This is a genomic window from Nocardia sp. No.11 (assembly GCF_038752175.1).
Taxonomy (GTDB): domain Bacteria; phylum Actinomycetota; class Actinomycetes; order Mycobacteriales; family Mycobacteriaceae; genus Nocardia; species Nocardia canadensis.
The window spans coordinates 1-55023 of sequence record NZ_JBCGFB010000015.1 but is presented as its reverse complement, the minus strand read 5'-3'; the positions used below and the strand labels follow the sequence as shown (position 1 = coordinate 55023).

Annotated in this window: 65 protein-coding genes, 2 pseudogenes and 1 riboswitch (1 of these 68 only partly in view); of the genes and pseudogenes, 44 read left to right on the top strand and 23 right to left on the bottom strand. The window is 69.9% G+C overall.

Annotated elements, in window-relative coordinates; all coding sequences use genetic code 11:
- On the bottom strand, nt 1-1019 hold the 5' portion of the coding sequence (locus V8688_RS07490) for a mechanosensitive ion channel domain-containing protein (RefSeq protein WP_342800473.1). The gene continues 67 nt to the left of window position 1, outside the view; 1019 of the gene's 1086 nt are visible here — the first part of the coding sequence; the start codon lies at nt 1017-1019; its stop codon lies off the left edge, out of view.
- A 160-nt stretch (nt 1020-1179) separates the two neighbouring features.
- Here V8688_RS07490 and V8688_RS07485 point away from each other — a divergent pair, with 160 nt between their 5' ends.
- From V8688_RS07485 to V8688_RS07430, 12 genes are all read left to right on the top strand, one after another.
- Nucleotides 1180-1590, top strand: a complete 411-nt coding sequence (locus tag V8688_RS07485; RefSeq protein ID WP_342800472.1) for a hypothetical protein — start codon at nt 1180-1182, stop codon at nt 1588-1590.
- 141 nt (nt 1591-1731) lie between these two features.
- Nucleotides 1732-2199 carry an SRPBCC family protein gene (locus V8688_RS07480; protein ID WP_218718065.1) on the top strand — a complete coding sequence of 156 codons (468 nt, stop codon included), beginning with the start codon at nt 1732-1734 and terminating at the stop codon, nt 2197-2199.
- A gap of 262 nt (nt 2200-2461) precedes the next feature.
- Nucleotides 2462-2830, top strand: coding sequence for a VOC family protein (locus V8688_RS07475; protein ID WP_316574967.1), 369 nt, complete (start codon nt 2462-2464; stop codon nt 2828-2830).
- Between the two features lie 91 nt (nt 2831-2921).
- Complete coding sequence (locus V8688_RS07470; protein WP_218718067.1) at nt 2922-3308, top strand: hypothetical protein; 387 nt, start codon at nt 2922-2924, stop codon at nt 3306-3308.
- 140 nt (nt 3309-3448) lie between these two features.
- A complete protein-coding gene (locus tag V8688_RS07465) occupies nt 3449-4819 on the top strand; it encodes an MFS transporter (protein ID WP_316574969.1) in 1371 nt (456 codons plus the stop codon).
- A gap of 46 nt (nt 4820-4865) precedes the next feature.
- Entirely contained in the window at nt 4866-5525 is a 660-nt protein-coding gene (locus V8688_RS07460; RefSeq protein WP_218718069.1) for a response regulator transcription factor, read from the top strand.
- Nucleotides 5526-5541: 16 nt separating this feature from the next.
- A complete protein-coding gene (locus V8688_RS07455; RefSeq protein WP_342800471.1) occupies nt 5542-6981 on the top strand; it encodes a HAMP domain-containing sensor histidine kinase in 1440 nt (479 codons plus the stop codon).
- Complete coding sequence (locus V8688_RS07450) at nt 6978-7898, top strand: TAXI family TRAP transporter solute-binding subunit (protein ID WP_342800470.1); 921 nt, start codon at nt 6978-6980, stop codon at nt 7896-7898. The genes V8688_RS07455 and V8688_RS07450 overlap by 4 nt, the downstream gene beginning before the upstream one ends.
- Nucleotides 7899-8208: 310 nt before the next feature.
- Nucleotides 8209-8733, top strand: coding sequence for an OmpA family protein (locus V8688_RS07445; RefSeq protein WP_316574971.1), 525 nt, complete (start codon nt 8209-8211; stop codon nt 8731-8733).
- A 166-nt stretch (nt 8734-8899) separates the two neighbouring features.
- A complete protein-coding gene (locus V8688_RS07440) occupies nt 8900-9796 on the top strand; it encodes an NAD(P)H-binding protein (protein WP_218718073.1) in 897 nt (298 codons plus the stop codon).
- Nucleotides 9797-9864: 68 nt separating this feature from the next.
- The gene (locus V8688_RS07435; RefSeq protein WP_308248454.1) at nt 9865-10452 is read left to right on the top strand and encodes a CPBP family intramembrane glutamic endopeptidase; all 588 of its coding nucleotides are present in this window, start codon (nt 9865-9867) and stop codon (nt 10450-10452) included.
- Nucleotides 10453-10522: 70 nt separating this feature from the next.
- Complete coding sequence (locus V8688_RS07430) at nt 10523-10957, top strand: VOC family protein (RefSeq protein ID WP_218718075.1); 435 nt, start codon at nt 10523-10525, stop codon at nt 10955-10957.
- A 13-nt stretch (nt 10958-10970) separates the two neighbouring features.
- Here the strand turns inward: V8688_RS07430 and V8688_RS07425 are convergent, their stop codons facing one another.
- Nucleotides 10971-11858 (bottom strand): aminoglycoside phosphotransferase family protein, encoded by an 888-nt coding sequence (locus tag V8688_RS07425; protein ID WP_342800469.1) that lies wholly within the window; start codon nt 11856-11858, stop codon nt 10971-10973.
- Between the two features lie 48 nt (nt 11859-11906).
- Nucleotides 11907-12065: pseudogene (locus tag V8688_RS07420) on the bottom strand (VOC family protein); the annotation flags it as partial.
- Between V8688_RS07420 and V8688_RS07415 the strand changes: the two are divergent.
- The 6 genes from V8688_RS07415 to V8688_RS07390 all read left to right on the top strand — a co-directional run bounded on the left by V8688_RS07415 (nt 12051) and on the right by V8688_RS07390 (nt 16776).
- Nucleotides 12051-12374 (top strand): hypothetical protein, encoded by a 324-nt coding sequence (locus tag V8688_RS07415; protein ID WP_342800485.1) that lies wholly within the window; start codon nt 12051-12053, stop codon nt 12372-12374. The pseudogene V8688_RS07420 and the gene V8688_RS07415 overlap by 15 nt on opposite strands.
- A gap of 215 nt (nt 12375-12589) precedes the next feature.
- Nucleotides 12590-13009 carry an NUDIX domain-containing protein gene (locus V8688_RS07410; RefSeq protein ID WP_316574974.1) on the top strand — a complete coding sequence of 140 codons (420 nt, stop codon included), beginning with the start codon at nt 12590-12592 and terminating at the stop codon, nt 13007-13009.
- Between the two features lie 634 nt (nt 13010-13643).
- A complete protein-coding gene (locus V8688_RS07405) occupies nt 13644-14561 on the top strand; it encodes a universal stress protein (protein WP_218718080.1) in 918 nt (305 codons plus the stop codon).
- Nucleotides 14558-15196 (top strand): SRPBCC family protein, encoded by a 639-nt coding sequence (locus V8688_RS07400; protein ID WP_342800468.1) that lies wholly within the window; start codon nt 14558-14560, stop codon nt 15194-15196. Before V8688_RS07405 ends, V8688_RS07400 begins: the two co-directional genes overlap by 4 nt.
- A gap of 12 nt (nt 15197-15208) precedes the next feature.
- Nucleotides 15209-16264, top strand: a complete 1056-nt coding sequence (locus tag V8688_RS07395) for a zinc-dependent alcohol dehydrogenase family protein (RefSeq protein WP_342800467.1) — start codon at nt 15209-15211, stop codon at nt 16262-16264.
- Entirely contained in the window at nt 16264-16776 is a 513-nt protein-coding gene (locus V8688_RS07390; protein WP_218718083.1) for a GNAT family N-acetyltransferase, read from the top strand. The genes V8688_RS07395 and V8688_RS07390 overlap by 1 nt, the downstream gene beginning before the upstream one ends.
- A 64-nt stretch (nt 16777-16840) precedes the next feature.
- On the opposite strand, the gene V8688_RS07385 is transcribed toward V8688_RS07390, so the two are convergent.
- Nucleotides 16841-18172 carry a wax ester/triacylglycerol synthase family O-acyltransferase gene (locus V8688_RS07385; RefSeq protein WP_342800466.1) on the bottom strand — a complete coding sequence of 444 codons (1332 nt, stop codon included), beginning with the start codon at nt 18170-18172 and terminating at the stop codon, nt 16841-16843.
- 225 nt (nt 18173-18397) lie between these two features.
- Between V8688_RS07385 and V8688_RS07380 the strand changes: the two genes are divergently transcribed.
- The gene (locus tag V8688_RS07380) at nt 18398-19306 is read left to right on the top strand and encodes a universal stress protein (RefSeq protein WP_316574979.1); all 909 of its coding nucleotides are present in this window, start codon (nt 18398-18400) and stop codon (nt 19304-19306) included.
- A 101-nt stretch (nt 19307-19407) separates the two neighbouring features.
- Here V8688_RS07380 and V8688_RS07375 read toward each other — a convergent pair whose 3' ends face one another.
- A complete protein-coding gene (locus V8688_RS07375; protein WP_218718086.1) occupies nt 19408-19662 on the bottom strand; it encodes a hypothetical protein in 255 nt (84 codons plus the stop codon).
- A 125-nt stretch (nt 19663-19787) separates the two neighbouring features.
- Nucleotides 19788-20420: a hypothetical protein gene (locus tag V8688_RS07370; RefSeq protein ID WP_342800465.1), complete on the bottom strand. Its 633-nt coding sequence runs from the start codon at nt 20418-20420 to the stop codon at nt 19788-19790.
- Between the two features lie 356 nt (nt 20421-20776).
- Between V8688_RS07370 and V8688_RS07365 the strand changes: the two genes are divergently transcribed.
- The 5 genes from V8688_RS07365 (at nt 20777) to V8688_RS07345 (ending at nt 22866) form a co-directional block, all read left to right on the top strand.
- Nucleotides 20777-20983: a hypothetical protein gene (locus V8688_RS07365; RefSeq protein ID WP_342800464.1), complete on the top strand. Its 207-nt coding sequence runs from the start codon at nt 20777-20779 to the stop codon at nt 20981-20983.
- A complete protein-coding gene (locus V8688_RS07360) occupies nt 20980-21234 on the top strand; it encodes a hypothetical protein (RefSeq protein WP_316574982.1) in 255 nt (84 codons plus the stop codon). The genes V8688_RS07365 and V8688_RS07360 overlap by 4 nt, the downstream gene beginning before the upstream one ends.
- 58 nt (nt 21235-21292) lie before the next feature.
- A complete protein-coding gene (locus V8688_RS07355; RefSeq protein ID WP_316574983.1) occupies nt 21293-21880 on the top strand; it encodes a hypothetical protein in 588 nt (195 codons plus the stop codon).
- 58 nt (nt 21881-21938) lie between these two features.
- Nucleotides 21939-22403 (top strand): CinA family protein, encoded by a 465-nt coding sequence (locus V8688_RS07350; protein WP_218718091.1) that lies wholly within the window; start codon nt 21939-21941, stop codon nt 22401-22403.
- Between the two features lie 295 nt (nt 22404-22698).
- The gene (locus tag V8688_RS07345) at nt 22699-22866 is read left to right on the top strand and encodes a hypothetical protein (RefSeq protein ID WP_342800463.1); all 168 of its coding nucleotides are present in this window, start codon (nt 22699-22701) and stop codon (nt 22864-22866) included.
- A gap of 19 nt (nt 22867-22885) precedes the next feature.
- On the opposite strand, the gene ligD is transcribed toward V8688_RS07345, so the two are convergent.
- Entirely contained in the window at nt 22886-23836 is a 951-nt protein-coding gene (ligD, locus tag V8688_RS07340) for a non-homologous end-joining DNA ligase (protein ID WP_342800484.1), read from the bottom strand.
- Between the two features lie 105 nt (nt 23837-23941).
- Between ligD and V8688_RS07335 the strand changes: the two genes are divergently transcribed.
- Nucleotides 23942-24133: a DUF1508 domain-containing protein gene (locus V8688_RS07335; RefSeq protein WP_218718093.1), complete on the top strand. Its 192-nt coding sequence runs from the start codon at nt 23942-23944 to the stop codon at nt 24131-24133.
- Between the two features lie 6 nt (nt 24134-24139).
- Here V8688_RS07335 and V8688_RS07330 read toward each other — a convergent pair whose 3' ends face one another.
- The 4 genes from V8688_RS07330 to V8688_RS07315 all read right to left on the bottom strand — a co-directional run bounded on the left by V8688_RS07330 (nt 24140) and on the right by V8688_RS07315 (nt 26819).
- Nucleotides 24140-24355 carry a hypothetical protein gene (locus tag V8688_RS07330; protein ID WP_255587603.1) on the bottom strand — a complete coding sequence of 72 codons (216 nt, stop codon included), beginning with the start codon at nt 24353-24355 and terminating at the stop codon, nt 24140-24142.
- A gap of 502 nt (nt 24356-24857) precedes the next feature.
- Nucleotides 24858-25469 (bottom strand): UdgX family uracil-DNA binding protein, encoded by a 612-nt coding sequence (locus V8688_RS07325; RefSeq protein WP_218718095.1) that lies wholly within the window; start codon nt 25467-25469, stop codon nt 24858-24860.
- A gap of 49 nt (nt 25470-25518) precedes the next feature.
- On the bottom strand, nt 25519-26478 hold the full coding sequence (locus V8688_RS07320; RefSeq protein ID WP_218718096.1) for a TIGR03557 family F420-dependent LLM class oxidoreductase: 960 nt from the start codon (nt 26476-26478) through the stop codon (nt 25519-25521).
- A gap of 20 nt (nt 26479-26498) precedes the next feature.
- Nucleotides 26499-26819: a plasmid stabilization protein gene (locus V8688_RS07315; protein ID WP_218718097.1), complete on the bottom strand. Its 321-nt coding sequence runs from the start codon at nt 26817-26819 to the stop codon at nt 26499-26501.
- Nucleotides 26820-27036: 217 nt separating this feature from the next.
- Between V8688_RS07315 and V8688_RS07310 the strand changes: the two genes are divergently transcribed.
- From V8688_RS07310 to V8688_RS07270, 9 genes are all read left to right on the top strand, one after another.
- Nucleotides 27037-27603, top strand: a complete 567-nt coding sequence (locus V8688_RS07310; protein WP_218718098.1) for a sigma-70 family RNA polymerase sigma factor — start codon at nt 27037-27039, stop codon at nt 27601-27603.
- A complete protein-coding gene (locus V8688_RS07305; protein WP_218718099.1) occupies nt 27594-28169 on the top strand; it encodes an Asp23/Gls24 family envelope stress response protein in 576 nt (191 codons plus the stop codon). Before V8688_RS07310 ends, V8688_RS07305 begins: the two co-directional genes overlap by 10 nt.
- On the top strand, nt 28166-28543 hold the full coding sequence (locus tag V8688_RS07300) for an Asp23/Gls24 family envelope stress response protein (protein ID WP_218718100.1): 378 nt from the start codon (nt 28166-28168) through the stop codon (nt 28541-28543). The genes V8688_RS07305 and V8688_RS07300 overlap by 4 nt, the downstream gene beginning before the upstream one ends.
- Nucleotides 28540-28875, top strand: coding sequence for a hypothetical protein (locus tag V8688_RS07295; RefSeq protein ID WP_218718101.1), 336 nt, complete (start codon nt 28540-28542; stop codon nt 28873-28875). Before V8688_RS07300 ends, V8688_RS07295 begins: the two co-directional genes overlap by 4 nt.
- Before the next feature lie 73 nt (nt 28876-28948).
- A complete protein-coding gene (locus V8688_RS07290; RefSeq protein ID WP_218718102.1) occupies nt 28949-29428 on the top strand; it encodes an Asp23/Gls24 family envelope stress response protein in 480 nt (159 codons plus the stop codon).
- A gap of 1 nt (nt 29429) precedes the next feature.
- The gene (locus V8688_RS07285; RefSeq protein WP_019050519.1) at nt 29430-29618 is read left to right on the top strand and encodes a hypothetical protein; all 189 of its coding nucleotides are present in this window, start codon (nt 29430-29432) and stop codon (nt 29616-29618) included.
- Nucleotides 29615-29932, top strand: coding sequence for an Asp23/Gls24 family envelope stress response protein (locus V8688_RS07280; protein ID WP_218718103.1), 318 nt, complete (start codon nt 29615-29617; stop codon nt 29930-29932). Before V8688_RS07285 ends, V8688_RS07280 begins: the two co-directional genes overlap by 4 nt.
- Nucleotides 29929-30465 (top strand): DUF6286 domain-containing protein, encoded by a 537-nt coding sequence (locus V8688_RS07275; RefSeq protein WP_342800462.1) that lies wholly within the window; start codon nt 29929-29931, stop codon nt 30463-30465. The genes V8688_RS07280 and V8688_RS07275 overlap by 4 nt, the downstream gene beginning before the upstream one ends.
- Nucleotides 30462-31034: an alkaline shock response membrane anchor protein AmaP gene (locus V8688_RS07270; RefSeq protein WP_342800461.1), complete on the top strand. Its 573-nt coding sequence runs from the start codon at nt 30462-30464 to the stop codon at nt 31032-31034. The genes V8688_RS07275 and V8688_RS07270 overlap by 4 nt, the downstream gene beginning before the upstream one ends.
- Nucleotides 31035-31064: 30 nt before the next feature.
- Here V8688_RS07270 and V8688_RS07265 read toward each other — a convergent pair whose 3' ends face one another.
- The 3 genes from V8688_RS07265 to V8688_RS07255 all read right to left on the bottom strand — a co-directional run bounded on the left by V8688_RS07265 (nt 31065) and on the right by V8688_RS07255 (nt 34561).
- Complete coding sequence (locus V8688_RS07265; protein ID WP_342800460.1) at nt 31065-32033, bottom strand: hypothetical protein; 969 nt, start codon at nt 32031-32033, stop codon at nt 31065-31067.
- 152 nt (nt 32034-32185) lie between these two features.
- Nucleotides 32186-33055, bottom strand: a complete 870-nt coding sequence (locus V8688_RS07260; protein ID WP_342800459.1) for an alpha/beta hydrolase — start codon at nt 33053-33055, stop codon at nt 32186-32188.
- Between the two features lie 54 nt (nt 33056-33109).
- Nucleotides 33110-34561 carry an amidase gene (locus V8688_RS07255; protein ID WP_218718107.1) on the bottom strand — a complete coding sequence of 484 codons (1452 nt, stop codon included), beginning with the start codon at nt 34559-34561 and terminating at the stop codon, nt 33110-33112.
- Nucleotides 34562-34866: 305 nt separating this feature from the next.
- On the opposite strand from V8688_RS07255, the gene V8688_RS07250 reads away from it, so the two are divergent.
- Entirely contained in the window at nt 34867-35109 is a 243-nt protein-coding gene (locus V8688_RS07250) for a hypothetical protein (RefSeq protein WP_342800458.1), read from the top strand.
- 7 nt (nt 35110-35116) lie between these two features.
- On the opposite strand, the gene gndA is transcribed toward V8688_RS07250, so the two are convergent.
- Entirely contained in the window at nt 35117-36562 is a 1446-nt protein-coding gene (gene gndA, locus V8688_RS07245; protein ID WP_218718109.1) for an NADP-dependent phosphogluconate dehydrogenase, read from the bottom strand.
- A gap of 166 nt (nt 36563-36728) precedes the next feature.
- Nucleotides 36729-36825: riboswitch (TPP riboswitch) on the top strand.
- Between gndA and V8688_RS07240 the strand changes: the two genes are divergently transcribed.
- From V8688_RS07240 to V8688_RS07225, 4 genes are all read left to right on the top strand, one after another.
- Nucleotides 36816-37523 (top strand): TenA family protein, encoded by a 708-nt coding sequence (locus V8688_RS07240; protein WP_342800457.1) that lies wholly within the window; start codon nt 36816-36818, stop codon nt 37521-37523. It overlaps the preceding riboswitch by 10 nt.
- Nucleotides 37520-38542, top strand: coding sequence for an ABC transporter substrate-binding protein (locus tag V8688_RS07235; protein WP_342800456.1), 1023 nt, complete (start codon nt 37520-37522; stop codon nt 38540-38542). The genes V8688_RS07240 and V8688_RS07235 overlap by 4 nt, the downstream gene beginning before the upstream one ends.
- Nucleotides 38543-38606: 64 nt before the next feature.
- Complete coding sequence (locus V8688_RS07230) at nt 38607-39458, top strand: ABC transporter permease (RefSeq protein ID WP_218718112.1); 852 nt, start codon at nt 38607-38609, stop codon at nt 39456-39458.
- Entirely contained in the window at nt 39451-40257 is an 807-nt protein-coding gene (locus tag V8688_RS07225) for an ABC transporter ATP-binding protein (protein ID WP_342800455.1), read from the top strand. The genes V8688_RS07230 and V8688_RS07225 overlap by 8 nt, the downstream gene beginning before the upstream one ends.
- Before the next feature lie 33 nt (nt 40258-40290).
- Here the strand turns inward: V8688_RS07225 and V8688_RS07220 are convergent, their stop codons facing one another.
- The 3 genes from V8688_RS07220 to V8688_RS07210 form a co-directional block, all read right to left on the bottom strand.
- Entirely contained in the window at nt 40291-40773 is a 483-nt protein-coding gene (locus tag V8688_RS07220) for a nuclear transport factor 2 family protein (RefSeq protein WP_218718114.1), read from the bottom strand.
- Nucleotides 40774-40883: 110 nt separating this feature from the next.
- Entirely contained in the window at nt 40884-42260 is a 1377-nt protein-coding gene (locus V8688_RS07215) for an FAD-binding oxidoreductase (RefSeq protein ID WP_342800454.1), read from the bottom strand.
- Nucleotides 42261-42297: 37 nt separating this feature from the next.
- Nucleotides 42298-42654 carry a hypothetical protein gene (locus tag V8688_RS07210; RefSeq protein ID WP_218718115.1) on the bottom strand — a complete coding sequence of 119 codons (357 nt, stop codon included), beginning with the start codon at nt 42652-42654 and terminating at the stop codon, nt 42298-42300.
- Between the two features lie 143 nt (nt 42655-42797).
- Between V8688_RS07210 and V8688_RS07205 the strand changes: the two genes are divergently transcribed.
- The gene (locus V8688_RS07205) at nt 42798-45683 is read left to right on the top strand and encodes an AAA family ATPase (protein WP_342800453.1); all 2886 of its coding nucleotides are present in this window, start codon (nt 42798-42800) and stop codon (nt 45681-45683) included.
- Here V8688_RS07205 and V8688_RS07200 read toward each other — a convergent pair.
- The 5 genes from V8688_RS07200 to V8688_RS07180 form a co-directional block, all read right to left on the bottom strand.
- Nucleotides 45680-45976 (bottom strand): DUF4242 domain-containing protein, encoded by a 297-nt coding sequence (locus V8688_RS07200; RefSeq protein WP_218718117.1) that lies wholly within the window; start codon nt 45974-45976, stop codon nt 45680-45682. The two genes, V8688_RS07205 and V8688_RS07200, sit on opposite strands and share 4 nt — an antisense overlap.
- Nucleotides 45977-46207: 231 nt before the next feature.
- Nucleotides 46208-47431 carry a cytochrome P450 gene (locus tag V8688_RS07195; RefSeq protein WP_342800452.1) on the bottom strand — a complete coding sequence of 408 codons (1224 nt, stop codon included), beginning with the start codon at nt 47429-47431 and terminating at the stop codon, nt 46208-46210.
- 97 nt (nt 47432-47528) lie between these two features.
- Nucleotides 47529-48710, bottom strand: coding sequence for a cytochrome P450 (locus V8688_RS07190; protein WP_316575388.1), 1182 nt, complete (start codon nt 48708-48710; stop codon nt 47529-47531).
- A gap of 374 nt (nt 48711-49084) precedes the next feature.
- Nucleotides 49085-49981, bottom strand: a complete 897-nt coding sequence (locus V8688_RS07185; protein WP_342800451.1) for a hypothetical protein — start codon at nt 49979-49981, stop codon at nt 49085-49087.
- 74 nt (nt 49982-50055) lie between these two features.
- Nucleotides 50056-50859, bottom strand: coding sequence for a DUF4239 domain-containing protein (locus tag V8688_RS07180; RefSeq protein ID WP_342800450.1), 804 nt, complete (start codon nt 50857-50859; stop codon nt 50056-50058).
- A 412-nt stretch (nt 50860-51271) separates the two neighbouring features.
- Between V8688_RS07180 and V8688_RS07175 the strand changes: the two genes are divergently transcribed.
- The 4 genes and pseudogenes from V8688_RS07175 to V8688_RS07160 form a co-directional block, all read left to right on the top strand.
- The gene (locus V8688_RS07175; protein ID WP_342800483.1) at nt 51272-51637 is read left to right on the top strand and encodes a BlaI/MecI/CopY family transcriptional regulator; all 366 of its coding nucleotides are present in this window, start codon (nt 51272-51274) and stop codon (nt 51635-51637) included.
- A complete protein-coding gene (locus V8688_RS07170) occupies nt 51634-52584 on the top strand; it encodes a M48 family metalloprotease (protein WP_342800449.1) in 951 nt (316 codons plus the stop codon). The genes V8688_RS07175 and V8688_RS07170 overlap by 4 nt, the downstream gene beginning before the upstream one ends.
- Nucleotides 52585-52710: 126 nt before the next feature.
- Nucleotides 52711-54657, top strand: coding sequence for a peptidase (locus V8688_RS07165; RefSeq protein ID WP_218718121.1), 1947 nt, complete (start codon nt 52711-52713; stop codon nt 54655-54657).
- Between the two features lie 167 nt (nt 54658-54824).
- Nucleotides 54825-55023 (top strand): annotated as a pseudogene (locus V8688_RS07160) (hypothetical protein); the annotation flags it as partial.

Below are 55023 nucleotides of genomic sequence, written 5' to 3'. Positions count from 1 at the left end.
GAGGCGGGGATCTTGGGCAGGGCGTTCGGGTGGCGCCTGCCGAGCCAGTCCAGCAGTTCCTCACGCACCGCGCACCGCAGCGTCCACGCGTCGTCGGCGTTCGAGGTCGACATCGCCGCCCGCACCACGATGTTCGTCGGCGTGCTGTCGGTGACCAGCAGATTCCAGCTGCGCCCGTCCCACTCCGGGCAGCCACGCAGGTAGTCGTGCAGGTGCTCCCGCAGCAGCGGCACCGGGGTGCTGTGGTCCAGGTGCAGCAGCACCGTGCCGGTGACCTCGGGCCCGCCTCGCGACCAGTTCTCGTACGGCTTGCTGTTGAAGTAGGAGACCGGCATGGTCAGCCTGCGGTCGTCCCAGATCCGCACCGTCAGGAAGGCCAGGGTGATCTCCTCCACGGTCCCCCATTCACCTTCCACCACCACGGTGTCACCGATCTTCACCGAGTCACCGAAGGCGATCTGCAATCCCGCCATGAGATTGCTCAGCGTCGACTGCGCCGCGACGCCCGCGATGATGCCGATGACCCCGGCCGAGGCCAGCAGCGACGTACCCAGCGTGCGCAGGCTCGGGAACAGCAACAGGATGGCCACTGCCGCGGTCGTCACCACCAGGATCGACGTGACGACCCGGCGCACGAGCCCCAGTTGCGTGCGCAACTGCCGCACCCGCGAGATCTCGCTGGTGCGCGCGGCATAGCGGCGCAACAGATTCTCCGCGACGGCGTCGGCGACCCGGACCACCAGCCACGTCACGGCCAGGATCGCCGCGGCGGCAAGGATATTGCCGATCACGGCGTCGTGGCGCGAGTCCAGCTCCGCCAAGGGATAGGCGGCGCGCAGGACCACCACGCCGAGCAACACCTGCAGTGGTAGCCGGGTGCGGCGCAGCAGCAGCGGCAGATGGGTGCCGGGCCGGCGACGCGCGCTGTAGCGCAGCAGCCGGTCGATCACCAGCCCCGCCGACACCGTGATCGCCACCGTCACCACGACGACGATCGTCGGCCGAACAATGTCCTCCACGAGATCGAACTCCTCTCGATGTCAACGCGATCTGCCGCCCGCATACCCATTCCCCCGCACGGCCGACATGACGATCCCGTTGCCCGAACTGATTGGCGGCGGCGATCGCGGGCATGCGACTCGATGACACAGCTGCCGAGCTGTCGATCGGAGGAAGTCCATGACCCGCCATCGCCGCACCGACCACCGCCCGATCAGCGTCGGAGTGCTCACCGCCCTGGCCGCGGCGAGCCTGCTGGGGTGCGCCACCACGACCGAACCCCGCGGCCCCGGGCAGGATCCCGGCCCCACCGAGGCGCCGATGATCGGGGCGGAGGCGAGCACCCAGTTGTGTGACGCCCTGCGCGCCGATGTCGGGAAATGGCAGTCCGAGGGCACCGCCGTGGCCCGCACGAGCTTCAATGGTGCCGTGCACAACTGGGCGTTGCGCAACGGCGCGATCAACATCTCACTGGCCCGCCACCGCGAGGTCCTCGACACGGTGACCCTCGAGCAGTGCCCGGACGTGCGCGATCAGGTGATCGACACGCTCGACGTCCCCGACCTCGCCTCCGGTCTCGCCGGATTCTGACCGAGTTCCCCACTCCTGTTTGCCCTTTCGGACCCAGGGTATGGCCCGCACTGTACGAGTCGACGAGCCTGCGACGGCTCGTCGGCAGTGACCGAAGCCGGTCCGTGGCGGTGACGCCGACGAACCGGGGAAGGAGTACCTGTGAGCACGGTAGCCGCGACTGTCGATGTCGATGTCCCGATCCGCACCGCCTACAACCAGTGGACACAGTTCGAGACATTCCCGTATTTCATGGAGGGCGTCGAGCAGGTCAGCCAGCTCGACGACCGGCACACCCACTGGCGCATCCACGTCGGTCCGTCGACGCGCGAATTCGACGCCACCATCACCGAACAGCACCCCGACGAACGCGTCGCGTGGAAATCCGACAGCGGACCCGACCACGCCGGGGTCATCACCTTCCATCGCCTCGACGACACCCACACCCGGATCACCGCGCAGATGGAGGTCGACCCGGAGGGCTTCGTCGAAACCGCCGCCGACAAACTCGGTGTGCTGAAGCATCGCGTGAACGGTGATATGAAGCGCTTCAAGCAGTTCATCGAGAGCGAGGGCCGCGAAACCGGGGCCTGGCGGGGCGACATCCCGCGTCCCGACGCCGGGATCTGAGTCGGCGCCGAACTTCCCTGTCGTCCGAACAACGAACGCCCCGTACTCGTTTCGAGTACGGGGCGTTCCGGCGGCGGTCACGCCGAAGCGAAGCGCTGCTTTTCGAATCCTCCCGCGCCGACGTTGTCCGGCGCGGCCCTGAGGCATACGCCGAGAGCACGCGAAGCCTGCCAGCGGCCCGCGGCCGAGAGCCGCAGAAGGCTCCGCCGGGCGGTGAGCGCCTTCGACCGATGTGTCGGTGGCGTCGTCTATCGTCGGCGGCGTGTCTGAGACCATCGCCTTCGGTGGCGTAACCATCGACAGCACCGACCCTGCCGAGCTCGCCGCGTTCTGGACGTCGGCCCTCGGTTATTCGGTCCTGGCCGACGCCGGGGACTACATCATGATCGCGCCGCCGGGTGTGGGTTTCGGGGAGGGCCGCTACCTGGCGTTCCAGCTGGTCCCGGAATCGAAAGCGACCAAGAACCGGGTGCACGTCGATTTCCAGACCTCCGCCCGGGAGAGCGAAGTCGATCGGTTGACGGCGCTGGGCGCCACTGTCCTCGGTGAACATTCACTGCCCGGCTTCGCCTGGACCGTTCTGCAGGACCCCCAGGGCAACGAGTTCTGCGTCGTCTCGGGGACCAGCTGATACCGGGGCTTGTAGCGAAGCCGTCACTTCGCGAGGACACTGTGGCGTAGCGCCCCACTCAGGCAGAGTCGTCCCGCGAGGAGAATATGCGATGGCAAATTTCGGGCCTTTCGATATCGATCCCGAGGAATTCGAACGCGTGCTCCGGGATACCGGCGACGAACTCCGCGACCTGCTCGGCAAAGCCGGTGACTATCTGGGTCGGGTAGATCAGGGCGGGCTCGGCGCGCTGACGTCGCTGTTCGGCCAATTCACGCAACAACCTCGCCCCGCCGCGCCCGAGGGGGCGACGACCGGTGAGACCGGCAGCGGCGTGTGGGCGGCCTACACCATCGACGACGACGGGCAGGCCAGGGTCGACCAGGTCTTTCCGAACGAGCTCGAGGCCCTGCGGGCGCATCGCGACAACACCGACGCACGCCGTCGCGTGCGATTCCTCCCCTATGGAGTTCCGGTGAGCGTGCTGGATATGCCCTGATCCGCGCCTGCGCGGTCCGTCCGGCAGGAATTGCCCTAAGGGAGTGTTAGGAACCGTCCCCACTGCTTCCGCTCGTCCTGTGACAGGCGACACAGTGGTCTCCGACGGCGCAGGGCCGCGCCGATGGAGGAGGGTTCAAGGTGACGACAACACAGGCCGGCGGTGAACGGCGAGTCGTGGCGAACGTGCTGCGTGGCTCGATCGGCAACCTCGTCGAATGGTACGACTGGTACGTCTACGCCGCGTTCAGCGTCTACTTCGCGAAGGCTTTCTTCCCCGACGGGGACCCCACCGCGCAATTGCTCTCCACCGCGGCGGTCTTCGCGGTCGGATTCATCATGCGGCCGATCGGCGGCTGGGCGCTGGGGCGCTACGCCGACCGGTTCGGCCGCCGCGCCGCGCTCACCCTGTCGGTCACGGTGATGGCCGCCGGGTCGCTGATGATCGCGGTGACCCCGGGCTTCGGCACCATCGGCATCGCGGCACCCGTCCTGCTGCTCATGGCCCGGCTGCTGCAGGGTCTCTCGGTCGGCGGCGAGTACGCCACCAGCGCCACCTATCTGTCGGAGGTGGCCTCCCCGGGCCGGCGCGGCTTCTACTCGAGCTTCCAATACGTGACCCTGGTCGCCGGTCAGCTGACCGCCCTCGGCGTCCAGATCATCCTGCAGCAGGTGCTCACCTCCGAGCAGATGCACAGCTGGGGCTGGCGCATCCCGTTCCTGATCGGCGCGGGCGGCGCCATCGTGGTCATGCTGCTGCGCCGCGGCATGGACGAATCCGACTCGTTCAAGGCCGTCGCGGGCTCCGGCGAGACCACGGCGGCGGCGGTCGGCAGTTCGCGCGGATCGCTGCGGGTGCTGCTGCAGTACCCCAGGGAATGCCTGCTGGTGGTGGGCCTGACCATGGGCGGCACCGTCGCGTTCTACACCTACACGACCTACATGCAGAAGTTCATGATCAACACCTCGGGTATCTCCAAGGACACCGTGGCCTGGATCAACTTCGTCGCGCTGCTGGTCTTCGTGGTGCTGCAGCCGATCGCCGGCGGGCTCTCCGACCGGATCGGCCGTCGCAAGCTGCTCATCTTCTTCGGTGTGGCGGGCACACTGTTGACGGTGCCGATCATGTCGGCGCTCGCGCACACCGCCAACCCGTTCGCGGCGTTCGGCCTGATGATGACCGCGCTGGTGATCGTCACCGGCTACACCTCGATCAACTCGATCGTGAAGGCCGAACTGTTCCCCACCAAGATCCGTGCGCTCGGCGTCGGGCTGCCCTACGCGCTCACCGTCGCGGTGTTCGGCGGCACCGCCGAGATGATCGCCCTGGCGTTGAAGAAGGCCGGGATGGAGTCGCTGTACTTCTTCTACGTCGCCGGATGTGTCGCGATCTCGCTGCTCACCTACTACTTCATGCGGGAGACCTCGGCCGAGTCGACCATCGACGCCGAAGCCGCCGTCGAGGCCGACCCGGTCGAGCCGGAGCGGGCGATGGCCACCGTTCGTGGCTGACCGTCCGGCAACCGCGCCGGTCCTGCCCCTGTGGGAGGATCGGCGCGTGCGGCTTGCGGTGGTCGAGGACGACGACGGGGTAGGCGATGCCCTGGTCGAGGCGCTGACCGCGCGCGGCTACCGGGCCGAGCGCCTGCGCCGGGGCGCCGATCTGCTCATCGCCCACCGCGACTACGACGCGGTCCTGCTCGATCTCGGCCTGCCCGACGCCGACGGGCTGCAGGTGCTGCGCCGGCTGCGCGAGGTCAGCGCCGTCCCCGTGCTGATCCTGACCGCCCGCAGCGACGAACGTTCCATCGTGCGCGGCCTGCGTGGCGGCGCGGACGACTACGTGGTCAAACCGCCGCGCATCGCCGAGCTGATGGCGCGGCTCGAGACCGTGCTGCGCCGGGCCGCCGCCGTCGCCAGGCAGGCGAGGACCGAGGTCGTCACCGGGGATGTCCGGGTGGACCTGCGCGCCCGCGTGGTCGAGGTGGCCGGCACCCCGATCCCGCTCACCCAGAAGGAGTTCGAACTGGTCGAGGTGCTGGTGGAACGGCCGGGTGCCGCGGTGAGCAGGCAACAGCTGATGGACCGCATCTGGGGCGACGCCTTCGTCGCGGTCTCGCGCTCGCTCGATGTCCACATGACCGGATTGCGCGCGAAACTGAACCGGCCCGGGCTGATCACCACCATTCGCGGCTACGGATATCGGTGGGGCGAGTGACCTCCCGGGAGCGCGCATGCGGCGCCGACTGCTGATCGCGCTCACCGTCTTCGCCGCGCTCGCGGTGCTGGCGTTCGCGGTGCCGTTGTCGCTGACCGCGGCCACCAGCCGAACCCAGCAATTGGTGCTCGGCCGGTCCGGCGACGCCGATCGTTTCGCCACGCTCGCCGACGCGGCCGGGGCGGCGGGCGGGGTGCGGGCACTCGCCGACGAGGTCACCCGCTATCACGAGCTCTACGGGGAGAACGTCCTGGTCGTCGATGCGCGCGGGGCGCCGATCGTCAATGCCGGAGTCGCGGTGGACGATCCGCGGATCCGGGCGGCGGTGGCCGCCGCCCGGCGCAACCAGCGCCCGCAGCAGGTGGACCGGCTGACGCCGTGGAGCGCGCCGGCGATGCTCGTCGCGCGTCCCGTCGGCACCGGCGTACAGGTGAACGGCGCCGTCGTGATCGAGGCGTCGACGGCCGCGGCCCGCTCGGCGATCGCTCGGATGTGGGCGCTGATCGCGGTCGGGGCACTGGGCGCGATGGTCGTGTTCGTGCTGTTGGCGCTCGTCCTGAGCCGCTGGGTGCTGCGCCCGCTGGCCGCCATGTCGAACGCGGTCGCCGAGCTCACCGCGACGCTGCCCAAGCCACGCGGCCGGGCCCCGATCACCCGGCGGTACGGCGGTCCGCCCGAGGTCCGTGCCCTCGCCGAATCCGTCGACGCGATGGCGACGGCCGTCGCCGACTCCGCCGACGCGCAACACCAGCTCGTCGCCGATACCGCCCATGCCATGCGTAATCCGCTCGCCGCCTTGACGATTCGGCTCGACTCGCTGGAATCCGCGGTCCCCGCGAGCGCGGCGGCGACCTTCCGCGGCGCCACCACCGAGGTGGAACGGCTGACCGCGCTCCTCGACGACCTGCTGCAGCTGGCCGTCGCCGAGGCGCCCGCGTCCTTCGGCACCGTGGCCTGCGCCGAGGAACACTGTGATCCGGCCCAGGTCGCCGCCGACCGCGTCGACGCCTGGACCTCGGCGTTCGACGATGCGGGGATCCGGCTGACGGCGACACCCACCGACGACTCCCCCACGGCGACGGTCCGACCTGGCCCCGGCGCCGATCGGGTCGAGGCCGCGATCAGCGCGGCCGCCCTCGCCCAGATCCTCGATGTGGCCCTGAGCAATTCATGCCGCTACGCCGGATCCGGGGCGCACACGATCGTCGGCGTCACGGCCGGTCCGGACGGGGTGACGGTGCGGGTCGCCGATGACGGGCCGGGCGCGGTACCCGACGAGCTCGACCGGCTCACCGCCCGGTTCTTCCGTGGTTCGACAGCCGCCGCCGGCGGGACGGGTCTGGGGTTGTCGATCGCGCAGGCGCTGGCCAAGGCGCGTGGCGGCACGCTGTCCGTCGAGGCGGTGCACCCGCACGGGCTCGCCGTCCTGGTCCGCGTCCCCGCGGTGACCCGATGAGCGGCCCGTCGATCAGCCGTCGCCGGATGCTGGCCCTGGCCGCGCTGGCGTCGGCGAGCGTCGTCGGCTGCGGCACGACCGATCCCGCGACGATACGGCTCGCTTCCGGCGAGGACGGCGGCTTCTACTACGCCTTCGCCCAGCTGCTGGCCACCGCCGCCGCCGGACATTCCGACGACCTGCGCATCGAGCCGGTGGAAACCGCGGGCTCCCAACAGAATCTGCGGATGGTCGCCACCGGCGAGGTCGACACCGCGCTCGCGCTGGCCGACTCGGCGGACGACTTCGGCGGACGCGTGGTCGCGCTGGGCCGGGTCTACGAGAACTATCTGCAGCTGGCGGTCCGCACCGACGGACCGATCACGCAGGTCGGCGATCTGCGCGGGCGCCGCGTCAACCTCGGCGCCGCAGGGTCCGGAGCCGCGGTCACCGGTGAGCGCGTGCTGAGCGCCGCCGGTCTGGACCCCGCCGAGGTCACCGTCGAACACCGCCCGCTGCGCGAGGCCGCTCAGGCACTGACCGACGGCACCATCGACGCCCTGCTGTGGGCAGGTGGCGTGCCGACCAGCGCGCTCACCGTCCCGGACCCGATGCGGCTGATCGATCTCGGCGCCCTGGCCGCGCCGATGCGGGAGCGGTACGGCCCGGTCTACGACCGCGTCGCCCTCCCCGCCGATGCCTACCCGGGCAGCCCCGCGGTCCATACGATCGGCGTCGCCAACCTCCTGCTCGCCACCGCGACGCTGCCCGACGAGCTCGCCGCCGCCATCGTCGACCTGCTGGTCCGGCACGCGGACTCGCTCGTGCCCGCCGAGGCCGCAGGCGCCCAGTTCCTCGACGGCCGCTTCCTCATCGGCACCGGGACCATCCCCCTGCACCCCGGTGCCGGCGCCGCGTACCGGCGCCGACACGGATGACGCTCGCTGGGTTCACCCGATTCGGGTGAGGCGCGCGCCCTGGCGGCGGCGCACGATGCGCCTATGGGATCAACTCCAGTGCAGGGCCCGGTGCTGTCCTCCGACGCGGCGGGCACGGCGGCGATCTCGACGAGAGGGGACCGACCCGCTTGACCGCACAGCAGTGGTCCGGCGTCCCCGCACGCTCGGGCCGACGACTGTCGGCCGCCACGTCCGGGGCGAGCGGTGCAGCGGCCCCGGATGTTCCCCTGCCGCGCGACGCAGTCGAGCACGACCCACTTTTCCGACATTCACAGACCAGGAGATTCCGGTGAAGCTCACACGCAGCGTCCTTGGGATAGCGTCGATCGCGGCGGTCGTACTGATGACCGCGGCCTGCAACTCCGACGACACGTCGTCGACACCGACGACCACCCCGACCACCCAGGTCGACACCATGCGGAGCAGTATCGCCGCGACGGCGTCCTCGGCGGTGAGTTCGGCACGCGACAGCGTGCAGCAAACAGTGCAGGACGCGATCAACAAGGTCCTGGTCGCCGCCCCGATCACCTTCGACCCGGGCAGTTCCGACCTGGGGACCACCGACACCGTCACGCTCAAAGCCGTGGCGGCCGCCTTGCAGGGCAACGACACCAAGATCGAAGTCTCGACCTACGCCAAGGATTCGAACGTGGCCGATGCCAAGTCTCTGGCCCAAGCGCGCGGTGACAACATCGCGGCCGAACTCGAGGCCGACGGCATCGACAAGTCGCGCATCACGGTGAAGTCCGACGCGAATCCCTCCGATTCGGAGATCAACCCGGATCAGGCCAAGATCACCGTCGTCGGTAGCTGAGACAGGACGTCATCGACGGCACACGTCCACCCGGACCACACGCGAAGCCCGACTCTCGCGGCGGGGATCCGGCGCCGAGACGCCCCGCGCGGGTAGCCTGGCGCCGGTTCCACCGTCGGCGTCGAAACGCCCGGCCGCATGTCCGCCCGCGTGGAGAGGATCCGTTGTGCAGGTACTCGTAGCCGGTTCGACCGGGTTCATCGGGCGGCGCCTCTGCCCGGAACTGCAGGAATCCGGACACACCGTGCGGGCCATGACCAGGCACCCGGAGAGGTATCACGGGGCGGGCACGCCCGTCGGTGCCGACGTCGCCGACCCCGCCTCGCTGCCGGAGGCCATGCAAGATTGCGACAGCGCCTACTATCTCGTGCACTCGCTCGCCGAAGAGGACTTCGAGCGGCGCGACGCGGCGGCGGCCCGGAACTTCGGCCGCGCCGCCGCACAGGCCGGGGTGCAGCGCATCATCTACCTCGGCGGGCTCGGCGACGACACCGATCGCCTCTCGGCGCACCTGCGCAGCCGCAGGCAGGTCGAAACCCTGCTCGGCGAAGCCGGGGTACCCGTCACGACACTGCGCGCCGGGATCATCGTCGGGCACGGCGGCATCTCCTGGGAGATCACCCGGCAGCTGGTCGAGCACCTGCCCGCGATGATCACCCCACGCTGGGTTCGCACCCGCACCCAGCCGATCGCCGTCGACGACGTGATCCGGTACCTCACCGGTGTGCTCGACGAGCCACGCACCACCGGCCGGACCTATGAGATCGGCGGTCCCGACGTCCTCGCCTACATCGACATGATGCGGCGGGTGGCGCGGATCCAGGGACGGCCGACGCCGATCGTGCCGGTGCCGTTCCTGTCCCCGCGGCTGTCCTCCCGCTGGCTCGCGCTGGTCACCGACGTCGATGTCCAGACCGGCCGGTCGCTGGTCGACTCGATGGTCAACGAGGTCGTCGTGCACGACACCACCATCCGGGACCTGCTGCCGTTCGAGACGATCGGCTACGACGAAGCGGTCCTGCGCGCGCTCGGCGAGCGCGTCCGGATGCGGTACGACGAATGACGGCCCGCTCGTGGTCGCGTGGAGTGCGGCCGAGGCAGGATGGGCAGCGGCCACTGACGGTCGCGGCCGTGGGTCTGGCAGGCACCGGCCTGCTGGGCGCGTCCCTGGCCGCGCCGCCCGCCAGCAGGCGCTTCTACGGGCTCACCCTCGCCACCGCAACCACACTGACCCTCGGTGGTCTGGCCACCACTCCGGCGCCGATCGAGGACCAGCCCGACCGGCGTGTGCTCGCGCCGGCGACGACCGGCGTCGCGGCGTTCGGGGTGTTCTACGGATGCGCGCTCGTCGCCCGACGAATCCCGTTGCTACGCAGGGCGATCACGAGGCTCCTGCGCTACGCCGACCGGGGCCGGACGCCGGCGGTCCTGCTGACCGCGCTGGCCAACGGCGCCGCCGAGGAAGTGTACTTCCGGGGCGCGGTCTACCACGCGGCCCCGCGTGCGCCCGTCGCCGTCTCCACCGGCGCCTACATCCTCGCCACCACCGCGACGCGCAACCCGGCGCTGGTGCTGGCCGGCGCGGTCATGGGCACACTGTTCGGCATCCAGCGTCAGCACACGGGCGGCATCCAGGCCTCCCTGATCACGCATTTGACCTGGTCCACCCTGATGCTGCACTTCATGCCGCCGCTGTTCCTCGACAACCACCCGTCCTGACGACACCGCGGCGGCACGCGTTGCCGGCGATCGATGGGCACGGCCGACTCCAGTTCCCTAGGATGACCTCATGCCAGTCGCGATGAACAACGTCGGCATCGTCGTCGAAGACCTCACGGCGGCGATCGAGTTCTTCGAAGAACTCGGCCTCGAACTCGAGGGTCGAGCCATGGTGGCGGGCGAGTGGGCCGGGCGCGTGACCGGCCTCGGCGACCAGAGCGTCGAGATCGCCATGATGCGCACACCGGACGGCCACAGCCGACTCGAGCTCTCCCGCTTCCTGGCGCCGCAGGTGATCGCCGCTCCCCAAACCCCGGTCAACACGCTGGGCTACCTTCGCGTCATGTTCACCGTCGACGACATCGACGAGACCCTCACCCGCCTCGGCAAGCACGGCGCGCACCTCGTCAGCAGCGAAGTGGTCCAGTACGAGAACGTCTATCGGCTCTGCTACATCCGTGGCCCCGAAGGCCTGCTCATCGGGCTGGCCGAAGAACTCGGATAAGTACGTCGGGCGGTCAGTCCGCCGCCAGGACCCGTTCCAGGGTCGCGTAGCCCGCCGGTTCCCAGCTCGGTTTGCCACCGGGCAGACCTAGTCTGCCGTTGCGCCCGACCATGATCAGGCCGAGCGCGCGCAGCACTGCCCAGCCCCGAGCTCTCGCGACGGCGGCCGCGTCCGCCCGTGCGTAGGCGTCGAAGAATCGGCTCGCCCCGCCTGTCGGCAACAGTATCCAGGCTGCCGACAGATCGGTCGCGGGATCGCCCGCGCACATCTCACCGAAGTCGATCACCCCGGCGAGCGTCCCCGCATCGACGACCACGTTCGCCGGGTGCAGGTCGGCGTGCAGCCACTGCGGCACACTCTGCCACGTCGGGGCATCGACCGCCTTGTCGAAGACTTCCCGTGCGTGCTCGGCGATCGCCGGATCGGCGATGACCTCGAACCAGAGGCCCGAGCTTTCGCGCAGATCGGCCAGCGGGATTCCGCGCGTGGGGTTGTTCGGAGCGCCGGCGGGCGCGTCGCCGTGCAGCACGCGCAGAAATCCTGCCAGGATCTCGGCGGAGTCGAGACTCGTGATGGGCGCGCGATCGGCGGGCTCTCCCTCGACCCATCGCGCGATCGTCCAGGGGTGCGGGAACAGGGACGACGGGTGGCCGACACGCAGCGGTGTGGGCGTCGGCAACGGTAGGCGCTCCGCCAGCACAGGCAGCCAGGTCTGCTCGATCCGCAGCAGGGCAGGTGCTCGCTCGGTGCGGGGCAACCGCACCGCCAGTTCCGGTCCGAGGCGCCATTGCCGATTGTCCCAGCCGCCCTCGACATCTCGGAGCTCCAGGTCGGCGAGATCCGGATGTTGCTCGCGCAGTAACGCTTTCACCAAGTCCTGCCCGAACTCGATCGCGGCCATGGCTGAGCATCGTAGCGGCGGTCCATGATCGTTCGATGACGTCGCCTGTCAGGTGCGGTCGTGGAGGGTGATCCGGTAGCCGTCGGGGTCGGCGAAGGTGAAGGTCCGGCCGAAGGGGCCGTCGACGGGTGCGGCGACAATGGTGTGGCCGTCGGCGGCGAGTGCGTCGTGGATGGCCTGGACATCGGTGGCGTGGAGCCAGGTCGAGACGGGGTCGGCATCGACCTGGAGACGTCACTGGGCTACCTGCTCAAAGAAGCGTCGAGCGCCCTGCGCGCCGCCATGGCGGAGGTGCTGCAGACCCTGGAACGAGACGGCTACGTGATGCGGCCCGCGGCGGCGCCGGTCGGAAAGGCACTGCCCGCGCGACTCACCCCTCGCGGCCGACGAAGCCTCGAGAAGGCGAGCGCGGCGGTCCGCGCCGTCGAGGTCGGAATGCTGGCCGGGATGACCGAGGCCGAACAGGTCGGATACGGGGAGTGGGCGGCGGATATTCGCGCACACGTCCTCGGCTGACCACATCGGACTCACGTGCCACTCGACGCGCCGACCGTGACGCCCCGACATTCGGGCGTGGCTTCGCAAGCCTGGCAGGCCGATTCGCCCACGCCGACAGTGCCCGGCACGTACCGTAATCACCGACCACCTTCGCCGGATCCGGCGGCGGTGGCGATGGGTGTCGGAGTCGAAAGTCGGTGAGTCCTATGGTGTCTGAGTCGGAGTTCGAGGAAATGTCTCGCCAGGCCGAAATCGACGGTACCGCACCTCGGGTCGGCGCGATCATCGATCGCGGCGGACAGGTCCTACTACTCGCGCGCCACGACACCGGTCCGATCAAGGCCACTCTGAAGCTTCCCGGAACCACCGTGCTGCCGAGGGAGCCTCTCGCCGAGGCGGTCGTCCGGGGCGTGCACGAGGAAACGGGCCTGGTCGTCACCGGGATTCGGCACCATGTCGGGGATTTCGACTACCTGTCCCCCGACGCCCACCCGGTGCGCCGCCTGCATTTCGCGGTCGATGTCGCGGCGACCGAACCGATCCGGCTCTCCGTCCACGCCCGCTATGTCTGGGCGCCCCTGGACGGTGATCTGCCGGTGACCTCGTCCATTCGCCGCATCCTCGAGACCTACCGCAATCTCGTGCACCCCTGACATCCCCTGTCGGGCCGGGGTCGAGCTCTTCGCAGGGACACCGGTCGATCGCCGATCGGTCACCTGTCCTTGTCGTGCCGTACTGATGGCCGGCGCCCGCGCCCGCCCGGCGTCGGGGCGCGCGCCCCGGTGCACCGGGGCCCCTGGTCGCCGTCGGTCACCTCGGTCACGAGGCGACTGTCGTCCACCTCGGCGCGCCGCAGGCCCGGAGCGGACGACCGCAGCATCGGACACCGACCGCCGACAGTGGATCGCCGCGGCACCACCGTCGTTACCTCACCTGCCCCAGGTGATGCGGCAGCTGTCCAGGATGCGGATCGACTGCTCGTGGGCGCCGCCGGGCAGTCGGTGCCGGGCCAGGCGCCGACGTCGGCGGCTGACCCGTTGTGTAGTGCCCGCGCGTCCGAGCGACCGCAGTAGCCGAGAACGCGGGGTGCGTAGGCGTAGCAGGCACCCAGCGCCAGGGCTCACGGGGCCGCGAGCACCCGGTCGAGGGCGACGACTTCGATCAGCCCGCGCGGTCCAGGTGTGTCCGATCGGCCCTTCGGTCGGGGACCTACGCCAGCAGTCACCCGACCCCGGTGGTTCGTACGGTCGACCTATTCGTACCGCACGCCGATAGGGGCACACCACCATGAGCACGCATCGCACCGAGGAAGCACACGAGCTCGCGACGTCCGCCGTCGTGGTCGGGACCGACGGATCGGCAGCGGCCGACGTCGCTGTCCGCTGGGCCGCGCAGACCGCCGCCGAGCGGGGCCGCCGCCTGCTGATCGTGCACGGACTCGACCTGGCCCGCACCGCCGCTGTCAACCCCTACGCTGTCGTCACACCGGCGGTGATCGACGCGGTGCGCGCCCACGGCACCGCCGTCCTGGCCGACGCCGAGCGCACGGCCCGCGAGGCCGCGCCCGGAGTCGAGGTCAGGACCGAGCTCGTCGCGGGGCACCCGGCGCGGACACTGATCTCGCTGTCGCGCCGTGCTCATCTGGTCGCGCTCGGAGCGACACCGGATGTCGGCGCGCTCGCGCATCTCGGATCGACGCTGCTGGCCGTCACCGCCCATGGCTCGGGCCGGATCGTGGTGGTCGACACCGGCACGGGGCAGGCGCCCCGCCGCACCGGGCCGATCGTCGTCGGTGTCGACGGCAGCCCCACCAGCGAGCAGGCCATCGCCGCGGCGTTCACCGAAGCTTCGGAGCGAACGGCACCCCTCGTCGCCGTACTCGCCGGAAACGACACGTCCTTCGGGGAGTTCGCCGGTGAGTTCAGCGTCGACGATCAGCAGGCCTCCGACCAAGCGCTGCTGGCCGAGCGGCTCGCCGGCTGGAACGAGAAGTACCCGGATGTCCCGGTGACGCATCGGGTCTACCCCGCCGATGCGCGTCAACACCTGCAGGAGTGGTCGGACTCGGCACAGATGGTGGTCGTCGGAAGCCACGGGTGGGGTGGGCTGCGCGGTCTCGTCCTCGGTTCGACCAGCAGTTGGCTTGTCCAGCACGCCCACTGCCCCGTCATGGTCGCGCATCCCGTCGGCGAGGACCTGCGATGAAGAACACGACAGCCTTCGCCGTCGGCGCCGCGGTCTACGCCGCCGGACTCGGACTCGGGTACTCGGTTCTGCTGCGCAAACGGTTCGCGACCTGGGGCGCGACCCGCGACGAGGCGCAGCGGACGATACCCGGCGACGAACTGCTCCCGCACCCCGATATTCGCACGACCAGGGCGATCACCGTCGCGGCCGAACCGGCGGCGATCTGGCCGTGGCTCGTGCAGATCGGCCCCGGGCGCGGCGGCGCGTACACCTACGACTGGATCGAGAACCTGTTCGGCCTCGACATGCACAGCGCCGACGAGATCCTGCCGCGATTTCAGCATCCGGCGCTGGGCGACGTGATCGCCCTCGGCGCGCGCGGACCCCGCCTGCGGATCCGCGTGCTCGAACCCGACCGGTCACTGGTGTTCGCCTCGGAGGACGGCGCCTGGGTCTGGTCGTTCGCCCTCTATCCCGAACCCGCAGGCACCCGGCTGATCAGTCGCAATCTCATCTCGCTGACCGAGGCGTCGCTGGGGACACGGTTGTTCACCCGCCTCGTCGCCGAGCCGGGCAGCTTGGTCATGGAGCGAAAGATGCTCTCGGGCATCCGAACCCGTGCCGAGTCACTCGCCCGGTCGTCGGCGATCTGAAAGGAGTCCTCGATGTTCGCCATGGTCTACGACGGTCCAGGACGTCCACACCGTCGCGAGGTACCCGATCCGACGATCCTCGACCGCACCGACGCCGTCGTCACCGTCGACACGGCCACCATCTGCGGAACCGACCTGCACATTCTCCAGGGTGATGTGCCCGAGGTCGAGCGCGGGCGGATCCTCGGCCACGAGGCCGTCGGCACCGTCACCGCCATCGGTGGCGCGGTGCGCACCGTGCGGGTCGGGGATCGAGTTCTCGTGTCGTGTATCTCCGCGTGTGGAGCGTGCGCATCGTGCCGGGAGGCCCGCTACGGGCAGTGCACCGGCGGCGGTGGATGGCTGCTCGGCCACGAAATCGACGGTACCCATGCGGAATCGGTGCGCGTGCCGTTCGCCGACCTGTCGACCCACCCGATCCCACCCGGCATCAGCGACGAGCAGATGCTCATGCTGGCCGACATCCTGCCCACCAGCTACGAGGTCGGCGTCGGCAACGGCAGGGTGCGGCCGGGCGACACCGTGGTCATCGTCGGCGCGGGGCCGATCGGGTTGGCCGCGGTGATCACCGCGCGGCTCTACAGCCCGAGCCGCATCATCGTCGTCGACCTCGCCGACTCCCGGTTGGCCGCCGCGCACGCACTCGGTGCCGATCCGGTGCTCAACAGCCGACGCGACGAGGTGCGCGCCCGGGTCGCCGAGCTCACCGGTGGCCGAGGCGCCGATGTGGCGATGGAGGCGGTCGGGGTACCCGAGACCTTCGAACTGGCCGTCGATCTCGTGCGTCCGGGCGGTCACGTCGCCAATATCGGGGTGCACGGCGCACCGGCCACGCTGCACCTCGAGAACCTGTGGAGCCGGGATCTGACGATCACCACCGGCCTGGTGGATACGCATTCGACCCCGCGCCTGATCGAACTGATCCGATCCGGGCACCTCGATCCCACCCCGCTGATCACGCACCGTTTCGCAATGGGCGAATTCGTCGACGCCTACGACACTTTCGCGCGCGCCGCGGAGACAGGCGCGCTGAAGGTCGCCGTCACCCGGTCGAAGGCGGGATCGTGATGACCACCGCCCTGCGGAACATCGTCCTGCGCGAACTCGGCCCCACCGACCGGGACGCGGTACGCGAACTCCACGCCGGGCTCGACCGGACCGACGGCTACTTCCGGTTCTTCGCCCCACCGCCCAAGGACCTCGACCGGGTGGTCGGCTCGATCGCGTCGCACGACCCCACACACTGCGCGGTCGGCGCGTTCCTCGACGACCGGCTGGTCGGTGTCGCGAATTTCGTCGTCCTCGACGACGGGGTCAGCGCCGAGATCGCTCTGGTCGTGGCCGCCGACGAACAACACCACGGCATCGGCACCGTGCTGTTCCATCGGCTCACCGAGCTCGGTCGCGCCCGCGGCCTCGACCGGTTCATCGCCGAGGTGCTGCCGACGAACTCCAAAGCCATGCGGCTGATCATCGATTCCGACCTGCCGATCTCGGCTCACCGCAGCGACGGCGTCATCCAGATCGCGCTCCATCTGCGCACCCCGAGCCGCTCGGCGAACCAGGCGCCACGGCGGTAGTCGAGCCGAGCTCGCGCCGTCGTCGCGGCCGGAACGCGTCCGCGTCCTCGGATCGCTCTCGGTTCTATCGCGCGCGGGCCAGTAGTTCCGCAACACCGTCCTCGATACCGGCGGCGATCAGGTCGATGTCGGGTGTGGAGTCGTAATCCCCGGTGATGCCGAAGACCAGGCGGTCGTCGTAGCTCAGGATCGCGATCGTGGTGCGCAGGCGCATCGCGAGGGGAATGCAGGGCCAGATCTCCGTCACCGCGCGACCGTCCAGGCTCAGCTGTCCACGGGGTCCCGGCACATTGGTGGCCAGCGCGCCGACACTGCGCTGCGGGAAGTGACCGGCCAGCCGGAACGCCCACGCCCCGACGGCGAACGGCAGCAGCTGCGCCACCGCCAACATCGACTTCTCGGCCTCGGCTTCGCCCCGCGCACGGTGGCGCGCGACGCGCTCATGGACGGCGCTCAACCGCTCGACCGGATCGGTGAACTCCACCGGGAGATGCGGGATGATCGCCGAAATGCGGTTGTCCAAGGCGAATTCGGCATCGGTGGCACGCATGGACACCGGGACCAGAATCCGAATTCCGCCCGCCGCCGGGTCCTCGCCGCGGTCACGCAGAAGCCGCCGGTAGGCCGCGGTGACGGCGGCCAAGGCCACGTCGTTGACCGATGTGCCGAACGCCGTCTCGATCGTGCGGATGTCGGTCATCGACGCCCGCGCGACGGCATAGCGGCGCTGGCGGCCGAGCGGCCCGTTCAAGGACGACGGGCTGCCCGGAGCCACCGCGGCGGACACCACGGGCACGAGCGCGCGCATCATCGACAGAGCGAAGCGCGGCGCCGTCACCGGCAGCCGAATCGCCCTGCTCACCCATTCCACGACGCCGGTCCCCGAGGTGCCCGAGGTCGGAGTGCTCGCCGGTGCGGCGCGGTCGACGGCGGCATCGCACAGTTGCTCGAACAACGCGATTCCCGACAGGCCGTCGACCATGCTGTGGTGGGCCTTCACGATCAATGCCCATCGGTCGCCGGTCAGCTGCTCGACGACCACGCACTGCCACAGGGGATGGTCCCGGTCGAGCCGTTGCTCCAGTTCGGTGGCGACGAGCTCCCGCAAGGCCGACTCGTCCCGCGGGCCGGGCACAGCGGTCCACCGGATGTGGTGTGCGAGGTCGAAACCGGGGTCGCGCTCCCACACCGGTGCGGACAGGTCCAGCGGCCTTCTGCGCACTCGCCTGCGCAGGATTTCGACGTGGTCGATCCGCTCCCGCAGCCACGCGACGAACTCGGCGCGCGTCGGCGCGGGCCCGGCCACGATCGCGACGGCGCCGATGCCGAGGCTGATGCGGCGATCAGCGTCCTCCAGTTCCATGAATCCCCAGTCCAGGGGGTGTAGCTCTGTCATCTCGACCTCGACGTAGGCGATGTGGTGCCCGGCCCGTTTCTGGTGCGCAGCCGGTGATCTGATCCTCGCCGGGACAGTCGGAAACGGCGAGAGACCATGGTCGACGAACAGCGGCCGAACTGCTCTTCCTCCCCCACGGCCGGCGATCCAGCCGATGCCATTGGTCCCCGTGTTCCGGGCACCACGGCTCTGACCGGCGAAGTGCCCGCGTGCCACGCTGAGGCCATGACCGAGCACAGCGAGAACCCCCACCGCGTCGCCTCGGCGGCGGTCGTCGTCGGAATCGATGGATCGGACGGATCGACCGCCGCCGTGCGCTGGGCCGCCCGCACCGCCGCGGCGCGCGGCCGTGCCCTGCACATCGTGCACTGCACCGACCCGGTCGCCGACCGCACACCCCGCAGCGCCTACGACGCGTTCATCTACACCACGATGCACGACATCCGGTCGGCCGCCGAGCAGGCGCTGGCCACCGCCCGCCAGGACGCGCTCACCGCCGCGCCGTCGGTCACGGTGACCACCGAACTCGCCACCGGCAACCCCGCGCGCACCCTCATCGATGCCTCGGCGCACGCGCATCTGCTGGTGCTCGGCGCGGCGGCTGCGGTCGGTCCGATCGCCCACCTCGGTTCGACGCTGCTGGCGGTGACCGCGCACGCGCACGGCGCGGTCGTCATCGTGCGCGGGTCCGATCCCGAGCGCGACAGCGGTCCTGTCGTCGTGGGTGTCGACGGCAGCAGCGTCGGCGAGCCCGCCATCGGCGCCGCGTTCGCCGAAGCCGCGCTGCGCCACAGTCGACTGGTCGCGGTGCACGCCTGGAGCGATCTGGCCCAGGGCCAGTTCGCCGGCACCAGCTACCTCGAGTTGCCCATCGACGATTTCACGGTCGCCGAGGAAGCGCTGCTGGCCGAACGCCTGGCGGGATGGTCCGAGCAGTTCCCCGAGGTGGACGTGCGCCGCGAGGTCGAGGTGTTCGGTCCACGCGAGAACCTGGCGCGCTGGTCACGAACCGCCCAGCTGCTCGTCGTCGGCAGCCGCGGTCGCGGCGGATTCCGGGGCCTGCTGCTCGGATCGACCAGCCACTGGCTCGTGCAGCACGCCGACTGCCCGGTCATGGTCGTCCACCACGACTGACCCCGTACTGTCCGGCTCCCGAAGGGCCACCGGTACCCCTGTCCGCCCCACCTGTCACGGCAGGCGGGGCGGACAGGGTGCCGGAGGCGTTCGGGACCGGCTCATCGACGGTCGACGGACCGGAGAACGGACAAGCGGTCCGCGTACTCCTTCGCATCGATCTCGCCGCGCGCGAACCGCTCCGCCAGGACATGTTCCGGACCGGGTGGTGCCGGGTGCCGGTGCTCGCCGTCCATTCGGAACAGGTATCGCAGCGCGAGCGCGAAGCCGACGATCAACAGGGCCCAGAACAAGACCATCCCGACTCCCATCCACGCGTATCCCCAACCGTTGACGTCGTGGTCATACCAGTACATTCTCCGCCTCCTACCGAATCGCGGCCGACCGGCCGACTCCGTCAACCATGTGCCGGCGGGAGCTGCCGGGAGAAGGGTCGACAGGCACCATGAGCGAGTACCAAGGCCCCCGCTGCGGGGTCGAATCAGCGCCCGTCCTCGGCCTGTGCACGCAACAGCCACACCAGGAATCCGCCCGAGACACCGGCCATCACGAACGCCATCAGCAATCCCCCGGCCAGGCCGATCAGGGCGATCTCGACCGGCTGCTGGCCCGGCTGCCACAGGGGGCTGGTGAAGAGCGCGAACGCGACCAGGCCCGCCGCCCACGACAGCGCGGTCGCGCCGATCCACCAGCCTGCCCGTGCCAGATATCGGCGCAGCACGCTCCACTGAGCCACCCCGATAGCCGAAACCACCACGGCGCCGCCCGCGCACAGCACCGGTATCGCCGCCGCTGTCGGCCAGCCACGGAAACCGTCGGTGCCCACCGGCACCATCGCCACGGACCAGGCGATCGCCGCGCCGAGCGCGGTCGCCGCGATCCAGGCGCGGCCGGGAAGTTCGGGAAGCGCGGGGCGTAGTGCCCGCGCCTGGAACCAGCCGAGCACGATGCCCTCGCCCAGGCCTGCCGCCAGTAGGGCCGTCGTCGCCGGCCATCCGCCGCGCTCCCACACCGCCGTCGCCACGATCGCCGGTAGCGAGAAGCCGAGGAATTCGCCCACGGTGACGAAGGCGATCCAGCGGTGCCACATCGGCTTTCCCGTCTCGATGCGCATCGGGACCTCCTCGACGGTCGGACAATCGGTATTCGTCCCTGTCACCATCGCTTCTCGGGCAGCCCCGGCGGCAGTGCCGTTCGCCCCGTGCGGGTCCCTGCCGACATCACCGATGGACACGACGAAAGGCCCCCCGCGCGGGGTCTCCGGACCCTGCCGGGACAAGCGCCGCCCGGTGCACGCTGAGACCGGCAGAAAGGGGCCGAGATGAACACCGCCGGGTACGCGAAACGGATTGTCCACGCCGACGGCAGAGGTGACAGTTCATGAGCACGCCGACGGTCGACGAGTCGCGCACCACGGACGCGGCGCCGAGATCGGCGCCTGTCTCCACCGTCGCGGAAACGGTACCGCCGATGGCATCCGACGAACTGGAAGCCATCGCGCAACTGCTCGCCCGCAGATTCCCCGACGTTCCCGGCACGTATGTGCGCTACGTGGTCGAGTCGACCTATCGCGAACTCGCCCGGACGGCACGCATCCATTCCCACCTGATACCGCTGACCCTCAACCTGTCCAGGTCGCGGTTGGCGCAAGACGACGAAATCGGAGAAACACCATGAGCGACACCACGTCCGACGCGGTCTACCACAGCAAGCCGGGCGAGAGCCTCGCCGATCCCTACAACATCCCCGGCATTCTGCTCTTTCTCGCGGGCGTCGTCGGCCTGGCATCGACACTCACCGCCGCCGGCTACGGCTTCGCCGGCTGGGCGTGGCTCGGCGCCGTCGCCACCGCGCTGTGCTTCACCGCCGCCGTCGCGGTGTTCGTTCTCGAGCACGAGCGGTTGCGCCGGCTCGCCCGGCGCCGCTGATCCGGTCGCGGGCCGCGGAGTTGTCTCGCCGCCGCGCGCCGATCACCACGGTCTGGTCATGAACGTGACAGTCCTGCCTTTCCTGATCGTTGTCGCCGTGGTGTTCGCGGTGAATCTGCTGCCCGCGTTCGGACCGCCCAATGCGGTGCTGGTGGTGTTCTTCGCGTTGAATTGGCACCTCCATCCGGTCCCGCTCGTCGTCGTCGCCGCTGTCGCGTCCGGCGCGGGTCGCTACCTCCTCGCCACCGCCACCCATCATCTCGGCGACCATCTCGGTGCACGCCGACGAGCCAACCTGCGAACAGCCGGCGACTATCTCACGCGGCGGCGCGGTCGCACCGTCGCGGTGCTGGGGGTCTTCCTCGTCTCCCCCTTGCCGTCGGCGCAGATGTTCGAGGCCGCGGGTCTGATGGGGCTTCGCCTGCTTCCGCTCACCGCGGCGCACGTCGCGGGAAGAACGGTCAGCTTCGCCTTCTATGTCGGCGCGACCGGGGTGGCCGAGCGGAGTCTCGGTACCACGCTCGTTTCCTCGCTGACCTCGCCGGCCGGGATCGCCGTTCAGATCGCGCTGCTCGCCGCGGTCGTCGGACTCACCCGAATCGACTGGACCACCTTCCTGCCGGGCGTCAGGCAGCCGCGAGCGTGAGTGCCGGCGCACTAGGCTGACGGAGCGCACCGATACGACTCGATCGTCGAAGGAGATCATGAGCGCGATCGCCCGTCAGCTCGCAGATCTGGCCGAACGGCGGGGCCTGACGGTGGCCGTCGCCGAATCGTTGACAGCGGGCAATGTCGCGGCCGCCCTGGGGGCCGCGCCCGATTCGGCCGTATGGTTCCGCGGTGGCGTCGTCGCCTACGCCACCGAGGTCAAGCAGCGTGTCCTGGGTGTTCCCGATGTTCCGGTGGTCTCCGAGGTCGCGGCCACCGCGATGGCCGAGGGCGTCCGGGCCCTGATGGACGCCGACATCGCCGTCGCCACCACCGGTGTCGGTGGTCCGGGGCCGCAGGACGGGGAACCCGCCGGATCGGTGTGGTTCTGCGTCGTTTCGCGCAGCGCCGCGCGAGCTAGCCATCGGCACTTCGACGGCGATCCGGCGCAGGTGCTCGATCAATCGGTGCGGTACGCGCTCGAGCTGCTGTTGTCGATGGCGACAACGATCGCGACATAACTCTCCGCTTCGTCGTTTCACACCACGCCGAGCGGGCATCCCGGCTGTGTGGAGCCGGTCGACCGGATGCGTACGGCACCGACCGCTCCCTGCGTTTCGCTGGACGGTGTCGACACCGGATAGACCGCGGGAGTGAGCCGACGCGCACTACTCGCGACGCCAACGGCGTCGTCGCGGGCGGTGTGCTCGGCTCGCTCCCCGGCCGCCCGACAGCTGCTCGTAGCCGCCGCTACCGGCGTATCGCCGTCCGCACGAGATCGCGACGGCGCGCGATCTGCTGTGTGACGGCCAGGCGATGACGGTGGTGACGGACGGTGCGTCCGGCACCGGCACGGTGGCGTGGCCGTCGCGGAGCTGCGCCCGCAACGAACTCGGGCACCACCGCGCAGGCCCGTCCGAGCGTGATCAGCTGGGTCAGCCCGACGGCGGACTCTTCGACTACGCCGGAATCGTGCCCTGGTGACGAGCGCACCGCGCGGGTCCTAGAAGGGCACGGCGACGTCGTCGGGTTTCTTGTCGGTCCGGATCCCCCGAAAGCTGGGGTGGCGCAGCATTCCGTCGGCGCTGATCTCGCGGTACTCGATGTCGGCGACGAACACCGGCTCGACCCACCAGGCGGCCCGCACCGCCGCGGCAGGCGGCGGGTCGTCGAGCGGGCTGGTGTCGCGGCGGACCTTCTCGAGGGCAGCGTGGAGGCTGCGGCGGGCCTCGGTGGTGAATCCGGTCCCGACCCCGCCGATGCAGCGCAGGTGTCCGTCAGGGGTGTGTCCGGCCAGGATCAGACCGCCGAAAGTGGCGGCGTTGGCGCCGGTTCCGGGGACCGCGCCGACGATGACGGCCTCGGTCGTGGCGCGCAGCACGGTCTTGATCCAGGCCGAGGAGCGGCGACCAGGCTCATAGATCGAGTCGATCCGCTTGCTGACAATGCCCTCCAGACCGGTTTCGGCGGCGGTGCGCAGCAGCCGCTCGGCGTCGACCTCGGCCAACGACCAGTTCGGCGGAACCCGCACGCGCACACCGTCGTCGAGGCGCAGATCGGCCAGCTCGGCCCGTCGCGACGAGTACGGGTCCGCGAGCAGGATGTCGTCGTCGAGGGCGAGCAGGTCGAAACCGAGGTAGTCCACGCGCACCTGCTCGAGCAGCGCGGGCGCGGGCCGCTGGACATGCATTCGCCGCTGCAGGCGGGAGAACGACGGGGCCCCGGCGGCATCGAGGGCGACGAGCTCGCCGTCGATCAGCAGGGTTCGTCCGTCGGTGAGCTCGGTCAGCGCCGCGACGACGTCGGGGTAGGAGGCGGTGATCTCGCGCAGGTTCCGGCTCCACAAGCTCACCCCGTCGCCGGTGCAGCGAGCGATCGCGCGGACGCCGTCCCACTTCATCTCCGCGCACCAGCCACCTGGCGGCCGCGGGGGCCGTCCGGGTGTGGCCAGCATCGGTGCCGGCACCGCCAGACCCACAAGATCGAGAATAGACCCGTCCGAGTGGGTATTCTGCCCTGGTAGGCACGTTTTCCCGGCGAACGAAAGCGAGGCCCGGTCATGGCAGGAAAGTTCGAGATCTTCGCCGACGCGGCGGGTAAGTTCCGGTGGCGGCTCAAGGCGGGCAACAACGAGGTCGTCGCGCAGTCGCAGGCCTATGAGTCCAAGGACGGTGCGAAGAAAGGCATCGCCTCGGTGCAGAACAGCGCCCCCGGCGCCACGATCACCGATCTCACCGTCGCGGCCACCTGACGTCGGTCAGAGCTGGGCGGTTAGGCCGAGTGGATGCAGGCCCTCGGTCCGGCGCAGTGTCTCGGCCGCGGCGCCGACGCGCAGTAGCGACTCGGTCGACAGTCCCGCCGCGGTGACCAGCAGGCCGCGCAGATGGTGATCGTGGAGTGCTGTCACCAGAGCGTGGTCGGACTGCGGGTCGGCCTCGTCGGACGGGGTGTCCTCGGGCGTCACGAACTGCATGATGACCTCCTGCTGCGGCCACCCCCCTACTGTGGTGGCCTGTATCGACGCGGCTATTCCCACTTGCAGCTCCGTCAATCACGTCCGTTGCGAGTGCGCGCAACAGCGGCAGGAACCACGGCCCGACGATGCCGTCGACGACCACGTCGTAGCCGCCGCGTGAGTACGCCTCGACCGCCGCGACGATCGCCTCGATCACGACCTCGTTCTGGCGATGCGCTGCGGGGAGGAACGGCAGGACGAACCCCGTACGGATCGAGCGGTAGAACACGTCGGTCTCGAGATGGACCGTGGGGACATCGGCCGTCCCGGCGAGCAACCGGGCGACTGACGTTTTTCCCGCGGCGGGAGGTCCGGTCAGGACGAACACTTCACCACTCAGGTCCACCGACCCCATTCACCCGACCAGGCGAGAAGCAGTCTTGTCTTTCCCGGCCCGCTGCTCCGAACTCGGTGCCGACACTGCCGAATTGCACGTGATGCAAGGTTCACCGCCGCACGGTCATCGCATCTCGAATACCCTCGCCAGGTCGTCGACGAATTCGGTGTAGGACCGTGCGCGATCGGGTGCTCGCAGGACGGCGGACGGATGGACGGTCACGCCCACCCGGAAGTCGTCGAGTTCGACGGTGTGGCCACGGAGTTCGGTGACCTCGGCCCGCGGGCCGAGGACCGCGTGGGTGGCGATCGCGCCGAGGCAGACCACCAGGTCGGGAGCGACCAGGTCGAGTTCGGTGCGCAGCCAGGGGGCGCAGGCGACGATTTCGGTGCGGCGGGGTTGCTGATGGATGCGTCGTTTCCCGCGCCGCTCGAAGCGGAAGTGCTTGACCGCGTTGGTGAGATACAGTGCGGCCCGGTCGACGCCGAGGTCGTCGAGGGCGCGGTCGAGCAGTCGGCCAGCCGGACCGACGAAGGGGTGGCCGTCGAGGTCCTCGTCGTTGCCGGGCTGCTCGCCGACCAGGACCGTGCGCGCGTGCGGCGTGCCGGCACCGAAGACGGTCTGCGTGGCGTCGCGATAGAGGTCGCAACCATGACACGTGCCCGCTGCCGCACGGACCGCTTCCAGGTCGTCCGTGTCGGGTACGTACTCGGCGGCGCCGGGGTAGACCGTCACGACGCCACCGCCTCGGCCGGGCCGATCGGCATCGCCATCCCCGCCTCCCTCAGACCTCCGCGCGCAGCAGATCGTTCAGTTCGCCCTGGTAGAAATCGAGGAACGCGTCCATGTCGGGTCCGGCGTTCATCAACACCACCCGGTCGTAGCCGGCCTCGACGGCGTCGCGCACCGCGTCGACATAGGGTTTCGGGTCGCTGCCGCACACCATGGCATCGAGCATGTCGTCCACGCGCACGGTGGTCGTGGCGGCGGCGAAGTTGGCCGGGTTGGGCAGCTCGCTCATCACTTTCCAGCCGCCGACCGACCACCGGTTGGTCGACAGCGCGGCTTGCGCGCCCGCGCGCTCGTCGTCGGCGAAGGCGACGCCCACCTCGAGGTAGCGCGGCCCGTCACCGCCCGACTGCCGATAGGCCCGTACCAGCTCGGGCTTCGGTTCGGTGGCGAACAGCCCGTCGCCGAGCTCGGCGGCGAGTTCGGCCGCGCGCGGACCACCGGCGGCCACGGCGATCTCCGGTGGGGTCTCGGGCAGATCGAACACCCGGGCGTCCGACAGCGACAGATATCGCCCGTCGTAGCTGCGATAGCCACCCCGCCACAGCAACCGGATGATCTCGAGCGCCTCGCGCAGCATTCGATGCCGCACCCGCACCGGCGGGAAGTCCCCGCCGACGATGTGCTCGTTGAGCCGTTCGCCCGAACCGATGCCGAGGGTGAACCGCCCGTCGGAGAGCAGCGCGGTCGTCGCGGCGGCCTGGGCGATGATCGCGGGGTGATAGCGGATCATCGGACAGGTCACGCCGGTGGCCAAGCCGATCCGTTCGGTGCGTGCCGCGATCGTGCCCAGCACGGTCCACGCGAACGGTGAGTGGTTCTGGTTGTCGAGCCACGGATGGAAATGGTCACTCATCTCGACGAAGTCGAAGCCCACCGCTTCGGCCCGAACGGCCTGGCGCACCAGTTCGTTCGGGTCGAAGGCCTCGGCCGCCAGTTTGAATCCGATCTGCATGGCGAACCTTTCGCAGCGGGTCAGGCGCGACCGAGGGCGTGGGCCAGTTCCTGCTTGTTCATCTTCGAGCGGCCGTCGATATTGCGGCGGCGGGCTTCCTCGTAGAGCTGATCGCGGGTCTTCCCACTCCCCTGGGCCCGCTGCCCGCCGCGCTTGGACGACGCCCCCGAAGCGGACTTGCCGCCCGAGCCCTTGGTCTCGCCGTGCCGGGATCGCGTCTTGTTGACCGTCGCCGCGGCGATCTCCTCGGCGCGCTTCTCACTGCGACCACGGTCACGCTCGGACTTCTTGATGTCCTTGTACTGCCGTTCGCGTTTCGCACTCCACGTCTGCTGGGGCATGACATACACCTCCTGGGTCCGGGAACGACGTTCTCTTCCGCGCCTACCCGCGGATCCGCCCGGGAAACCGCCGCTCGTGCACCGGCGCGAGGGCCGGTGACCGCGACACCCCCGGAACTCGTCGGCAGCCGGAGTGAGACGACGATCACTGATAGTTTGCCGTGACGAATTCCTGCGCATCGGTGTCCATCACAGGAGCAGCGGAGGAGGTGCCGGTGTGACCACGACGTCGCCCGCACCCGAGACAGAGCTGGACGACGCGACCCTGGCCGGGCGAGCGCGTGACGGCGATGTCCGGGCATACGAGCAGCTGGTGCTGCGCTACCAGGGACCGATGTTCCGGTTGGCCGCCAAGATGCTGGCCGACCGGGCCGAGGCCGAGGACGTGACCCAGGAGGTGTTCCTCAAAGCCTGGCGCACGATCACCCGACTACAGGACGACGCGGCCTTCGCGGGCTGGCTGTACCGGATGACGACCAACCGGTGCCTCAACGTCCTGCGCGCACGGCGGGTCCCCGCCGATGTCGACCCCGACACGACGGCCTCGACCCGCACCGACACCAGGCCCGAGCACGCCACGGAGGTGAACAGCCAGATGGCCGCGCTCACCGACGCGCTGCAGCAGCTGACGCCGGAGCAGCGCGCGTGCTGGCTGCTGCGCGAGGTCCACGGCCGGTCCTATGACGAGATCGCCGAGATCGTCGGCGCCAACAGCACAGCGGTGCGCGGGCGGATCGCACGTGCCCGAGCCCAACTGGCAGAGGTGATGAAGCCATGGCGGTGACCAACCAGACCGACAACGACTACCTGCTCCCCTGCGGACGCGGCCTGGAGCAGGTCTGGGATCGGCTCGACGCGCCGGACGCCGACCAGCACGAGGCCTCGTGCCCGCACTGCGCCGGGGCCAGGGAGAGCCTGCTCACCCTGCGCAACGCCACCAGGGAGCTCATCGACGAACCCGACCCGCCGCCGCCCGACCTGTTCGGCCGGATCATGTCCGCTGTGCGGGCCGATGTGCGCCGCGGCCGCACCCTGTCCGTCGACACGCCCCACCCCGGCGCCGTCCAGGTCAGCGAGCAGGCCGTGGCCACCGTGCTGCGATTCGCCGCCGACACCGTCGACGGCGTGCGCGCACGCGGCTGCCGGGTGCGCAGCAGCGAACCCGGATCCGACGGCGAACAGGAGATCACGGTCGAGATGACCATCGCCGTCCGCAACGGCGCCCACGCCATCGACACACTGGTCGCCGCGGTGCGTGAACGCGCGCGGGCCGCGACCACCGCGCGGGTCGGGGTACGGCTCGGCAGGCTCGACATCACCGTGGTCGACCTCTACGAGGAGGACAGGTGACGGGCCCGGCCCCCGCGACCGAGCTGGTCGTCGGGGACGCGGTGATCGCCGGCGTGGCCGCCCGAGCGGCGGCGCAGGTGCCGGGCGTGGCCAGGCTCGAACCGGGCGTCCTCGGACTGGTCGGGCATCTCGCCCGCTCCGGGCGGCAGTTGTGGATCGGCCGCGAACCGGCCGCGTCGGCCGGAGTCAGGGTGCGCCGCGCCGGTGGCCTGCTCGACATCCAGATCGATCTGGCGCTCTCGGCATCGGGCAACGTCGTCGAGGTCGGCGGCGCCGTGCAGCGGGCCGTGGCCGAGGCCGTCACCGAATCCACCGGCGCCGAGGTCGACTCGGTGCGGGTGTACGTGCTCGACATCGAACCGGGGCGGCCGTGAGCGGCGACGAGGACCTGACCGACCGGATCATCGCGGCGATCGACGCCATCGACGGCGCCCACCCCGCGGTCCCGATGGGTCTGCAGAACAGCCGCTGGCTGCCGTGGAACGCGGGCAGAGCCGCCGTCGACCTGGGCGAGGAGACGGTCGAGATCCGGGTCGTCGCCACCACGCTGCCGCTGGCGCCCCTGCTCGAGAAGCTGGACTCGGCCGTGCGGCCGGTCCTGGCCGGAACCAGCTGGGCCGGCGCCGGATTGCGCGTGCACGTTGTGGATCTCGACGTCGACGCCTTCGCCGCCGACAGCGATCCAGATCACTCATCGGGACCGTGACGATCGCCCGACGGCGGTGTCCTACCTATGACAGTTCGTCAACCCTTGGAACACAAGACAATCGGGAGGCATCATGTCCAGCACGACCACCGAGAACGCCAAGGCCGTGGAGAAGGCCGGGGCCGGCCGGGACGGGTCGAACCGCCCGAGCGCCCTGGTGACCGATCAGGGCACCACCACGATCGCCGACGCCGTCGTCCAGAAGATCGCGGGTCTGGCGGCGCGGGAGGTCAGGGGCGTCCACGACCTCGGCGGCGGCACCGCTCGCGCGATCGGCGCACTGCGCGACCGCATTCCGGGCGCGTCCTCGAGCATCGGCCAGGGCGTCTCGGTCGAAGTGGGTGAGAAGCAGGCCGCCGTCGACCTGGAACTCGTCGTCGAATACGGCGTCGCCATCGCGGAACTGGCGATCGCGGTGCGCCGCAACGTGATCACGGCCATCGAGCAGATGACCGGGCTCGAGGTCGTCGAGGTCAACATCAACGTCAACGATGTCTACATCGAGGACGACTCCGCCGAGCAGCAGGCGCCGAGCCGCGACCGGGTGCAGTGACATGAACGCCACCACGATCTGCCTCGTCATGGGTCTGTCCCTCGGATTCGCCGCCGCCTTCGGTGGCTTGGGCGCGTTCGCTGTCGTGCTGATCTTCGGTGGCCTCGGCCTGCTGATCGGGCGCTGGCTCGACGGCGAGGTCGACCTGTCCGGGCTGTTGCGCTCGGCGCAGGATCGGGGCAGGCGGTGACCAGCGCCGCCGCCCCGCTCCCCGGCACGACCACGATCGGCGAGCGCGCGGTACGCCGCATCGCCGAGCGGGCCGCCGCCGAGGTGACCGGAGTCGGGCCCGAGGTGCAGGTGAGCGCGCAGGTTGTCGGGACCGGCGCGACCCTGCGCGTCCGGCTCCCCGTCCGCTATCCGCTGTCGGTGCGCGGCGTGACCGAGCAGTGCCGCGCGCATCTGATCACCAGGACCGAGGAGCTGACCGGGCTCACCGTGCCACGAGTCGACATCGAGGTCTCGGCCATGGTGCCGGAACCGCCCGAGAGGAGAGTCCGATGACACGCCGCCCACGCCGGGTCGTCCCGGCCGTCGTCGCCGCGCTGGCGCTGTGCGCCGTCGCGGTGCTCGTGGTGGTGTCGCTGGTCCAGCGGCTCACCGGGACACGGGAATGGGTCTCCTACGACAGCATCGCCACCCGGCTGCACCAGACGGCGTGGGGTAGCGGATGGGTGCTCGGCGTCGGCATCGTCGTCGCGGTACTCGGTCTGGCCCTGCTGGCGGTAGCGGCGCTGCCGGGCAAGCCGGTGGTGCTGGCGCTCGAAGCCGGGGACGGCATCGACGCCGGCATCGCCCGCCGCAGCCTGCGCAACGCGCTCGCCGACGCCACCGGCGGGGTGGACGGCCTGGACAGATCCCGGGTCCGACTGCGTCGCAAGAAGATCCAGGTCTCGGGCCATACCCACCACACGGCCGAGCAGACCGCCCAGGACGTCGGGGTGGCGGTCGCGGAGCGGCTCGACCGGATCAAGCCGGCCGAGGTCCCCCGCTTGCGCACCAGCCTGCGCACCATCGGCCACGGGGGTGCGCGATGACCACCGCCAACCGGCCGGCCCGGCTGAACCGCGGTGTGCTCGCACTGCTCGGCATCGTGCTCGCCACGGCGGGCGGGCTGCTGATCGCGGCGCACTTCGGTGCCTTCCGGGTCTCCCCCGCGACCCCGCTGGTTCCCGGCACCGAAGAGCCGCCCAGCATCGTCTTCTACCTCGTGATCGCCGGCGCGGTGGTGCTCGCACTGATCTCGCTGCGCTGGCTGGCTGCCCAGTTCACCCGGCTGCCCAAGCGTGCCGTGTGGCAGCTCGGCGACACCGCCGGGCACGGCGGCACGATTCTCGGCTCCGGCACCGCCGCCGACGCGGTGGCCGCCGATGTGGCGACCTACGAGGGAGTCCGTTCCGCGACAGCACGTCTCGCGGGTAGCGCGACGGCCCCCGACCTGCATCTGCTCATCGACACCGATCCCGTCGCCGACCTGCCCGCCCTGCGCAGGCGCATCCTCGGCCACGCCGTGCCGCGCCTGCGCACCGCGCTCGACCTCGCCGCCATCCCGGTCACCGTCGAATTCCGCATCGCGGATCGGGGCCGGACCCGGCGCGCGCTGTAGCCCGTCGTGGGGGCCGAGGCCACGTTCCGCTCAGTCGGGCCGCGGCCCCTCGTCATCGCGGCCGCGCCGGCTGCCGGTATAGGCGCTCTCGCGGATCCGGTTGACCACGTTCGGGACCAACGCCACCTCGGCGGGATGGTTGAGGACCGGGTCGAAGAAGTCCGTGCGGTGCTCCCCCGGTTCGGCGCGGCGCAGGTCCAGCTCACCGATCGTCTCGGCGGGGCCGCCCAGCCCGTCGGCGGTGAGGGTGTAGCGCATCACCTGACCGTCGAGGTAGTCGCCCACCGCCTGCAACGACGCGGTGTTCGGCAGCGCCTCGGGGTCGAGCGGCTCGGCGAACAACCACGCCGGTGAGGCGTCGGCGAACCGGTACGGCAACAGCGAGCCGAAACAGGCCGTCGACCAGCCGCGCGCCGGTGTGAAGACGAATCGGCCGAGGGTGCCGCGGCCCGTGGTCGCCAGCGCGAAATCCCACGGGTGATCGTCGCGATCGAGCACCCGAAACGCCAACCCGAGCACGTCGGGCACCCCGACCGGACTACCCAGTCCCTTCGACAGTCGGGCGATGACCGCCCGATCACCGGCCCCGAACCACTGTTCGTACTGCTGCGTCGGCCGGAATCGCCCGGCCAGGCGGATTCCCCGCGGGTGGAACACCCGCGCGTGCCGCACCCGCGCCGCGGTCTGGAACGCGGCGGACACGACGGCGTTCGGCAGGTCGGTGAGCCCGCGGAGATCGATCAGCGGTACCTTCTTGCGCTCGTCGCCGTCCGCCTTCGTCGGCGTGCTCGCGCGAGGCCGCGGCGAAGCAGTGGGGGCGGGAAACGCACGGTTGCGGTAGTCGGATCCGATGTCGCTCTCGGTGTCGTCGCCGGAGAGCGGTTCCGGTTCACGCCAGTCCTCGACCCGGCCCGTGCCTCGGAGAGCCTTGTCCAGTTCGTCGGCCAACTCCGCGTCGTGAGCGGGTCCATGCTTGGTGTTGCCTCGTTCGATATCCAATTCGACCTCCTCTATCGGCCGTCGGCGACGCCGCCGAATCCAGCGGCGTCACCTCGCGCATACCCGACGTCGCGCTTCCGAACCGATCGCGGGGAACTCGACACCCGTGGTGAGCTTCGCCCGGCGTGGCGGCGACGTCGGGACACACTGGATCACCGGATGCTGTCGAGGACTCCGTGGAGGGTACGAGCGAAAGCCTCCGGCTGCCCCGGATAACCGGACTCCGCACCGGTGAAGCCGCCGTGGTGGCTCGGGAAGACGACCGGTCGGCTGCCGAGTCGATCGGTGATCGCCGTCGAGGTGCGCTCGGTGACCGTGCCCGTCGACTCCTCGCCGTAGCCGAGCACGATCCGGGTCGGCGCCGCGGTGAGCGCGGGGAGGTCGGCGCGGTAGTCCAGGACCGGGCGGGATCGCTCCGAGAGCAGCGGGTGGTCGCGGGCGCCGTCGTCTTCGGCCGGCAGGCCGAACAACGCGGGATCCGCGGCGGGCGCGGCGAAGTAGTCGTCGGTGAATTCGCCCTGCCAGGAGGTCATCGCGATGAAAGCCGCCATGCCCGTGCCGAAGCCTTTCGCGGCGTAGGCCTCGCGGTACCCCGCCGCGGCCCGCTCGGCCGCGGCGGCATCGGGCAGCGCGGACAGCAACGGCGGTTCGTGTGCGACCAGGGTGGTCACGTCGTCGGGGTGCGCGCTCACCAGCGCGAACGCGACGATGGCCCCGCCGCTGCTGGCGAAGATCTCGACCGGGCCCGCGCCGAGCGCCTCGATGACGGCGTGGACGTCCTCTGCGTGCACGGCGGGGACGTTGTCGACCAGGCCGTCGGTGCGGACACTGCGACCGAGCCCGCGCGGGTCGTAGGTGACGACCGTGCGATCGGGGAAATGCGACGCGAGCGCGGTGAAGCCACTCGCGTCCATCGGGAGGCCGATCATGAGCAGCGGCGGCCGTCCGTCGGTGGTCGGGAGCGGCCCGTGGACGTCGTAGGTGAGCGTTGCGCCGGGAGTAGCGAGCGTGTGTGTCGTCATGCCGATAGTGACGTGTCCGGCGGCGAGAACTCATCGGTGACCCGGTGCGGCGGGCTACCTCGGCGGCCGGAAGCCGCCGATCTTCTGCTCGAGCAGTTCGGCCAGCCGCAACGGGGTACGGTCTTCGAACATCGGTCCGATGAGTTGCACGCCCACCGGCAGTCCTGCGGTGGACAGACCCGTCGGGATGGCGGTCGCGGGCAGGCCGGGCATCGTGGCCAGACCGGCCCAGACGAGCTGGTCGAAGTACGGGTACGCGCCGCCGTCGATGTCGATCCGGCGTTCCAGCAGATCAGGGTTGTGATCGTGCGGGAACGCGGGAGTCGGTGTGATCGGGCACACCACCGCGTCGAACTCGGCGAACAGCTGACGCCAGCCGTGGCGATGCAGTTCGCGACGGTTGGTCACCGCGAGCCAGTCGCGGTGGGTGAACACCATGGCGCGCAGCCGCGCGGCGTCGAGACTCCGGTCGTCGGCGTGGAGTTCGGCGGCGCGGGTTTGCAGCTGCTCGTAGGCGTCGACGGGAAATCGTGCCACCGAGCCCGAGAACAGCAACTGTGTGTAGAGCGTCCCGGCTTCGGTCAGGTCGGGCAGCAGCGGACTGTGCCGTTCGACGCGGGCGCCGCCGTCGATCAGCGCGTCGGCCACCCGGTTCACCCCCGCCCGCACGGCGGCGCCGGTGGGTATGAGCGGATGGTCCTCGACGACCAGGACCCGGAAGTCGGCCAGCCGCTCGTGACGCGCGGGCGGCAGCGTCACGTCGTAGGCCCGGCCGTGTGTGAGCGGGTCCGGTCCGGCCATGACGTCGAGCAGCAGGCCCAGGTCGCGGGCGGTGCGCGCCATCGGACCGACGACCGCGAGGTCCAGATCGATCGGCAGGGCGGGCGCGTCCGGGGCGACCATGCCGCGCGTCGGCGCCAGCCCGACTGTCGGCTTGTGCGCGTAGACACCGCAGAAATGCGCGGGAGTACGCAGCGAACCGGCCAGGTCGGAACCGAGGGACAGCGCGCCGAACCCACATGCCAGGGCCGCCGCCGAGCCGCCGGAGGATCCACCCGAGGTGCGCTCGTGATCCCACGGGTTGGTGGTGGTGCCGTAGATCTCGTTGAAGCTCTGGATATCTTGCAGGCCCAGCGGCACATTGGTCTTGCCGAGCACGACCGCGCCCGCGGCCTCGAGCCGCGCTACCTGGACCGCGTTCTCGGTCGGGACATAGTTCGCGTGCTGCGGCATACCCCAGGTCGTGGGTAGCCCGGCGACGTCGTAGGACTCCTTGACCGTCATCGGGATGCCGAGCAGCGGCCGATCCTCGCCGCGGGCACGCGCCTGATCGGCACGATGTGCGGCGGCCCGCGCGCGGTCGAAGTCCGGTACACAGATCGCGTTGATCGCCCGGTCCTCACGCTCGATACGGGCGATCGCCGCCTCGGTGAGTTCTGCCGAGCTCACCGAACCGGCACGCAGGGCAGTTGAGAACTCTTCGGCCGACTGAAAATTCCACTCCACGTATTCGACGTTATTGCGCCCCGTCAGAAGCCATAAAACCCCGTTTCGCACAACGGGGTGCTTGTCTCAGCGCGAGCGGTCGCCACCACCTTCGCGCCGGCCGAGCGGGATCGGGACCGACGACCTGCGATCCGGGTTGTGCCATCCGCTTCCCCGGATTCGGTGGTCCGGCGTGCGATCCTCGACAGGGAATCGACGCTCGACTGTTCGCTGGAGACCGAAGTTCTTACACGGAGAACGAATCTCAGCAGGAGGTCGCTCGAATGCGTGTCTTTACCGTCCTCGCGACAGCTCTCGGAGCGACCATGACAACGCTGGCGCTGCTGTCCGCGCCGGCCGTGGCCGAAGTCGCCGCCACCGTCGACGCCGAGACGCTGATGTCGTTCGCATTCGGTCCGGGCGGAGCCCGCAGCGAATGTCACAGCGGTAAGCACCTGTGTGAGCCGAACGAATTCACCTGCGACAACGACAGATGCATTCAGAAACAATGGCTGTGCGACGGTGACGACGACTGTGGCGACGGCTCCGACGAGCGGAACTGTCAGTAGCGGGCGCTCAGTCCGCGGCCACCTCGCTGCGGTCACCGCTCCACAGCGTGTGGAACTTGCCGTCGGCGTCGATGCGCTCGTAGGTGTGGGCGCCGAAGAAGTCGCGCTGGCCCTGGGTCAGGGCGGCCGGAAGGCGCTCGGCCCGCAGGGCGTCGTAGTAGGACAGCGAGGACGCGAACGCCGGGACCGGGATTCCGAGCAGGGTGGCGGTGGACACCACGCGCCGCCAGCTGTCGATCGCGGTCTCGATGGCCTCGCGGAAGTAGGGCGCCAGGATCAGGCTCGGCAGGGCGGGGTCCTGCTCGTAGGCGTCCTTGATCCGGTTCAGGAACCGGGCCCGGATGATGCAGCCGCCGCGCCAGATGGTCGCCAGATCACCGGGGTGCAGATCCCAGCCGTATTCGGCGCTGCCCGCGGCGATCTGGTCGAAGCCCTGCGCGTACGCGACGACCTTCGAGGCGTACAGCGCCTGCCGGATGTCTTCGGTGAACTGCTCGACATCGGTGGGCTTGTCGGCCAGGGTGCCCGACGCCAGGCCCACCGCGGCTTTGCGCTGGGCCCGGGAACCGGACAGCGCTCTGGCGAAGACCGCCTCGGCGATGCCGGTCACCGGCACGCCGAGATCGAGCGCTGACTTGACCGTCCAGCGGCCGGTGCCCTTCTGCTCGGCGGCGTCGACGATGACGTCGACGAGCGGCTTGCCGGTCTTGGCGTCGACCTGGGCGAGCACCTCGGCGGTGATCTCGACCAGGTAGCTCTCCAGGTCGCCGGAGTTCCACTGCGTGAACACCTGCGCGATCTGCCCGGCGTCGAAGCCGAGCGCGTCCCGGAACAGGTGGTAGGCCTCGCCGATCAGCTGCATGTCGGCGTATTCGATGCCGTTGTGCACCATCTTGACGAAGTGCCCGGAACCGTCGGGGCCGATGTGGGTGCAGCACGGGGTGCCGTCGACCTGGGCCGCGATCGACTCCAGCAGCGGGCCGAGCGACTCGTAGGACTCCTTCGGTCCGCCCGGCATGATCGCGGGACCGTTGAGCGCGCCTTCCTCGCCGCCCGAGATGCCCGCACCGACGAAGTTCAGGCCCCGCTCGCGCAGGGCGGCCTCGCGGCGGATGGTGTCGGTGTAGAGGGCGTTGCCGCCGTCGATGATGATGTCGCCCGGCTCCATCACGGCGGCCAGTTCCTCGATGACGGTGTCGGTCGCCTCGCCTGCCTTGACCATGATCAGCACCCGCCGCGGCTTCTCCAGCGCCGCGACGAACTCCTCGACGGTCTCGGTGCGGACGAAGTCGCCGTCGTCGCCGTGCTCGGCGAGCAGCGCGTCGGTCTTGGCCACGGAACGGTTGTGCAGCGCGACGGTGTAGCCGTGCTTGGCGAAGTTGCGGGCGATGTTGCTGCCCATCACGGCCAGGCCGGTGACACCGATGTGTGCACGCGCGGTAGAGGTCGACATTGCTCAGCTCTCTTCGTTCGGCGGGTCCGACGGGTGCGGAAGACGGCTTCCTTGGCAGCCAAGTTACTGGGTGCCGATCCGCGGCCGAACACTTACCACCGTGAGCGGGACTGCGCGCGCACCCGGGCGGCGTCCGCGTGTCGGTGGTCGCTGCTAGTGTCGGTCGAGTTCCGACACGGGGTGTCTCGCGACCGCGAGGCTGAGAACAGACCCGCTGAACCTGTTCAGGTAATGCTGACGAAGGGATGTCACGGTGTTGCGCGCCCACACCACAAATACCGGCTTGTTCACCGATCACCTCTGGGACCGGACCAAGGTCCTGCGCAGCGCGATCGACGAGCTGGAATTCCTGCGCCACCTCGGCGAGGGCACGTTGCCGCTCGAGGTGTTCCGCACCTACATCGAGCAGGATTCGCTGTATCTGACCGGGTATTCGAAGGCGCTGGCGATCCTGGCCGCCAAGTCACCGGACCCGCGGACGGCGGCGTTCTGGGCGACCTCGTCCGCCAACGCGGCCGCGGTCGAGTCGGCCATGCACGATCAGATGCTCACCGGTGGAGCGCTGCCCCCGCGGCAGGGCGACGCGGAGCATTCGCAGACCTGCCTCGCCTACGTGTCCTTCCTGATCGCCGCGGCCGCGACCGAGTCCTACGCCGTCGCCGCGGCGGCCGTGCTGCCCTGCTTCTGGATCTACGCCGACGTGGGCCGCGGCTTGGCCGAGAGCGCCGCGAAGGTGATCGCGACCGATCCCGCCCATCCGTACGCCCAGTGGGTCAGCACCTACGGCGCGGCGGAGTTCCAGCAGTCCGCGGCCACGGCCCGCTCGCTGGTCGACGCCGCCGCCGACTCGGCGAGCGAGCAGGAGCGCGCGGCGATGGAGAAGGCGTTCGTCCTCGCCGTGCGCTACGAGTTGATGTTCTGGGACACCGCCCTGCATCCGCAGCCCTGGCCTGCCGCATGAGCGGGCGTCTTCGCCGCGCGTTCGCGGTCATGGCCACCACCGTCGCGGCGCTGTCGCTGCTGACCGCCTGCGGTTCGGGCGGCGGCTCCGATCAGACGATTCGGTTCGCGCTGGACTGGACGCCCAACACCAACCATGCCGGGCTCTACGTCGCGTTGCAGCGCGGCTATTTCGCCGACGCCGGCCTGGATGTGCAGGTCCTGCCGTACAACAACACCTCGGTCGATACGATGATCGACGCCGGCAACGCGGAATTCGGGATCAGTACCCACAATTCGTCGACCTTCGCCCGCGCGTCGGGCGCGCAGGTCAAGTCGGTGCTCGCGCCGCTGCAGCACTGGGCGACGGGCATCGGGGTGCGCGCCGATCGCGCCGACCTCGCGAGCCCGAAGGATCTCGACGGCAAGACCTACGCCGGCTTCGGCGACCCGGGTGAGCGGGAGGCGCTGCAGCAGGTCATCCGCAACGACGGTGGCCGCGGCGATTTCACCTCGGTGGTGCTGGGTTCGTCGGCCTACGAAGCGGTCTACTCCGGCAAGGCGGACTTCACTGTCTCGTACCTGGCGTGGGAAGGGATCGAGGCCGAACACCACGGCACCCCGATGCGATACTTCCGCTACACCGACTTCGGTTTCCCGGATTCCTACGCGATCGTGATCGATGCCAACGAGGGCTGGCTGGCCCAGAACCCGGACCGCGCCGCGAAATTCGTGCAGGCGCTGCAACGCGGCTACCAGTTCGCCGCGGACAACCCGGACGCGGCGGCGCAGGATCTCATCACCGCCAACCCGGGCGCGTTCACCGACGAGAAGCTGGTCTTCGAGAGCCAGCGCATGCTGGCCGAACAGTTCATGAAGGATGCCCAGGGCACGGTGGGCACCCAGACGGTGGAGCAGTGGTCGGCCAATTCCGGCTTCCTGTACCGGAGCGGCCTGCTGACCGGCCCCGATGGCAAGCCGCTGACCACCGAACCCGACTGGTCGACCTATTTCACCGATGAGTACCTCGCCGACCGGTGAGCTGNGACCGGCCCCGATGGCAAGCCGCTGACCACCGAACCCGACTGGTCGACCTATTTCACCGATGAGTACCTCGCCGACCGGTGAGCTGCCCGTAGCCGCGTCGTCGCCGGCCCCCACCGGCGACGACGGCGGGACGGCGCGCTGGGCCGGGATCCGGTGGGCGATACCGTCGTTCGTCACGGTGGCGGCGCTCGTCGCCGGCTGGCAGGTCTACGTCACCAGCAGCGGTGTCCGACCGCAGGTGCTGCCGTCGCCGCTGCGGGTGGTCCAGCAGGGGTGGGCGCACCGGGACGAGATCCTGTCCCACGCCGCCGCGACGTTGCAGGTGACGTTGGCCGGGTTCGCGGTGTCGCTGACGCTGGCGTGGGTGCTGGCGGTGATCGTCGACTTCTCGCCGTGGCTGCGGCGGGCGCTGGTGCCGCTGTTCGTCGCGTCGCAGACCGTGCCGATCGTGGCGATCGCACCGTTGATGATCATCTGGTTCGGGTTCGGTCTCCTGCCGAAGATCCTGGTGGTCGCGCTGGTCACCTTCTTCCCGATGGCCATCGGCCTGATCGAGGGATTCGCCGCGGCCGACCGCGACGCGGGCGCGCTGCTGCGGAGCATGGGCGCCTCCCGGTGGCAGGAGTTCCGGTATGTGCGACTACCGTCCGCCCTGCCACGGTTCTTCACGGCGCTGCGGATCGGGATCACCTATGCCGTCGTCGGCGCGGTGTTCGCCGAGTACGTCGGCGCGAGTGCCGGTCTCGGCATCTATATGAGCCTGCAGAAGAATTCGTTCCGCACCGACCTGGTGCTGGCGGCGGTGCTGGTCACGGCGCTGCTGAGCATCGCGCTCTACCTGTCGACCTTCGCGATCGAACGCCTCGTCGCGCCGTGGTCGCGCGCGCAGAACAGGAGCCGACGTGACTGACGCCGAGCGCGACCGCATCGTCGTCGACAGTCTCACCAAGTCGTTCCCGCAACCCGGTCGGCGCAGCCCGGACCTCGCGGTGCTGGGCGGGGTGTCGTTCACCGTCCGATCGGGCGAGTTCGTCACCGTCATCGGACCGAGCGGGTGCGGCAAGAGCACCGTGTTCAACATGCTGGCCGGACTCGAATCCCCCGACTCCGGCAGCGTCGGCTTCCGCGCGGCCGACGGCGAGGACACCGCGTCGCACTGCGCCTACATGCCGCAGAAGGACCTGCTGTTCCCCTGGCGATCGGTGCTGGACAACACCATCCTCGGTTTACGTGTCCAGGGCGTCCCGAAAGCGGAGGCGCGGCGCCGGGCCGGCGCGCTGTTCCCGGTCTTCGGGCTGTCCGGCTTCGAGGACGCCCGCCCGTCCCAGCTGTCGGGTGGGATGCGGCAGCGGGCCGCGCTGCTGCGGACTGTCGTCCAGGAGCGCGAACTGCTGTTGCTCGACGAACCCTTCGGGGCACTCGACTCCCTGACCCGCACCGAGATGCAGTCGTGGCTGCAGGAGGTCTGGCAGCGCTACCGCTGGATGGTCTTGATGATCACCCACGATGTCCGTGAGGCGGTCTATCTGTCGGACCGCGTGATCGTGCTGTCGGCCCGCCCGGCCACCGTGCGCCACGAACTGCGCATCGACCTGCCGCGCCCGCGCGGACTGTCCATGATCACCGCGCCCGAGTTCGTCGCGCTGGAGGAGGAACTCCTCGCGATCCTGCACGAGGAGTCGCGCCGGGCGCTCACCGAACAGCGCTGACGCGACCGACCGACGGTCTGCCCACCACGGTGGTCAGTGCTCGAGCGAAGGGTCCCACCGGTTGGCGAGCATCGTGAAGCTCGGGAGGTCCGCCAGCGAGGTCGATGCCTCGTAGATGCGCTCGTAGCGTGTCGAGGCGATCCGCCACGCACCGTCCGGGTCGCGACGATAGGTGTCGGAATAGTATCCGCCGCCGCGGATCTGGACCTTCGCGTCCGGCACCAGGACGGTGTCCTCGAACGCCCAGGAACCCCGCGCGGTATCACCGTCGACGTCGATCTCGGGATGGTTGGCGATGTGGACCGTGACGATCCCGGGCCCGAGGTTCTGCTCCATGAACGCCACGACACGGGCCCGGCTGTCGAAATGCAGCGGCTCGGCCATGGCCTGGGTGCCATAGCGCGCGGAGATGTCCTCGGCGAGACAGTCCGCGAATTCGTCCCACAGTTTCAGGTCGAGTGTGCGGAAGTACCGGTGCTTGAGACGCTTGATCTCCTCGATCGCGACAAGGTCCATGGCCGGAGTGTAGAACGTGTTCTAGATCGAATGCGCGGAATGCCCATCACCGCGGTCCGAGCCGGGTGCCGGCAGGCCCGGCCGCAGCCCTCGCGGGCCCGGTGATCGCGTTATCCGGCCGGGGCGATGTTCTGATTGAGATGGAACAGGTTGGCCGGGTCGTAGGCCTTCTTGACCGCCGCCAAACGGTCGTAGTTCGGGCCGTAGTTGGCGCGGATGCGGCTCTGGTCGTCGGAGGCCATGAAGTTGATGTAGCCGCCGTCGGCGGTGTGCGGTTCGAGCGCGGCGTGGTAGTCGCGCACCCACTCGGTATTGGATTCGTTGTCGATCGGGTCCGGCCACATACCGGCGATGACGGGAGCGAAGTTCACGTTTCGGTAGGCGAACGCGGTGGCGTCCACCGCGACGTCGTGCACGGCGCCATCGATCGGGTAGAGGTGCATGGTGGACTGCATGGCGGGGACCCGGGGACCGAACTCGAGGTGGGCGGCGATGGCGCCGTCGGTGAGCTCGGGCTGGAACGCCGCCTTCCAGTAGTGCTGTAGTCCGGCGGGAAGCAGCGCGTCGAAGGCGCTGTTGAGCGCCGGATAGGGCATCCGGCCCACGTGCTCGGCGACCGGCGTCGCGACCGCTCGAAGGTCCGCGAGCAGTGCTTCGCCCTCCTCGTCGCTGCCGTTGAAGCACGAGACCACGAGCATGAAGGGCTCGCCGACCCGGTCTTCGGGGATGAAGGGCAGCGGCGGGGCGATCTGGAAGGCGGGGAAGGCGCCCATCGCGCGCGGTGCCGCGGCGATCCAGTCACGGTAGGTCCGCAACAGTTTCTCGGCGGCGTCGAGCTCGAAGAACATGGGTCCGCCGTAGATGGTGTCCACGGGATGCAGGTCGAACTCCAATTCCGTCACCACTCCGAAGTTGCCGCCGCCGCCGCGCAGTGCCCAGAACAGGTCGGGGTGCTCGGTCGCGTTCGCCGTCACGAAGGTGCCGTCGGCCAGGACCACGTCGGCGGATCGGAGGTTGTCGATGGACAGACCGTAGGCACGGGCGAGGTACCCGATTCCGCCGCCGAGGGTCAGACCGGCCACGCCGGTGGTCGAGATGATCCCGCCGGTGGTGGCGAGGCCGAAGGTGTGCGCGGCGTGGTCGAAGTCGCCCCAGGTGCAGCCGGCCTGTACTCGGGCGATCCGCCGCTCGGGATCGACGCGGATGCCCTTCATCGCGGAGAGGTCCACGACGATGCCGTCGTCGACGGTGCCGAAACCGGGGACACTGTGGCCGCCGGCGCGAACGGCCAGGTCGAGTCCGCTCTCCCGGGCGGCGTCGACGGTGGTGCGCACGTCGGCGACGTCGACGGCGCCGACGATCGCGAGAGGCGTGCGGTCGATCATCCCGTTGTAGACCGAGCGCGCCCGGTCGTAGCCAAGCGACTGCGCCGTGATCACCTCACCGCGAACCGCTTCGAGCATGGTCAGTGCCGGCGTGCCGTTCATGTCTGCTCCTGGAGGTCGAGTCGAGCCGGTGCGGCGATCAGCCGCGCAGTACGTGGTCGTGGAACTGGCGCATCTGCGCCACCGGACCGACCTCGAGGAAGACGGCTCCCCCGGCGGAGGTGGCGGTGTGCCCGGCCGGCCAGTAATAGACCTCTCCGGCGTTCGCCGTCTCCACCGTGCCGTCGGCGTGCTCGAGCCGCAACGACCCGGCCAGCACGATTCCCCAGTGCGGGCAGGGGCACCGGTCGTCGGGAAGACCGTGCAGGACGGGGCCGAAATCGGTCCCGGCCGGCACGCTGGCGTGCCGGATCGCCATGTCGCCCCACTCGATGTACCGGGTCACCAACTCGCCCTGGGCGACCTCGATGGGCAGGTCCTCGATCGGCGTTGCCATGGCGTGCTCCTCGGTCGGCGTTACCTGTGACGCTACGGAGCGCCCGCCCGGTGCGCCTGACCTGATCTGATCGAATCGGCGTCGCCGCGAGGGGGTCAGATCGGACTATCTCCGTGGTCGTCGAATCCGGCTATGGTCGAGAAGTGACGGAATCGGCTCCGCCGAGAAGTGGCACGGCCTTTGTCGGCCGCCGCGCGGAAGTCGCGCGGCTCGAGGCCGTCTGGGCCGCGGTCGAGGACGATCGGCGACAGGTCGTCTTCGTAGGCGGCGAGCCCGGCGTCGGCAAGACCCGGCTGGTGAGCGAGGCGGCCGCGGCGCTGCGCGCGCACGGTGCCACGGTGCTGTGGGGTGCGTGTCGGGAAGACCTCGACATTCCGTACCGGCCCTTCGTCGCGATTCTCGAGCAGGCGATCGAACAGACCCCGCCGGAAATCCTGCGGACTATCGCGCCCGCGGCGGCAGCCCCGCTGCTGCGCCTGACCACCAGCGTGTCGCGGTACTGGCCGTCGGCCGAACCGAACCCGGGCGACCGAGACTCCCGGCCCGTGCTGTTCGACGCTCTCCTGCGGGTACTGCTGGCGACCATCGAGCGCCGCCCCCTGGTCATCGTCCTCGAGGATTTGCAGTGGGCTTCGGAACCGACGCTGGCGATGCTGTCTCATCTGGTCGAGTCCACGGCCGGTGAGCGGCTACTCGTGTTGGCGACCCTCCGCACGACCGCCCCGGATCGCACCGACGCGGTCAGCTTCGCGCTGGCCGATCTGCATCGTCTCGACGGTGTCGCCCGGATCGACCTCGTCGGCCTGAGCACCGACGACGTGGCCGAGTATCTCGTTCGCGCCGCCGGGGTGTCCCGCGCGTCGGCGAGATCGGCAGCGCCGGTGCTGCGTGACCACACCGGCGGGAACCCGTTCTTCCTCCAGGAGTACTGGCACGATCTGGCCGGCCGTGGCGGTCTGACCGCGGTCCGTTCCGGCGTCGCCGCCCCACGTTCGGTCCAGGATGCACTCGCTCGCAGGCTGGCGGCCTTCGATGTGCGCCACGCACGCGTGATCGAGCTGGCCGCGGTCGCCGGCGACGTCGTCGACCCCGAGGCCCTGTCCGACGGACTCGATTCGACCGAGGTCCTCGCGGGGATCGACTTCGGCGTGCGCGCGGGCCTGCTCGTCGCGGGTGCGGCAGACGGCGACTATCGGTTCGCGCATGCCCTGGCTCGTCAGGCCGTGCTCGACCGGATGTCGGCCGGCGACCTGGCGGCCGCGCACGCGCGGGTCGCCGTGGCCGTCGAGAAGCGGGACCCGACGCGGGTGGCCGCGCTGGCCCATCACTACTTCCGGGCGCGCGCCCTGGGACACGCGGACAAGGCCGTGCACTACTTGGTACTCGCCGCCCGCCAGGCCGAGCGCGGGATCGCCCATCGCGAGGCGGCCGTGCTGTACGAGCGCGCGGCGCAGGTGCGCGTCGCGCGAGGACCGACCCGGGTCGAACTCCTCTCGGCGGCGGCGCGCTGTCACCTGCACGGTGGTGACTTCCCGACCGCCCGTCGGCTCTACGAAGAGCTCGCCACGGATGGGGACCCGCGTGTCCGGCTGACGGCCGCGATCGGACACGAGGACGCGTCGTGGCGGCCCTCCGCGAGCGGGGAGCGTTCGCTGACGCTGCTGAGTGAGGCATTGCATGCCGCGAAGCTGGACCACGACGATCCGCTGTCGGTCCGCGCCCGCGCGAGCATGGGACGGGCCGCGTCGTTCACCGGCGATTTCCGGCGGGCTCGCCGGATCGGCGAGGACGCGTTGACGCGGGCCAGGACCATCGACGACCCGGAGCTGACCGCGCATGCCCTGTGCACGACGCTGTGGCAAGGCCTGCGCCCGGACCTGGCGCCCGAGCTGCTGGCGCGGGCGGTCGAGCTCAACGCGATCGGTGCGCGCCTCGGTGACGACGACTACCGGGGGCCCGCCGCCTTCCACCGCGCGGTGTTCGCCTACCTTCTCGGCGACGAGGCGGCGTGGAGCGGTGCCCAACGCGATCTGACCGAGTTGGCGCTGGCCCGCGGACAGCCGTTCTTCCGGTACGTCGCGGGATGCTCGCGCTGCGCGCACCGGTTCGCCGTCGGGGACTTCGCGGGCACCGAGCGGATCAGCGACTGGCTCGACGACCAGTTCGCCCACGAGTTCGGCGGCGCGACCGAGGGGTCATGGGGCGTGCAACAGTTCATGCTCCGGCGGGTCACCGGCGGCCTGGAACAGATTCGTCCGCTCATCTCCGGGCACGAGAGCTTCGACGATCACTGGTTGCCTGGCTTGCTGGCCCTGTACACGGAACTGGAGATGTGGGAGGCGGCCGCGCGCGTGCTGACCTGTCTGTGCGACCGGCTCGGCGATCACCGCTTCGGGGCGCAATGGGCGGGGGTGCTGGCGTTCGCCGCCGAGGCGGCGGTCCGGCTCGACGACACCGCGGTCGCGGCGACGCTGCGCCCGTTGCTGGCCGAGTACACCGGCGCCAATCTGATGGCGGGCGCGAGCGTCGCGGTTTTCGGCAGCGCTGATCGCTATCTGGGCGAGCTGGACTCCGTGCTCGACGCGCCCGGCGCCGATCGGCACTTCGAGCGGGCGCTCGCGATGGACCGCCGGATGGGCGCGGTGACCCATCAGGCCGAGACCCTGGCTGCCTGGTGCAGGCACCGGCTCCGGCACCCCGATGCCGTGTCGGGGCCGGCCGCCGTCGACCTCGCCACCGAGGCCCGCGCCCTGGCGCGACGGATCGGGCACCGCCGTATTCTGCGGGATCTGGACGCCGATCCCGCTCCCCGTTCCGAGCACGTCCCGCTCCCGAACGGGCTGACCGACCGCGAGGTGGATGTGCTCCGTCTGGTCGCCGATGGTCTGTCCAATCGCGAGATCGGTGAGCGGTTGTTCATCAGCGCCAACACTGCCGCCAACCATGTGCGCAGCATCCTGATCAAGACGGGCGCGCCGAACCGCACCAGGGCCGCGATCTTCGCCACCGAACACGGACTGCTGTTCTAGCCGGTGACCGGCCCGTCCGCGGTCGACAGCGGCGCGAAGGCGCCGTCGGGTGTGACGGTACCGGACAGTTCCAGGATGGCGTCGGCGGGAATGCCCGCCCGGACCGCGGCGGCGCGGATCGCCTCGACGTTGTCGGCCTCGTAGAGGCAGAAGGTCTTGCGTTTGTCCAGCGACAGGAAGGAACTGAGCCAGCGCACGCCGAACTCGTCGTTGATCCGATTGATCTCCGCGGCGGTCTCCGGGGCCACCTCGAGCTGTTCGGCGAATTGCCGCTCCACGATGAATACCGGCATCGACTGCGCCCCTTGATCGTGCTCGGGCGGCGGCCGCACGGTGCACCGGCCCGAACGGCGGTCCCCGATTCACGGTACCAAGGCCGCCGGGCGCTGTTCAACGTTCCGCGCGGACCGACGGCGCGGGACTTGCCGCCCGCGCCGACCCGAGCACCCGTCGATCGCCACGACGATGGTGATGCCCGACTCCGCCCCGCCGCCGAAGGACGGCGCGGAGCGGCGACCTTCGACCTAGTCCGCGTGCAGATACACCGGAACAGCGGCGTGCCCGTTGGAGATGAAACTGGGCATCGGCGCCAGCTCGGCCGGGCTCGTGGCCAGGCGCATTCCCGGGAATCGATCGAACAGCGCGGGCAGGGCGACGGCCGCTTCGAGCCGGGCCAGTGACGCGCCGATGCAGTGGTGTGCGCCGTGGCCGAAGGCGAGATGCTGGTCGCGGGTGGCCCGGGTCGGGTCGAACTCGGCGGTGGTGGCGCCGTGGACCTTCGGATCGCGGCTGGCACCCGCGTAGGAGGCCAGGATGGCTTCGCCCTTGCTGATCCGATGCCCGCCGTCGACGTCGATGTCCTCGACCGCGTACCGCAGGGGCAGGTGCGCCACCGGGGCCTGGTAGCGCAGGGTCTCCTCCACCACGTCGGCCCACGACACCCGGCCCTCGGCCACCGCGGCGCGCTGCTCGGGATGGGTGAGCAGCGCGACGATCGCCTGATCGAGCAGGTTGACCGTCGTCTCGTGGCCGGCGTTGATGACCAGCATCAACGTGTCGACGAGTTCCTTCTCCGACAGGTGGGAATCGTCGTCGTCGCGCGTGGCGATCAGCACGCTGGTCACGTCGTCACCGGGGTGCTCGCGCCGATAGGCGACGAGTTCGCCGATCAATCCGTACATTTCGAGGTAGTTGGCCTGCGCCTGCTCGGCGGTGAACGAACCGTCGAAGAAGCCGTCCACACACTTGTGCAGCGCGGGTCCCAGCCCGTCCGGTACACCGACCAGTTCGGTGATGACCCGGATGGGGACCGGATAGGCGAAGCCGCTGCGCAGATCGACCGGCTCGCCCGCAGGGACGGCTGCCAGCGCGTCGAGCAGGCTCTCGGTGATCTCGGCGATGCGCGGGCGAAGCGCGGTACTGCGACGGTGGCTGAACGCCGGGGAGACCAACCGGCGCAGCCTGCGGTGATCGGCGCCGTAGGCGGTGAACATGTTGTCCACCGCCACCCACGGCAGCAGCGGCCAGGCCTCGGTGATCTCGCCGTTGATGAACGACATCCAGTGCTGCCTGGGGTCTTTCGATACGCGGGGGTCGGCGAGCAGGCTCCGGAGCACGGCCTGGTCGGTGACCGACCAGGCGGGCACCCCACCGGGCAGCTCGACCAGCGTCACCGGGCCGCGCTGCTGAATGCGCGCCGACTCACTTTGGATATCGGCACCGGTGGTATCCAGCACGATCGGTTCCATGACATTCTCCTTCATATCAGGGACCGCGGCCCGTGATCGATAGTGCCGCAGCCTGTTTCGGCCGCGTGGTGGGCAACTTACCGCGCGGCCGGACCGCTCAGGGGACGAACAGCGGCGCCGACGGCGGGAAGTCGATCGGCAGCGTCGTCATCGCGCGGTGGAAAGGCCCCGGCCGCCAGGCGATCTCCGCCACGGGCACGGCCAGGGTCAGGTCGGGCAGCACGTCGAGCAGTTGGTCCAGCGCGTCCTGGGCGATCTGATAGGCGACCGAGCGAGCGGGGCAGGCGTGCGGGCCCGCGCCCCAGGCGAGGTGGGACCGGTTGCCGTTGCGGTCGCCCTGGGTGATCGACGGGTCGTTGTTGCACGCGGACAGGCTGATCACCACCGGCTGGTTGGCGGGCAGCCACACGTCGTCGATCATGACCGGCTGCCGCGGATAGGTGGTGCAAAAGTTCGCCATCGGCGGGTCCAGGAACAACACCTCGTCGAGGGCGTCGCGCGTGGACAGACTGCCCGCGATCACACCGCCGCCGAATCGGGAGTCGGTCAGGATGAGCAGCAGCGCGTTGCTGATGAGGTTCTGCATCGGCTCGATACCCGCGCCGTAGAAACTGATCAGGTTGTAGAGCATCTCCTCGTCGTCGAGACCCGCGCTGTGGTGGGCCAGCCGCGAGGTCAGGTCGTCGCCCGGGTTCGCGCGGCGCAGGGTGATCAGCTCGATCAGCGCCGCCGACAGATGCTCCATGCCCCAGGCCGCGTTCACGGTGTCGAACAGCGCGGCCATGCCGGTGGCCACCCGCTGTCCCAGCTCCGGGGTGCACCCGACCACCCGGTTGAGCGTCTCGAAGACCAGCGGAAACGCGTACTGGGTTAACACATCCGCCGAACCCGCCGCACAGAACGAATTGATCAGTGAGATCGCGATCTGTTCCACGGTCGCGTGCAGGGCGTGGTGGTCGATGGAGTCGATCGCGGCGACGTAGGCCTGCCGATAGCGAGCGTGGACCGGCCCGGAATTGCGCAGCGCGTTCGGGTACCACTGCATCATCGGCCGCACCGGGCAGTCCTCGGGAATGCTGTCCTGCCACGGCCGCGGATCGGCCGGAAAGTTGTCGGGGTCGTTGAGGATTCGCACCGCGGTGCGATACCCGAGCACCAGGTTGGCCGGGACGTCCGGCGACAGCTCGATCGGCGCTATCGCCCCGTACTTTTCGCGCATGGCGCGGTAGTTCCCGTGCGGATCGGCGGCGAACTCGGGCGCGTAGACGTGCCCCTGCACCGGGCAACCAGCATCCTGCTCGGCGTACGACGACCGCGGCGCGAGCCGACGGGAGACATGGACGTCCTCCACAGACAGTGTTCCTTCCCGAGGGACGGCAGGTGTACCCGAGCTCTGCCATCAACACATCGCGACGACACTGCCACACCGGTGGAACCGCCCGGATCGGCGCGACATACCGGTCGGTAACAGTTCAGGTCCTCGCGCTGTCAGGAAACTTCCTGTCCCCCAACGCTGTTACTTGCGCCGACTCGTCATCGAGCACTCGCTCGCCGGGTCGGTGGGGGCCGCGGAGTGGGACATCATCCGAGGGACATGTCCCGTTACCCACCGTCCGGCTCGACTGGCAGTGCCGCGGGCGGCGGGTACGGCCTCTATCGGCCACGCAGGCGAGCACGCGCGCCTGCGATGATCGTGACGATCATGACCGTCATCACCTGGAGCGCGGTGAGCGGAGCCGCGGGCGGCGCCTGCACAGGTGCGGCGTAGTCGACCCGGGGCGACGACAGCGCCGGCGGCGGAATCGCCGCGGGGATCGAGGGGATCACCTCGGGCAGTCGCACCGGGACCGGGACGACAGGCGGCGCCACCACCGGGTCCGGCGGAATGGCCAGCGGGATGCCGGGCTCCGGCGCACCCGGGACCGGCAGCAACAGCAGGCAGGTCAGCACGGCGCTGCCGGTCGCGGCGCTGCCGACCGCCGCACTGCCCGCACCGGCCGAGCCCGAGCCGACGAGTCCGCTGGAACCGACGCCGATCAGGCTCGACCCCGTGCCGCTGCCGGTGACGATCGCGGACCCCAGCGCGGCGCTGCCGACCGCCGCGCTGCCGACACAGGCGGGAAGCACGAAGTCGGGGTTGGGGAGCAGCAGACCGCCCAGCGTGCCCGGGCCGGCGACGGCAGTCCTCGGTGCGGGATCGAGCGAGGACTCGGCTGCCCCGGGCACCCCGCTCGAATCGGTCATCGCGTGGTCGCCGCCGGCGCCGCCGGGAAATCCCGGACCGAGACCGAGATCTCGCCCGACCGGCGGATTCGGGAGCATCCCCGCCGCACTGCCGGTCGATGCCGCCGACCAGCCCGGCTCACTCGCGGCGCCGCTGCCGGTGCCGAGCCCCAGCTCCAGCCCACCGGTTGGTCCGTCGCCCGGCGCGGCCTCGGTACCCGGAGCCGCACTGCCGCTGACGATCTCGTCGATGGTCGGGAGTCCCGGGGCAGCCGAACCCGGTGCAGCGTGAACGGCGAGCACAGCCGCGGCCACCGACAACGCCATCGATCCTCGTACCGCTGTTCGCATCCCGCCCACCGTGCCTCCGATCGCCCAGTACTGATCGCCGTGTGCCCCGGTCAACGAGGAATTTCGCCGCCGGCGGGTTGTTCCGCGGCGAGGTCCTGGAAGCGCGCGAGCGCGAGTTCGTAGGCGTCCTTGGCGACGTGATTCCCGCCGGCGAACGGCTGATCCAGTTGGTAGACAGCCAGAATCACCGCACCGATCACCAGGCCGAACACTCCGGTCATGAGGATGCTGCGCTTGGTGACCACGACACCGGAGAAGACGGTGCCGAACAGCAGCATGGCGGTCGCGAACCACAAGGCGAGGTAGAGGAACCCGGGCAACCGGTAGCCGGCGTCGAGGCCACGGTCGAAGCGGGCATCGGTGATCGCCGCGACGGCGGCGGCCGTCTCGTCCTGGACGGCCTTCGCGTCGGCGGTGCCGGCGGGCACGGCGTCCACGGTCTCCCGCAGTTCATCCAGAGTCGCCTGGGTCGACGCGCTCAGCCGGCGCTGTTCGTCCATGACCTGCCACTCCTCGTCGATCACCTGCCGGGTGTAGGCGGTGACCAGGCCCTGGATCTTCTCCCGATCCGGCTCGGGCATGCTGTTCGCGGACTCGTACACGTTCACCAGGGCCTTGCCCTCCGACACCGTGTGCGCGTGCGAGGTGTCGAACTGCTGCCACAGGATCACCACCACGAACGCCACGATGGCGGCGAAGAACATGTTGACCATGTCCAGTGTCATCGACCCGGCACCGGAATCATCGTCGTGCCGCCATGATTCGGGCCGCACCCGATCCCCCAGCACGAAGATCCCCACCGCGACGGCGACGAAGAGCGCCAATACCGCCAGCTGCAACAGAATTCCGAGCATTCCGCGACTCCGTTCCTGCCGGGATGGAAGCGATCACAGGATATTCGCGGCCGCCGTTCTGCTGGATTGCGTCCGAATCCCTTCCACCACAGCGCTTTACAACCGACCGGTCGCTTTCGGGGCCATTCCCTGCCCGCATTGATGTCGCGTACCGAGCTGCGGTAGCGGAGGTCGACCACGCTCGGACACGTCCGCCGCGGCCCCACGCCTGGAGCCCGGAAAGCTCCGGACAGCCGACACACCGGCGCACAGGTGGCGCGATGACGACCCGGACGCACGGGCTCTCGATGCCGATCGTCGTTCCCGGCGATTCGGCCGAGTAGGTCACCGGAATCGGTAGCGGCCAGTATGTTGTGCCTGCGGTATCGGTGGTCATGGCGATAGCGCGGCGGTGAGAGGGAATGGGGCGATGGTGAAAGGCCTGGGAACGCTGGAGAACCAGGTGATGGCGGTGCTGTGGGACGTTCCGGACGCGCTGTCGGTGCACGATCTGGTCGACCAGATCGGCCGGGAGCAACGGACCCCCGCCTACACCACGGTCCTGACGGTGGTGACGCACCTCTGGGAGAAGGGCTGGGTTCGACGGGAGAAGATCGGTCGGCGCTACCGGTATCGCCCCAGTCGTTCCCGCGCGGAAGCGACCACCGATCTGCTGCGTGAGATCCTCGATGCCAGCCCGGACGCGCCCGGCGCGCTGTTGCACCTGGCCCGCACCGCCAGCGAGCGAGAGATCCAAGCCTTGCGGCAGGGACTGTCCGCCGGCGAGGGCGGTCCATGATCCTGCTCATCGCGCTGGTGGCGGCCGGAACGATGCTGGCGCTGGTCGCGCCGGCGGTGCTGCTCCGCATCGACTTCGGTGCCGCGCCGGTGGTGGGAATCGTGGCCTGGGTGGGTGCGATGTCCGCGACGATCGGGCTCGGCATGCTGGCGTTGGCCGCGCTGGCATGGCCGGGTGACCCGCCGGGAAACTCCCGGGCGGGCGCCCTGGCGCGCAGCCTGGCCGAGGTCGAGCCGATGATCATCACCTGGACCGCGGAACTGATCATGCCCGCCGCGATATGCGGCCTGATCGTGCCGGCCGGACTGGTGGCCCGGGTCGCCGTCGTTCACCGTCGGCACGCGTCGGCGCGGCGCCGACGGCACGCGGAGCTGATCGGGGTGCTCGGCCGCGCCGACCCCGGCGGGGCGGGCGTGGTGTGGCTCGAGCATCCGGTGCCGATGGCGTACAGCGTCGCCGGACACGGCGGGTACGTCGTGGTCACCGACGGGCTCGCGCGGTGCCTGACCCGAGCGCAGTGGCGTGCGGTGCTCGCCCACGAGCACGCGCATCTGCGCGGCCACCACCATCACATCCTCGGGGTATGCCAGGTGCTCGCCGGCGCCTTTCCTCGGATTCCGTTGTTCGCCGCCGCGCCGTCGGCGCTGACGACACTCGTCGAACTGGCCGCCGATCGAGCCGCCGCGACCCGGACCGATCCGCAGTCGCTGGGTTCCGCGCTGCGTGCCGTGGCCGTTCACGGTGCCCCGATGTCGATGTCGACGGTGGATCCGGCCCACGATTCGTTGGCGATGCGGTTGGCCTGTCTGGGCGCCGCACCGAAGTTCCGTTCGGCGTCACGGCGCCGGGCGGCCTGGGCACTGGCGGGGACGATGCTGCTGGTGCCGGCGACGGCGGTGCTCGCGGTCGGGCTCGGCTCGGCGGCAGCGTTTTTGGCCATGATCTGAAACCGCCACCAAAAAACTATGCGCCATAGTATTTTGGCGACGGGCGCGCGGCGACGGGCAACCGTCGCCGCCGTGGGCACCGGCTGCGCCTAAAGTGAAACATCACTATTTCAGAAGTGAGAAGTCTTGCGTTCCACCACCATCCGCACGAGGAGGCGGCCGGCGACGATCCTCGCCGCCGCAGCCCTGGTCGCCGCGGGCCTGGCCGGGTCCAGTTCGGGTTCCGCCACCGCGGACCCCGGACAGACCCGCTATTCGCTGGTCAACGGCTGCTTTCGGATCGACACGCCGGCCGGTCCGCTGGTTCCGGCGGCGGGCCCGTATCGAATGCGTGCGACCACGCTCGGCGAGTACCTGCTCTATGGGCGCGATCATGAGGTTCTGGAAGCATCGGCTTCCACGATCCGGCCCGCCCAGGAGCCCTCCGCCGCCGCCGTATGGACGGTGGACGGTTCCGGGGCAAGCGGATTCACGATCCGCAACACCGCCACCGGAACCTCCTCGCCCGCCACGTTCACCCCGGACACCGGCTGCGCGGAATTTCCCGAGGCTCGGTCGGGCGCCACCGGCACGCCGGGGCCCGGCGCCACGAACGGTCCCATCCAGGGCACCATCGACGCGCACGCGCACATCACCGCCTTCGAATTCATGGGCGGCAATTTCCATTGCGGCCGTCCCTGGCACCCCTACGGGGTGGAGTACGCGTTGCCCGACTGCGCTCGGTACCGCACGGGCACCAACGGTCTGATCGCCGACTTCCTCGATCACGGTGAACCGTTCCACGTTTCCGACACCGCCGGGTGGCCCACCTTCCGCGACTGGCCCAAGCCCTCCGTACTCACCACCGAGGGTGCCTACTGGACCAGCATCGAGCGGTCATGGAAGGCGGGGCTGCGCGTGATGACCGTCGACCTCGTGGACAACGAGTCGCTGTGCACGATGATGACCGACCGCCGAAACCCGTGCGACGACATGGCCTCGGTGCGCATCCAGGCGGCGGGGCTGCGCGCCCTGCAGGACTACATCGATGCCCAAGCCGGCGGGCCCGGGCAGGGATTCTTCCGCATCGCCACCGATCCGGGCGAAGCGCGCCGGATCGCCGAGGCAGGCAAACTCGCCGTGGTCCTCGGCATGGAACTGTCCGATCCGTTGGGGTGCGGAGTCTTTCTCGGTCAGCCGGAATGCACGCGGGCGGACGTGGATCGCTGGTTGGCCGAGCTGCGAAACATCGGCGTCAGCAGCTTCTTCCCGGTGCACAAGTTCGACAATGCGTTCGGCGGCACGAAAATGGATCACGACGTCACCGGCTTGCTGGTCAACGCGGGAAACTTCATGCAGACCGGCACTTTCTGGAATGTGCAGGCCTGCCCCGGCCCCGAACACGACAGCACCCAGCCCTCGATACCGATCGCCGGGCACATCAATCAGTTCCTCGCCAACCTCACCGGACCGTTGATCGGGGGCGCCCCACTCCCCCTGTATCCGGCGGGACCGCACTGTAATGCGCGCGGTTTGACCGACCTGGGAAGCTATCTGATCAACCGGATGATCGACCACGGATTCCTGATCGAGGTCGATCATCTGAGCGAGGCGACCGCCGACCGGGTCATGTCCATCATCGAACAGCGCGGCTATTCCGGTGTCGTGTCCTCCCACGGCTGGGACTCGGAAAAGACCACGGCGCGAGTCTATGCCGCGGGCGGTTTCGCCGTGCCCTACGCCAGCGAACCCGCGACCTTCGTCCGGGCGTGGCGCGATGCCCGCGCCATGCCCCGCCCGAGCGGCGAGTTCGGCTTCGGCTTCGGTTCCGACATGAACGGCATCGCAGGCCAAGGCGCCGCTCCTGGACCGGGCACGATCCGGTATCCGTTCACCTCGCACGACGGACAGGTCAGTTTCGATCGAGAGCGCTGGGGCGAGCGCACATTCGACTTCAACACCGACGGCACCGCCACCTACGGGTCCTACGCCGACTGGCTCGAGGCGGTCCGGATTCTCGGCGGCCCGGAGGTCATGGCCGATGTCTTCCGCGGCGCGGAGATCTTCCTGCGGATGTGGGACGACGCCCGATGACAGCTCACCGCGTCCACGCATCCAGCCGATGAAACCCCGAATCTTCGCCGGAACGACAGTCTTTCCCGTTCCGGCGAACAGCGGTCCGGCACAGCACGTCACCGTGTCGTGACGGACCAGTCGACAACAATCGTCCCGGCCGACTCGCCGGGGCTTGGAGGAAAATCATGATCCGGACTTCACGTCTCGCCGCCGGCGTCGCCACCACCGCTGTGGTGGTGGCCGGTGTCGGTGTCGCACTCGGTTCCGGCACCGCCGCCGCCGAAGGCAATTGTGCGGTGACCAGTCACGCCGAGAAGCAGGACATCAGCACCTGGGGCGTCACGCACGTCTACGACAAGACCGCCAGCGCCGAGCAGATCGGCG

Coding starts and splice junctions, on each gene's coding strand:
- V8688_RS07485 (WP_342800472.1), top strand. CDS start 1,180: ATGACCCGCCATCGCCGCACCGACCACCGCCCGATCAGCGTCGGAGTG.
- V8688_RS07470 (WP_218718067.1), top strand. CDS start 2,922: ATGGCAAATTTCGGGCCTTTCGATATCGATCCCGAGGAATTCGAACGC.
- V8688_RS07455 (WP_342800471.1), top strand. CDS start 5,542: ATGCGGCGCCGACTGCTGATCGCGCTCACCGTCTTCGCCGCGCTCGCG.
- V8688_RS07450 (WP_342800470.1), top strand. CDS start 6,978: ATGAGCGGCCCGTCGATCAGCCGTCGCCGGATGCTGGCCCTGGCCGCG.
- V8688_RS07430 (WP_218718075.1), top strand. CDS start 10,523: ATGCCAGTCGCGATGAACAACGTCGGCATCGTCGTCGAAGACCTCACG.
- V8688_RS07425 (WP_342800469.1), bottom strand. CDS start 11,858: ATGGCCGCGATCGAGTTCGGGCAGGACTTGGTGAAAGCGTTACTGCGC.
- V8688_RS07410 (WP_316574974.1), top strand. CDS start 12,590: ATGTCTCGCCAGGCCGAAATCGACGGTACCGCACCTCGGGTCGGCGCG.
- V8688_RS07405 (WP_218718080.1), top strand. CDS start 13,644: ATGAGCACGCATCGCACCGAGGAAGCACACGAGCTCGCGACGTCCGCC.
- V8688_RS07400 (WP_342800468.1), top strand. CDS start 14,558: ATGAAGAACACGACAGCCTTCGCCGTCGGCGCCGCGGTCTACGCCGCC.
- V8688_RS07395 (WP_342800467.1), top strand. CDS start 15,209: ATGTTCGCCATGGTCTACGACGGTCCAGGACGTCCACACCGTCGCGAG.
- V8688_RS07390 (WP_218718083.1), top strand. CDS start 16,264: ATGACCACCGCCCTGCGGAACATCGTCCTGCGCGAACTCGGCCCCACC.
- V8688_RS07385 (WP_342800466.1), bottom strand. CDS start 18,172: ATGACAGAGCTACACCCCCTGGACTGGGGATTCATGGAACTGGAGGAC.
- V8688_RS07380 (WP_316574979.1), top strand. CDS start 18,398: ATGACCGAGCACAGCGAGAACCCCCACCGCGTCGCCTCGGCGGCGGTC.
- V8688_RS07375 (WP_218718086.1), bottom strand. CDS start 19,662: ATGTACTGGTATGACCACGACGTCAACGGTTGGGGATACGCGTGGATG.
- V8688_RS07370 (WP_342800465.1), bottom strand. CDS start 20,420: ATGCGCATCGAGACGGGAAAGCCGATGTGGCACCGCTGGATCGCCTTC.
- V8688_RS07365 (WP_342800464.1), top strand. CDS start 20,777: ATGGCATCCGACGAACTGGAAGCCATCGCGCAACTGCTCGCCCGCAGA.
- V8688_RS07360 (WP_316574982.1), top strand. CDS start 20,980: ATGAGCGACACCACGTCCGACGCGGTCTACCACAGCAAGCCGGGCGAG.
- V8688_RS07355 (WP_316574983.1), top strand. CDS start 21,293: ATGAACGTGACAGTCCTGCCTTTCCTGATCGTTGTCGCCGTGGTGTTC.
- V8688_RS07350 (WP_218718091.1), top strand. CDS start 21,939: ATGAGCGCGATCGCCCGTCAGCTCGCAGATCTGGCCGAACGGCGGGGC.
- V8688_RS07345 (WP_342800463.1), top strand. CDS start 22,699: ATGACGGTGGTGACGGACGGTGCGTCCGGCACCGGCACGGTGGCGTGG.
- ligD (WP_342800484.1), bottom strand. CDS start 23,836: ATGCTGGCCACACCCGGACGGCCCCCGCGGCCGCCAGGTGGCTGGTGC.
- V8688_RS07335 (WP_218718093.1), top strand. CDS start 23,942: ATGGCAGGAAAGTTCGAGATCTTCGCCGACGCGGCGGGTAAGTTCCGG.
- V8688_RS07330 (WP_255587603.1), bottom strand. CDS start 24,355: ATGCAGTTCGTGACGCCCGAGGACACCCCGTCCGACGAGGCCGACCCG.
- V8688_RS07320 (WP_218718096.1), bottom strand. CDS start 26,478: ATGCAGATCGGATTCAAACTGGCGGCCGAGGCCTTCGACCCGAACGAA.
- V8688_RS07315 (WP_218718097.1), bottom strand. CDS start 26,819: ATGCCCCAGCAGACGTGGAGTGCGAAACGCGAACGGCAGTACAAGGAC.
- V8688_RS07305 (WP_218718099.1), top strand. CDS start 27,594: ATGGCGGTGACCAACCAGACCGACAACGACTACCTGCTCCCCTGCGGA.
- V8688_RS07290 (WP_218718102.1), top strand. CDS start 28,949: ATGTCCAGCACGACCACCGAGAACGCCAAGGCCGTGGAGAAGGCCGGG.
- V8688_RS07285 (WP_019050519.1), top strand. CDS start 29,430: ATGAACGCCACCACGATCTGCCTCGTCATGGGTCTGTCCCTCGGATTC.
- V8688_RS07275 (WP_342800462.1), top strand. CDS start 29,929: ATGACACGCCGCCCACGCCGGGTCGTCCCGGCCGTCGTCGCCGCGCTG.
- V8688_RS07270 (WP_342800461.1), top strand. CDS start 30,462: ATGACCACCGCCAACCGGCCGGCCCGGCTGAACCGCGGTGTGCTCGCA.
- V8688_RS07260 (WP_342800459.1), bottom strand. CDS start 33,055: ATGACGACACACACGCTCGCTACTCCCGGCGCAACGCTCACCTACGAC.
- V8688_RS07250 (WP_342800458.1), top strand. CDS start 34,867: ATGACAACGCTGGCGCTGCTGTCCGCGCCGGCCGTGGCCGAAGTCGCC.
- gndA (WP_218718109.1), bottom strand. CDS start 36,562: ATGTCGACCTCTACCGCGCGTGCACACATCGGTGTCACCGGCCTGGCC.
- V8688_RS07235 (WP_342800456.1), top strand. CDS start 37,520: ATGAGCGGGCGTCTTCGCCGCGCGTTCGCGGTCATGGCCACCACCGTC.
- V8688_RS07230 (WP_218718112.1), top strand. CDS start 38,607: ATGAGTACCTCGCCGACCGGTGAGCTGCCCGTAGCCGCGTCGTCGCCG.
- V8688_RS07220 (WP_218718114.1), bottom strand. CDS start 40,773: ATGGACCTTGTCGCGATCGAGGAGATCAAGCGTCTCAAGCACCGGTAC.
- V8688_RS07215 (WP_342800454.1), bottom strand. CDS start 42,260: ATGAACGGCACGCCGGCACTGACCATGCTCGAAGCGGTTCGCGGTGAG.
- V8688_RS07210 (WP_218718115.1), bottom strand. CDS start 42,654: ATGGCAACGCCGATCGAGGACCTGCCCATCGAGGTCGCCCAGGGCGAG.
- V8688_RS07200 (WP_218718117.1), bottom strand. CDS start 45,976: ATGCCGGTATTCATCGTGGAGCGGCAATTCGCCGAACAGCTCGAGGTG.
- V8688_RS07195 (WP_342800452.1), bottom strand. CDS start 47,431: ATGGAACCGATCGTGCTGGATACCACCGGTGCCGATATCCAAAGTGAG.
- V8688_RS07185 (WP_342800451.1), bottom strand. CDS start 49,981: ATGGCGTTGTCGGTGGCCGCGGCTGTGCTCGCCGTTCACGCTGCACCG.
- V8688_RS07180 (WP_342800450.1), bottom strand. CDS start 50,859: ATGCTCGGAATTCTGTTGCAGCTGGCGGTATTGGCGCTCTTCGTCGCC.
- V8688_RS07170 (WP_342800449.1), top strand. CDS start 51,634: ATGATCCTGCTCATCGCGCTGGTGGCGGCCGGAACGATGCTGGCGCTG.